Source organism: Azospirillum sp. TSO22-1, from assembly GCF_003116015.1.
Lineage (GTDB): Bacteria > Pseudomonadota > Alphaproteobacteria > Azospirillales > Azospirillaceae > Azospirillum.
On record NZ_LGQZ01000014.1, the window covers coordinates 166854 to 216260 of the forward strand.

At 69.8% G+C, this 49407-nt stretch carries 41 protein-coding genes (1 of these 41 cut by a window edge); 21 read left to right on the forward strand and 20 right to left on the reverse strand.

Annotation, left to right across the window (positions count from 1 at the left end; translation table 11 throughout):
* Positions 1-512, reverse strand: the 5' portion of a protein-coding gene (locus TSO221_RS05095) for an alpha/beta fold hydrolase (RefSeq protein WP_247877917.1). 190 nt of this gene lie to the left of the window's left edge; 512 of the gene's 702 nt are visible here — the first part of the coding sequence; the start codon lies at positions 510-512; its stop codon lies beyond the left edge, outside the window.
* Between the two features lie 10 nt (positions 513-522).
* A complete protein-coding gene (locus TSO221_RS05100; RefSeq protein WP_109117388.1) occupies positions 523-1065 on the reverse strand; it encodes a hydrolase in 543 nt (180 codons plus the stop codon).
* Between the two features lie 202 nt (positions 1066-1267).
* Between TSO221_RS05100 and TSO221_RS05105 the strand changes: the two genes are divergently transcribed.
* The 3 genes from TSO221_RS05105 (at position 1268) to lptD (ending at position 5436) form a co-directional block, all read left to right on the forward strand.
* Positions 1268-2800, forward strand: coding sequence for a DEAD/DEAH box helicase (locus TSO221_RS05105; protein WP_109117389.1), 1533 nt, complete (start codon positions 1268-1270; stop codon positions 2798-2800).
* A 3-nt stretch (positions 2801-2803) separates the two neighbouring features.
* Positions 2804-3046 carry an Lrp/AsnC ligand binding domain-containing protein gene (locus TSO221_RS05110; protein WP_109117390.1) on the forward strand — a complete coding sequence of 81 codons (243 nt, stop codon included), beginning with the start codon at positions 2804-2806 and terminating at the stop codon, positions 3044-3046.
* 227 nt (positions 3047-3273) lie between these two features.
* Positions 3274-5436, forward strand: coding sequence for an LPS assembly protein LptD (gene lptD, locus TSO221_RS05115; protein WP_247877918.1), 2163 nt, complete (start codon positions 3274-3276; stop codon positions 5434-5436).
* A gap of 13 nt (positions 5437-5449) precedes the next feature.
* Here lptD and TSO221_RS05120 read toward each other — a convergent pair whose 3' ends face one another.
* Positions 5450-5980 (reverse strand): HAD family hydrolase, encoded by a 531-nt coding sequence (locus TSO221_RS05120; RefSeq protein WP_109117392.1) that lies wholly within the window; start codon positions 5978-5980, stop codon positions 5450-5452.
* A gap of 160 nt (positions 5981-6140) precedes the next feature.
* Between TSO221_RS05120 and TSO221_RS05125 the strand changes: the two genes are divergently transcribed.
* Entirely contained in the window at positions 6141-6866 is a 726-nt protein-coding gene (locus TSO221_RS05125; RefSeq protein WP_109117393.1) for a hypothetical protein, read from the forward strand.
* Between the two features lie 3 nt (positions 6867-6869).
* Here the strand turns inward: TSO221_RS05125 and TSO221_RS05130 are convergent, their stop codons facing one another.
* Genes TSO221_RS05130 through TSO221_RS05140 form a run of 3 tightly spaced genes read right to left on the reverse strand, consistent with a single transcriptional unit; the run spans position 6870 to position 8847 of the window.
* Complete coding sequence (locus TSO221_RS05130; RefSeq protein ID WP_109117394.1) at positions 6870-7199, reverse strand: YdbL family protein; 330 nt, start codon at positions 7197-7199, stop codon at positions 6870-6872.
* A complete protein-coding gene (locus TSO221_RS05135) occupies positions 7196-7426 on the reverse strand; it encodes a YnbE family lipoprotein (protein ID WP_109117395.1) in 231 nt (76 codons plus the stop codon). The genes TSO221_RS05130 and TSO221_RS05135 overlap by 4 nt, the downstream gene beginning before the upstream one ends.
* Positions 7423-8847 (reverse strand): YdbH domain-containing protein, encoded by a 1425-nt coding sequence (locus TSO221_RS05140; RefSeq protein WP_109117396.1) that lies wholly within the window; start codon positions 8845-8847, stop codon positions 7423-7425. Before TSO221_RS05140 ends, TSO221_RS05135 begins: the two co-directional genes overlap by 4 nt.
* Before the next feature lie 180 nt (positions 8848-9027).
* On the opposite strand from TSO221_RS05140, the gene TSO221_RS05145 reads away from it, so the two are divergent.
* Positions 9028-9552 carry a peptidylprolyl isomerase gene (locus tag TSO221_RS05145; RefSeq protein ID WP_247877926.1) on the forward strand — a complete coding sequence of 175 codons (525 nt, stop codon included), beginning with the start codon at positions 9028-9030 and terminating at the stop codon, positions 9550-9552.
* Positions 9553-9590: 38 nt separating this feature from the next.
* Here TSO221_RS05145 and TSO221_RS05150 read toward each other — a convergent pair whose 3' ends face one another.
* Positions 9591-12170 (reverse strand): serine/threonine-protein kinase, encoded by a 2580-nt coding sequence (locus TSO221_RS05150; RefSeq protein ID WP_247877919.1) that lies wholly within the window; start codon positions 12168-12170, stop codon positions 9591-9593.
* 246 nt (positions 12171-12416) lie between these two features.
* On the opposite strand from TSO221_RS05150, the gene TSO221_RS05155 reads away from it, so the two are divergent.
* Positions 12417-13319, forward strand: a complete 903-nt coding sequence (locus tag TSO221_RS05155) for an aldose 1-epimerase (RefSeq protein WP_109117399.1) — start codon at positions 12417-12419, stop codon at positions 13317-13319.
* Here the strand turns inward: TSO221_RS05155 and TSO221_RS05160 are convergent.
* Complete coding sequence (locus TSO221_RS05160) at positions 13316-14107, reverse strand: lysozyme inhibitor LprI family protein (protein ID WP_109117400.1); 792 nt, start codon at positions 14105-14107, stop codon at positions 13316-13318. The genes TSO221_RS05155 and TSO221_RS05160 overlap by 4 nt on opposite strands.
* A gap of 20 nt (positions 14108-14127) precedes the next feature.
* Entirely contained in the window at positions 14128-14976 is an 849-nt protein-coding gene (locus TSO221_RS05165; RefSeq protein WP_247877920.1) for a hypothetical protein, read from the reverse strand.
* 447 nt (positions 14977-15423) lie between these two features.
* Between TSO221_RS05165 and TSO221_RS05170 the strand changes: the two genes are divergently transcribed.
* The 5 genes from TSO221_RS05170 (at position 15424) to TSO221_RS05185 (ending at position 20974) form a co-directional block, all read left to right on the forward strand.
* The gene (locus tag TSO221_RS05170) at positions 15424-16566 is read left to right on the forward strand and encodes a di-heme-cytochrome C peroxidase (RefSeq protein WP_109117401.1); all 1143 of its coding nucleotides are present in this window, start codon (positions 15424-15426) and stop codon (positions 16564-16566) included.
* Between the two features lie 18 nt (positions 16567-16584).
* Positions 16585-17331, forward strand: coding sequence for a hypothetical protein (locus TSO221_RS05175; protein ID WP_158283991.1), 747 nt, complete (start codon positions 16585-16587; stop codon positions 17329-17331).
* A complete protein-coding gene (locus tag TSO221_RS35280) occupies positions 17304-17477 on the forward strand; it encodes a hypothetical protein (RefSeq protein WP_158283992.1) in 174 nt (57 codons plus the stop codon). Before TSO221_RS05175 ends, TSO221_RS35280 begins: the two co-directional genes overlap by 28 nt.
* 106 nt (positions 17478-17583) lie before the next feature.
* The gene (locus TSO221_RS05180; RefSeq protein ID WP_247877921.1) at positions 17584-20100 is read left to right on the forward strand and encodes a circularly permuted type 2 ATP-grasp protein; all 2517 of its coding nucleotides are present in this window, start codon (positions 17584-17586) and stop codon (positions 20098-20100) included.
* A gap of 10 nt (positions 20101-20110) precedes the next feature.
* Positions 20111-20974 (forward strand): transglutaminase family protein, encoded by an 864-nt coding sequence (locus TSO221_RS05185; RefSeq protein WP_109117403.1) that lies wholly within the window; start codon positions 20111-20113, stop codon positions 20972-20974.
* A gap of 27 nt (positions 20975-21001) precedes the next feature.
* Here TSO221_RS05185 and TSO221_RS05190 read toward each other — a convergent pair whose 3' ends face one another.
* Positions 21002-21583, reverse strand: a complete 582-nt coding sequence (locus TSO221_RS05190) for a HupE/UreJ family protein (RefSeq protein WP_109117404.1) — start codon at positions 21581-21583, stop codon at positions 21002-21004.
* A gap of 143 nt (positions 21584-21726) precedes the next feature.
* Here TSO221_RS05190 and nikR point away from each other — a divergent pair, with 143 nt between their 5' ends.
* Entirely contained in the window at positions 21727-22236 is a 510-nt protein-coding gene (gene nikR / locus TSO221_RS05195) for a nickel-responsive transcriptional regulator NikR (RefSeq protein WP_109117405.1), read from the forward strand.
* Here the strand turns inward: nikR and TSO221_RS05200 are convergent, their stop codons facing one another.
* The 6 genes from TSO221_RS05200 to TSO221_RS05225 form a co-directional block, all read right to left on the reverse strand.
* Positions 22237-22620, reverse strand: a complete 384-nt coding sequence (locus TSO221_RS05200; protein WP_109117406.1) for a response regulator — start codon at positions 22618-22620, stop codon at positions 22237-22239.
* Positions 22613-24184 (reverse strand): ATP-binding protein, encoded by a 1572-nt coding sequence (locus TSO221_RS05205; RefSeq protein WP_109117407.1) that lies wholly within the window; start codon positions 24182-24184, stop codon positions 22613-22615. Before TSO221_RS05205 ends, TSO221_RS05200 begins: the two co-directional genes overlap by 8 nt.
* 168 nt (positions 24185-24352) lie before the next feature.
* Positions 24353-25960, reverse strand: a complete 1608-nt coding sequence (locus TSO221_RS05210) for a peptide chain release factor 3 (protein ID WP_109117408.1) — start codon at positions 25958-25960, stop codon at positions 24353-24355.
* A gap of 373 nt (positions 25961-26333) precedes the next feature.
* Entirely contained in the window at positions 26334-27347 is a 1014-nt protein-coding gene (locus TSO221_RS05215) for an aspartate-semialdehyde dehydrogenase (protein WP_109117409.1), read from the reverse strand.
* Between the two features lie 240 nt (positions 27348-27587).
* Positions 27588-29273: a HAMP domain-containing methyl-accepting chemotaxis protein gene (locus TSO221_RS05220; RefSeq protein WP_109117410.1), complete on the reverse strand. Its 1686-nt coding sequence runs from the start codon at positions 29271-29273 to the stop codon at positions 27588-27590.
* A 205-nt stretch (positions 29274-29478) separates the two neighbouring features.
* Positions 29479-31977 carry a glycogen/starch/alpha-glucan phosphorylase gene (locus tag TSO221_RS05225; RefSeq protein WP_109117411.1) on the reverse strand — a complete coding sequence of 833 codons (2499 nt, stop codon included), beginning with the start codon at positions 31975-31977 and terminating at the stop codon, positions 29479-29481.
* Positions 31978-32231: 254 nt separating this feature from the next.
* Between TSO221_RS05225 and TSO221_RS05230 the strand changes: the two genes are divergently transcribed.
* From TSO221_RS05230 to TSO221_RS05245, 4 genes are all read left to right on the forward strand, one after another.
* Positions 32232-33377, forward strand: a complete 1146-nt coding sequence (locus TSO221_RS05230; protein WP_109117412.1) for a GNAT family N-acetyltransferase/peptidase C39 family protein — start codon at positions 32232-32234, stop codon at positions 33375-33377.
* Entirely contained in the window at positions 33377-34846 is a 1470-nt protein-coding gene (locus TSO221_RS05235; RefSeq protein ID WP_109117413.1) for a RimK family protein, read from the forward strand. Before TSO221_RS05230 ends, TSO221_RS05235 begins: the two co-directional genes overlap by 1 nt.
* A 395-nt stretch (positions 34847-35241) precedes the next feature.
* The gene (locus TSO221_RS05240) at positions 35242-35715 is read left to right on the forward strand and encodes a sigma-70 family RNA polymerase sigma factor (RefSeq protein ID WP_109117414.1); all 474 of its coding nucleotides are present in this window, start codon (positions 35242-35244) and stop codon (positions 35713-35715) included.
* 680 nt (positions 35716-36395) lie between these two features.
* A complete protein-coding gene (locus TSO221_RS05245) occupies positions 36396-36620 on the forward strand; it encodes a NepR family anti-sigma factor (RefSeq protein ID WP_247877922.1) in 225 nt (74 codons plus the stop codon).
* Positions 36621-36689: 69 nt separating this feature from the next.
* Here the strand turns inward: TSO221_RS05245 and putA are convergent, their stop codons facing one another.
* The 3 genes from putA to TSO221_RS05255 form a co-directional block, all read right to left on the reverse strand.
* A complete protein-coding gene (gene putA / locus TSO221_RS05250; RefSeq protein WP_109117416.1) occupies positions 36690-39833 on the reverse strand; it encodes a bifunctional proline dehydrogenase/L-glutamate gamma-semialdehyde dehydrogenase PutA in 3144 nt (1047 codons plus the stop codon).
* 71 nt (positions 39834-39904) lie between these two features.
* The gene (locus TSO221_RS34850) at positions 39905-40306 is read right to left on the reverse strand and encodes a DUF6228 family protein (protein WP_146208710.1); all 402 of its coding nucleotides are present in this window, start codon (positions 40304-40306) and stop codon (positions 39905-39907) included.
* 25 nt (positions 40307-40331) lie between these two features.
* Positions 40332-42587 (reverse strand): PAS domain S-box protein, encoded by a 2256-nt coding sequence (locus TSO221_RS05255; RefSeq protein WP_109117417.1) that lies wholly within the window; start codon positions 42585-42587, stop codon positions 40332-40334.
* A gap of 199 nt (positions 42588-42786) precedes the next feature.
* Here TSO221_RS05255 and TSO221_RS05260 point away from each other — a divergent pair, with 199 nt between their 5' ends.
* Positions 42787-44256 carry an alkaline phosphatase D family protein gene (locus TSO221_RS05260; protein ID WP_109117418.1) on the forward strand — a complete coding sequence of 490 codons (1470 nt, stop codon included), beginning with the start codon at positions 42787-42789 and terminating at the stop codon, positions 44254-44256.
* Between the two features lie 18 nt (positions 44257-44274).
* Here the strand turns inward: TSO221_RS05260 and TSO221_RS05265 are convergent, their stop codons facing one another.
* Complete coding sequence (locus TSO221_RS05265; protein WP_247877923.1) at positions 44275-45525, reverse strand: methyltransferase domain-containing protein; 1251 nt, start codon at positions 45523-45525, stop codon at positions 44275-44277.
* A 565-nt stretch (positions 45526-46090) separates the two neighbouring features.
* On the opposite strand from TSO221_RS05265, the gene TSO221_RS05270 reads away from it, so the two are divergent.
* The 4 genes from TSO221_RS05270 to TSO221_RS05285 all read left to right on the forward strand — a co-directional run bounded on the left by TSO221_RS05270 (position 46091) and on the right by TSO221_RS05285 (position 49240).
* Positions 46091-46687, forward strand: a complete 597-nt coding sequence (locus TSO221_RS05270; protein ID WP_247877924.1) for a transglycosylase SLT domain-containing protein — start codon at positions 46091-46093, stop codon at positions 46685-46687.
* A 64-nt stretch (positions 46688-46751) separates the two neighbouring features.
* Positions 46752-47591 (forward strand): 23S rRNA (adenine(2030)-N(6))-methyltransferase RlmJ, encoded by an 840-nt coding sequence (gene rlmJ, locus TSO221_RS05275; RefSeq protein ID WP_109117421.1) that lies wholly within the window; start codon positions 46752-46754, stop codon positions 47589-47591.
* A 64-nt stretch (positions 47592-47655) separates the two neighbouring features.
* Positions 47656-48774: an alanine dehydrogenase gene (ald, locus tag TSO221_RS05280; RefSeq protein ID WP_109117422.1), complete on the forward strand. Its 1119-nt coding sequence runs from the start codon at positions 47656-47658 to the stop codon at positions 48772-48774.
* Between the two features lie 133 nt (positions 48775-48907).
* Complete coding sequence (locus tag TSO221_RS05285; RefSeq protein ID WP_109117423.1) at positions 48908-49240, forward strand: GYD domain-containing protein; 333 nt, start codon at positions 48908-48910, stop codon at positions 49238-49240.
* The last annotated feature ends 167 nt before the right edge of the window (positions 49241-49407 follow it).

Here is a 49407-nt window from a genome sequence, read left to right on the forward strand (position 1 = left end):
GCGGACAGGCCGGGACGGCTGTCGGGGCGGTTCATGATGGCGGTCTGCTGGCGTACGTACGCGTCGATGCCGATGCGCTCCGCCTGCGCGTACACCGAATCCACCAGCGTACGCTCCTCGGCGTGCCGGGGATGCAGCAGACGCGGCAGGTTGCCGACGATCACCTGACGATACTTGCCCTGCCGGGCCAGTTCGACCGCCTGCCGGCGGTTGGCGATCTGCTCGGGCATGTCGGCGCGCGCGCTGGTGTCGAGCAGGGCGAGCTTCATCACCCGCTCCGGCGCCTGCCGCAGGATCTCGAACGCCAGATAGCCGCCCATCGACAGTCCGGCCAGCGCGAAGCGCCCGGGCGCCGCAGCGAGCACCGCCTGCGCGAGGTCGACCATCGAGTCGTGCGCCGTCAGCTCGCCGACACGCACCTCCGCCACCTCGGCGAGGTGGTCGGTCTGGTGCGTCCACAGCGCGGCGTCCAGCGGCATGCCGGGGAGCAGGATCAGCGTCGGCTTGCTCACGAAACCCTCCCTATTTGATGAGCGTGCTGAGCGTCTTGAACGCCGGCGTGCCGGCGCGCTGCAGCCATTCGAAGACGACCATCTCGGTGCTGACGATCTCCACGCCGTTGGCGCGCATGCGGGCGATGGCCAGCTCGACGTTGGCCGGCGCGCGCGACGACACGGCGTCGGCCACCAGATATACCGTGCGCCCCATGGCGCGCAGGCCGAGCACCGTCTGCAACACGCAGACGTGCGCCTCCATGCCGCACACCACGATCTGGTCGCGGCCGAAGGTGTCGAGGCGCTGCGCGAATCCCGGCTCGCCGGTGCAGGCGAAATGGATCTTCTCGAACACCGCGTCCGCCGGCAGCCGCTCGCGCAGCGTCGGGACGGTGACGCCAAGGCCGCGCGGGTACTGTTCGCTGGCCAGGACGGGGATGCCGAGGGCGCCGGCCGAGTCCAGCAGAATTCCGGCGTTGCGGACCACGCGGCCCGCCTCGTGCACGGCCGGGGCCAGCCGTTCCTGCACGTCGACGACGACCAGCGTCGAGCGTTCGGGGGACAGCAGCATGGGGTATTCTCCTGATTCCGTTGACCCGCACGCTACTCCAGGGGGCCGCGCCGCGCCAACCCGTCCATGCGGCGGGGCACAAATCGCACCGTCACGGCCACAGACATGTTGACAGCATGGTTTGACTTCATATTCTGCGGTCCCATCTAATCGTCTGGCCTTGCAGCCATGGCTTTTCGCTCTCCAGACAGAAACCGGGTGAATGCTTTTCTCTGATCTTGGGCTCGGATCCGAAGTCCTCCGGGCCATCGAGGACAAAGGGTACACCACGCCGACGCCGATTCAGGAACAGGCAATTCCCTGGGTCCTGCAAGGGCGCGACGTGCTCGGCTGCGCGCAGACGGGCACCGGCAAGACCGCCGGCTTCACCCTGCCGATGATCGACATCCTCGCCTCGGGGCGGGCGCGGGCGCGCATGCCGCGCTCCCTGATCCTCGAGCCGACGCGTGAGCTGGCGGCGCAGGTCGCCGACAGCTTCGACATGTACGGCAAGTACCACAAGCTGAACATGGCGCTGCTGATCGGCGGCGAGCAGTTCGGCGAGCAGGTGAAGAAGCTCGACCGCGGAGTCGACGTGCTGATCGCCACGCCGGGTCGCCTGATCGACCTGATCGAGCGCGGCAACATCATGCTCAACGACATCAAGATCCTGGTGATCGACGAGGCCGACCGCATGCTCGACATGGGGTTCATCCCCGACATCGAGCGGATCGTCGGCTTCCTGCCGAAGATGCGGCAGACGCTGTTCTTCTCGGCCACCATGCCGCCGGAGATCCGCCGCCTCGCCGACGCGTTCCTGATGAACCCGCGCGAGGTGACGGTGGCCCCACCCGCCTCCCCGGCGAAAACGGTTACCCAAGCGCTGTGCGTCGTGCACGAGGACGACAAGCGCAAGGCGCTGCGCCACCTGCTGCGCACCGAGGACGTCAAGAACGCCTTCATCTTCTGCAACCGCAAGCGCGACATCGCCGTGCTGCAGAAGTCGCTGGTCAGCCACGGCTTCAACGCCGGGGCGCTGCACGGCGACATGGTGCAGTCCAAGCGCACCGAGACGCTGGAGGCCTTCAAGAAGGGCGAGATCACGCTGCTGGTCTGCTCCGACGTTGCCGCCCGCGGCCTGGACGTCCAGGGACTCAGCCACGTTTTCAACTTCGACGTCCCGATCAACGCCGAGGACTACGTCCACCGCATCGGCCGCACCGGCCGCGCCGGCCGCTCGGGCCGCGCCTTCACCATCGCCACGCCGGACGACGGCAAGCAGGTGGGCGCCATCGGCAAGCTGATCGGCCACGACGTGCCGATGATCGCCATCGACGGCCTGGAGAACCCGCCGTTCGACGAGGAGGGCGGCCGTGACCGCCGCCGCCGTCGCGGTGGCCGCGGCGGCAAGGACGAGGGGCGCGAGCCGCGCCGCGAGGGCCGCGGCGGTCGCGGGCGCGATCGGGATCGCGGCGAGCGTTCCGAACGCCCCGAACGGGTGGAGCGCGAAGCGGTCGAACCGGTGGCCGCCGAACCGGCCTACCAGCCGCGCGCCGAGGCACCGCGCCGCGACCGCGATTTCGATCGGGATCGCGACCGGGACCGCAGCCGAGGCGGCCGTGACCGCGACCGCCGCCGTCGCGAGGATGACGACGATGTGCCCGTTGTCGGATTCGGCGACCACATGCCGGCCTTCATGCAGCGCCTCGCCCGTCCACGGCCGGCGCCCGCCCCGGAGCCCGGCCAGGAGGGCTGAGCCATGCAGACGATCTTCGTGATGGTCAAGTGCGACCTCGGCAAGGCCTACCAAGTTGCCGACGAGGCGGTGCAGGATGTCGAGCAGGTGTCGGAGGTCCACTCGATCTCCGGCCAGTACGACCTACTGATGAAGTGCTACCTGGCGCAGGATCAGGACATCGGCCGATTCGTGACCGAAAAGATCCAGACGCTGCCCGGTGTGCGCGACACGTTCACGCTGATCACCTTCAAAGCCTTCAACTGAGGCGCTGCAGGCGGCGGATTCCGCCGCCTGCCGTGGCGCGCCGGCATCGGTGTGGCGGGAAATCCGCGAGACCGTTGACTTGGCTGCACCGTTACCTCAAACGTTCGGGTATGTCCCGTACGCACAGCCGGTCCGCCCGGTCCCGCCGCAAGTCCCGTTCGACGAAACGCCAACCGCGCCGCGTCGCTCTTCTCTCCGGTCTGCTCGGGGTGATGGTGGCGTGCGGCGTGGCGACGGCCACGCCCGGCCAGGCGCAGGCTCCCTCGCCGAAGGACGGGAACCAGCCGGTCCTGCTCTCCGCCGATTCCGTCACCTTCGACGAGCAGCAGGGCCTCGTCACCGCGCGCGGCAACGTCGAGCTGTCGCAGAGCCTGCGCACGGTGCGCGCCGACACCATCACCTACAACCGCACCACCAAGGTGGTGACGGCGACCGGCAACATCCGCATCGTCGAGCCGTCGGGCGACATCCTGTTCGCCGACTACGCCGAGCTGACCGACGACATGCGCGACGCGTTCGTCGAGAACCTGCGCGTGCTGATGACCGACAACAGCCGCATGGCCGGCAACGAGGCGGAGCGGCGCGGCGAGCGCATCCTGCGCGTCAACCGCGGCGTCTACAGCCCCTGCGAACTGTGCAAGGAGGATCCGACCCGACCGCCGCTCTGGCAGGTCCGCGCGGTGCGCGTCGTCCACGACAAGGAAGAACACGAGATCCGTTACAAGGACGCCGTGCTGGAGATGTTCGGCGTTCCGGTCGCCTACACGCCTTACCTGTCGCAGCCCGACGCGACGGTTGACCGCAAGAGCGGCTTTCTGACGCCGCTGCTCGGCTCCAGCAGCGACCTCGGCCTGTTCATCCGGCCGCGCTACTACATCGACATGGGCCCCGACCAGGACGCCACCGTCGAGGTCGGCGGCTTCTCCAAGCAGGGCCTGCTGCTGGGCGGCGAGTACCGCAAGCGCTTCGAGCGCGGCCGTCTCACCCTCAACGGCAGCGTCACCCAGGGCGAGCTGCCGAATGGCCTCGCCGACAAGAACGCCCCCAAGGAAAACAAGCTGCGCGGCCATTTCTTCGCCCGCGGCCTGTTCGAGATCGACGAGGTCTGGCGCGCCGGCTTCGACGTCAAGCGCGCCAGCGACGAGACCTACCTGCGCAAGTATTTCGACAACCGCGGCGACGACTTCCTGACCAGCCGCGCCTTCGTCGAGGGTTTCCGTGGCCGCAACTACGCCGCGGTGAGTGCCTACAGTTGGCAGGACCTGCGCTACGGCAACACGGTCGAGGAGCCGATCGTCGGTCCGCTCGCCGTCTACAGCGCCATGGGCGAGCCGGGCAGCCTGTTCGGCGGGCGCTGGTCGCTCGATTCCGGGATCCTGTCGCTGTACCGCCGTCAGGGCGCCTCGACACGGCGCTTCCACGTCGAGCCGGGATGGCGGCGCGACATCACCTCCAGCCTCGGCTTCGTGACGACCTTCGAGGGCCGTGTCCTGGCCGTCGGCCACAACTCCAGCCACTACGACCGCCCCGAGACGACGGCGGTGGAGCGCGGTTCGGCGTCACGCTTCCTCCTGTTCCCACAGGGGCAGGTGACGGTGCGCTACCCGTTCGCGCGCTACGGCGAAAGCTCGCAGCAGCTCATCGAGCCGCTGGTCGCCGTCACGACCGCGCCGCGCGCGCCCAATGATCCGGATGTCCCCAACGAGGACAGCCAGGACGTCGAGTTCGATCAAGCCAACCTGTTTATGTTCAACCGCTTCCCCGGCATCGACCGGCTTGAGGGCGGCACCCGCATCACCTACGGCCTGCGCACCGCGATCTACGGCTACCGGCAGGGATCGGCCAGCCTGTTCGTCGGCCAAAGCTACCGCTTCAACCAGGAGAACGCCTACCCGGCGGCGTCGGGCCTGCGGGATCGCCGCTCGGACTATGTCGGTCGCCTCGACCTCTCACCCGCCTCCTGGCTCGACGCCAACTACAGCTTCCGGATCGATCCGGACACCCTGCGCTTCCGCCGACACTCCCTGTCCGGCATGGTCGGCGTGCCGGAGTTCACGCTGTCCACCGCCTACAGCTACCTGGACAACACGCCGACGAGCACGGCCACCCGAACCGACCTGGAGCAGATCACCATCGGCGTCAGCTCGCAGTTCGCCCCGCGCTGGTCGGTCGGCGCCAGCCACGTGCAGTCGCTGCGCCCGGCGCCGGGACCGCGCGCCGCGGGTGCCGTGCTGACCTATCAGGACGAGTGCTTCACCTTTCAGACCATCGCCCGGCGCGACTACACCAACACGGTGGGTGACGTGAAGGACGGCAACACGCTGTACTTCCGCTTGGTCTTCAAGAACCTCGGCGAATTCCGCACCCCCGGCCTGGGCGGCCTGTTTTAAGGCCGCCGAGGGCTCAGAGCAGGACTTCCGCCTCGCTCAGCGTGGCGACGACGCGGTCAGCGTCGGCGCAGGGCGTGGGCTGGCCGTGCGTCAGCAGCACGCGCCGCCCCACCCCGGCGGCGCGTGCCGCCGCCATGTCGGAGGGCTGGTCGCCCAGAAACAGCGAATGGCCGAGGTCGAGACCAAGGCGCCGCTGCGCCTCCAGGATCATGCCGGGGTTCGGTTTGCGCCAGAAGCTCTCACGGTTGTACGGCGGCATCGTGCCGGCCTTGTGATAGGGGCAGTGGAACACGCCGGCCAGCGTGACGCCGTGCCGCTCGAACGACGCCGTCATCCACCGGCTGAGGTCCAGGAACTGGCTCTCCGGGTAGTAGCCGCGGGCGATGCCCGACTGATTGGTGATCACGGCGACGCGGAAACCGTGGTCGACCGCCCGTCGGGTCAGGGCGAAGATGCCGTCGATAAAGGTGAACTGCTCCACCTCGCAGACATAGCCGTGATCCACGTTGACCACACCATCCCGGTCCAGCAGCAAGGCCTTCATCGTCGCTCCGCAACAAACGCTTTCCGCGCATACCTAGCACAGCCGTGGCCCTGCGCGTGAAGGGTTGAAACGCGCGGGCGTTGCCGGTAGCCATTAGGGCCCGCCGCGATCCGGCGGCGCCCCGCCCACAGACAGCCCCATCCATAGACCGCGTCCCCCCATGTCCCTCGGCCGATACGATTACGATCAACGTTACCGGCGCCGGTTCCTCACCGGAGTGGTCAAGCTGGGCCTGCTGGCGGCGCTGCTGCTGGGTACCGGGCTGTTCGCCTACCAGATGGGCGTCGAGCAGATGAAGGGCCGCGACGTCAGCCTGCGCGAGGAGGTCTCCACCCTGTCGCGCCAGAAGGCGGAGTTGGAACTGCTCGCCGGCCAGATGCAGAACGCCGCCCGCACCGCCGAGGCGCGCGCCGGCGAGATGGAGGCCCGCCTGAAGCGCGAGGTGCCGACCGGCGAGTTGGCCCGCCTGGCCAAGCTGGTGTCCGAGCGGCTGTCCGCCGGCCTCGACCCGGCGCGCCTCGCCTTCGTCATCGAGCACGCGCAGACCCAGCGCAACTGTCAGGCGCCGGACAGCAAGCGCTTCGTGCTGGCGACCCCGCTGCTCAAGGCCGGCAACCGCTCCACCACCTTCGGCAACGGCACCATCACGGTGACCGGCGAGGGCCTGTCGGCCCGCAACGCCCAGGGCCAGCCGGAGAGCTGGTACGATCCGGCGCAACCGGTGCGCATCCGCATCGTCACCCAGGCCGGCAAGGAAACGGTGGTGGCCGGCCCGCTGCCGCTGCACCAGTCGGTGGTGGTCGACCAGACCGAGCACCGCTTCACCTTTACGCCCGGCCCGCGGTCGTTCGTGGAGGTCACGGCCGACCGCTGCCCCTTCCCCTGAGTCCTACTTCTTCACCCACTTCCCGCCGCTGAGCACGTACTGCCCGGCCGGGGTGCGGTCGATGAGCTGCTGGCCGGCAACCGCCTGCACCTTGTCCACCGAAGTGCCGTTGGACGCGGCGATGTCGCGGTAGCGCTGCAGACGCTGGGCGTTCACCTGATCGGCGACGGCCTGTGCAGCGACCGGCGCGCCGGGCACCACGCCGACGAGGCCATCCGGGCGCTCGCCCAGCTGTCCTGCCTGCTTGGCGCCGGCCAGCGGATCCTGCGCGAAAGTGGGCACCGACAGCCCCAGGCCCAGCGCCAGGGCGAGGAGCGGAAACCAGCGGTTCATTGGGCTTTCCCCTTGGGCTTGGCCGGAGTCACGCCGAACAGCGCCGGATCGTCCTGGATGGCCTTCTCCAGGTCGCGCTCGACCTTCACCCGCACTTCCTGCTCGATCTTGACGTTCAGGTTGATCTCGATGGGCTTATCCGGCGCTTCGATCTTGACGGTCGGCGCGCAGGCGGCGATGCACGCTGCCAGGGCTGCCACCGTGAGGCGCGGGGTGGGGTCGGTCATGACGGTCCCTTCTTCTCGTAGTCGAGCATGCGCTCGCGCACCGCGTCGGGGATGCGGTAGGCGTCCAGGCCTTGGCGCAGGATCCGGTCGAGCGCGCCGCTGAGATTAAGGTTCAGCGCCACCGGGTGGCCACCGTAGAATTCCGGGTTGGCGCCACGGATGCGCAGGCCGACGCGCATCTCGCCGCCCGCCTCGCCGTCCACGGTCGCGCTGAGGCTCTCGTAGCGGAAGTCGGTAAGCGCACCGAGCAGCAGCGCCGTCGGGCTGCCTGGATCCCCCTGCAGCCCGGCCGGCGGCGTCGCCGGGTCGTAGCGCAGGGCGCCCGGTGCGGCGGCCTCCAGAACGCCGCCATCCAGGCGGACCTTGCCGCTGGCGAATCGAATCGGCAGAGTGCCGCGCAGCCGCCCGTCCGCCGAGAGTCCCTCCAGGCTGGCAAGCGCCAGCACGGTGCCAAGGTCCAGCCCCTCCGCCTCCAGCTCGATGGTGCCCCTCGGCGACTCCAGCGCGATCTCGAATGGTTTGGCCCGCACGGTGCCGCCCGCCCAGCGCCATTCCGCGCGGTCGATGTCAAGCACGCCGCGCCGCGTCAGCCCCAGCGTCACCACCCCGTCGGTGAGCGGCAGCCCGACATCGAGCGTCTTCACCGCCAGCGTCTGCCCGCTCGGCAGCACCGGCGGCCACAGGCTCGTCAAGCGCAACACGCCACTCAGCCCGCCGACGCCGACCGGCCCGGCCGACCCCGCCAGGTCCTCCATCAGCACTTCGCCCGAGGAGGTTAGTCCCTTGCCGTCCCACGCCAGCTTGGCGCGGCCGCTCACCTTCCCCGCCATGGTGACGACCGCCCCCACGGCACGCGGTACCAGAGCGGCGAGGTTGGGCTGGCCCTCGCGCAGCCGGACAGGTCGCAGACGCAGGTCGGCGCTGCCGGTACCGCGCGCCGGATCATGGCGGCCCTTCGCCTCCACGGTCACGCCGAGCGCCGTCACCGTTCCAGTGAAAGTCAGTATGTCGCCCTCGGGGCGCACGACCGCCTCGACCGCGACGGTCAGCGGCCCGCCGGGTGAGTCCAGCACCACGCGGCTGCCGGCCAGCACCAGTTCGTCCGCCGGCAGCGCCGGGATGCCCCCACCGCCACCGCGGCCCTGCAGATCCGTCGGCCGCACCGTGATGCCGGAGACGGTGATGCGCTCGGCCCGGCCGCGCAGCAGGGCGCTCCAAGGATGGCGCACGGCAACCTGCGTGTCCATACCGGCAGCGCGCAGGTTTAGCCGGCTCTCGGTCACACCCAGGGCGGTCACCTCGGCGGTGGCGTCGCCCAGCCCGCCCCGGCGCATCACGTAAGTCAAGGCGGTGCCGAGCAGGCCGGGCAGCGTCGCAGCGACGCTCGCCAGCACCGCCAGCGCCACGACACCCGCCACCATCCATGCCTGCTTCCGTCGCCGCACCCGCCGTGTCCTCTCGCCGTTCGTGGTGGTGAACACCCCGGCACCCCACTATCTTCCCTGGGCGGCTTTGCAACCGCCCGCGTTTCCCCTATCGTCCCTCCGCCGCATCGGCACATCGGAGAGTTTCTCATGTTTCGGTTGGTGCGCATCGCAACGATGGCGCTGCTCAGCGCCTTTTTCATCGCAGGGGAGGCTTTCGCCTTGGATCCGGAAAACACCCTTTACCTCGACCTGAAGGACGGTCGCGTCGTGATCGAGATGCGCCCCGATCTGGCTCCCGGCCACGTCGCCCGCATCAAGGAACTGGCCCGCGCCGGCTTCTACGACGGCGTCGTCTTCCATCGCGTCATCGACGGCTTCATGGCGCAGACCGGCGACCCGACGGGCACCGGCTCGGGCGGTTCGGGCAAGCCGAAGCTGAAGGCCGAGTTCAACAACGAGCCGCACGTGCGCGGCACCGTGTCGATGGCCCGCACGCCCGACCCGAACAGCGCCGACAGCCAGTTCTTCATCTGCTTCGGCCCGGCCTCGTTCCTGGACAAGCAATACACGGTCTGGGGCAAGGTCGTCGAAGGCATGGACTTCGTCGACATGATCAAGAAGGGCGACCAGGCGCGCAACGGCAGCGTCAAGGATCCCGACAAGATCATCAAGATGCAGGTCGCGGCCGACGCCAAGTAAGCGTCCCGCAACACACCCCGCCGGCCCGGCCGGCGGGGTCAGGCCATGGCCGTGGTGAAGGCCTTCAGCAGGTCCTTCATGCTCTGCGGCCGGTCCTGCAAGCGCATGGCGAGGCCGCCCATCAGCACCTTCTCGAACGCCGGCGTCAGCTGCACGCCGACGGCGGAGGGCTTTGGCACGTTGTCGTTCATGAAACGCCCGGTGGCGTCCGGCGGCGGCTTGCCGGTCAGCGCGCAGTACATGGTGGCGCACAGCGCATAGACGTCGGTCCACGGCCCCTGCTTGCCGTCCTGCGAGTACTGCTCGGGTGGGGCGTAACCCGGCTTGAGGATCACCGTCAGGTTGGCCGCCTGCCCGGCCGCGTGGCGCGCCGCGCCGAAGTCCAGCAGCTTGCGCTCCCCCGATGCGGTCAGGAAGATGTTGTCGGGGCTGATGTCGCGGTGGATCAGGCCCTGGTCGTGCACGGTCTGCAGGGCCTTCATGATCGGCGCCATCACCGCCAGCACACGCCGCGCGTCAAGCTTGCCGCCGCTCTCCGCGATGTACTTCTTGAGCGTGCCGCCCTCCAGCAGTTCCATGACGATGTAGGCGGTGCCGTTCTCCTCGAAGAAATCCTGAACGCCGACGATCTCCTTCACGTCGCGCAGCCGCGCCAGCATCCGCGCCTCGTCGAGAAACTTGGCAAGGCCGGCGGTGAAACCCTTGGCGTGCTCATCGGAGAACGGAGTCACGTCGGAGCTGCCGGGCACCCGGGAGATCAGGTTGGCCGGGTAGTACTCCTTCACCGCGACCTTGACGTGCAGCCGCTCGTCCCAGCCCAGGTAGGTGGCGCCGAACCCGCCCTGCCCCAGCACCCGGCCGACGCGGTAGCGCCCCTGCAAGGCGGTGCCCGGTATCAGGTGGATGCCGGGACGGCCGTCGCTACGCTTGGGGTAGCCGCAGGCGGCGCAAGGCTCCGCGGGCACCTTCTGTTCGAAGCAGCTGGCGCAGCGGGTATCCTCCAGCGCCGGAGCGGCGGGACGGACGGGCGCCGGAGCGGGAGGCGCCGTGGGGGGGGCGGGCCGCATCGGCTGCGCCACCGTGGGTGCCGTCTCGACCGTCGCCACGGTGGCCGGGAACGGCGCGGCGGCGGGGCCCCGGACAGCGGCGACCGGCACCGTCAGGCCGCTCGGCGGCGGCGCCTGCCGCAACCGTTCAAGCAGTTCGAACAGCCGCCGCACCTCGGCCTGCGCCACGTCGGAGCCCTGCTGGCCGGACAACTCCAACTGGAACTGCGGCTGCTTGGCGATCTCCAGGATGTGCTGGCGCAGCAGCGGGTAGGCCCCGTCACCGCGCACGAGGCCGGAGGTCGCCAACTCCGCCAGCCGGATGACGCGGCGGCGCAACACCGGCTCGACCTGGCGCAGGCGGTGCACCAGCCGGCCGCGCTTGGTGAAATCGTCGACGACGTTGCCCAACCGCTCGGCCAGCCGCCCCCGCACCTCGTCGAGCAGCGGCGAGCGCCCGATCGCTTCGACCGTGCCGATGATGTGCTGGCGGACGAGATCGAGGTCCGGCGACTGGACGATGACGTTTTCGATCAGCAGTTCGTTGTTGAGCGCCGCCTCCATCGCCTCGACGATGTCGGGGCGCAGCTTCTCGCCGGCCGGCGAGGATGCCGCAGCGAGCAGGTAGCGCAGCCGGGCGAACAGGTCGGCCTGAGTCTCGGCGATGGCCAGCACCGACTGCCGGAACGCCGTGGCGCCGCCTTGCTCAAGCCGGCGGGAATAGCGCACCGCCAGCGCTTCGGCCATCGGCGCGTCGCCGACCACGCCCTCACGGGTCAGCAGCTGGCCCATGACCGCCTTCAGCACCTGGGCGTCGTCCGCCGGCACGCGCCCAAGCGGCTGCGGAGCGCGCAGGATGCGGCGGATGCGGTCCAGCACCGCGGCCCGCGCCTGCGGCAGCTTGCCCTGCCGGAACATGGCGTTGAGCAGCCCCATGCGGTTCGGACCCAGCGCCGAGCCCACCGTGGTGCGCCCCAGCAGCAGTTCGCACAGCGTCGTCGCCATGCTCCCCGGCGACAGCGGAGTGCCGTGCAACTCCTGCACCGCCGCCGCGGAGGACAGGATGTCGGCGAAGCAGCCGTCAACAGCCGCCGCCAGCCGCTCATCGCGGTCCCATTGCAGCAGCTGGTTCAGCCGGTCGAACTTGCCCGACCACGACCGCAGCGCCGTCAAGTCGAGACTGAGCGCCACACGGAGGTCGTATTCGAAGTTGCCGGTGGGCGTCTTGCCGGGCTCCATGGCCATGATCTGCTCGACCATGGGGCGGGACTTCGGCAGCTCCGCGAAGGCGATCTGCGCGCCGCGGGCCTTGGTCTGCGTGTCGCCGATGGCGTTCTGGATCGCCAGGCGGCGCGTGCGCGCGTCCTGCCCGGGCGCTCGGGCCTGCGCCGCCGTCACCTTGATCAGCGCGTTCTCGACCAGTTGCCCCTGCTCCAGCAGCGCCTTCAGATGCTTGAGGGAGTGGATGACCTCCGTCGGCGTCAGGATCTGGGAGTCGAGGTGCTGGCGCAGCACGATCCCCATCACGGTGCGCCCAAGCGGCCCGTGATAATCGGCCAGCGTCTGGCACACCTCGGCTTCGTCGAGGGAGCCGAGGGTCGCGGGGGGCGGCCGTTGTGCTGCCTTGGGCTCCATGATCCGGAACGATTGGTGTGCGGAGGCCCCCATTGTCGGGGGAACGGGTAAATCCACCGTATACTAGAGGCGCGATCGCAAGAAAAATACCTACATTCTTCGCAATGCGGCGCTCCCCTTCCCTTCGCAGGTGCGGTACGATTGTGAGCCCCATCCCGGATCGCACGAGGAGCCGACGTGCCCATGACCGACACCCTCGGCCCGGTCGTGCTCCGGCACGGCCTGATGGAATGCGTTGCGGCGCCGCACATCGGTGGGGCGATCGCCCGGCTGACGCTGTGGGGCGACGACGGCCCGCTGCACCTGCTGCGTCCGACGCCGGGCAGCGCGCTGGATGGCGGTTCGGCGGCCGATCTCGCCTGCTTCCCGCTGGTTCCCTTCTCCAACCGCATCGCCGGTGGACGTTTCCGCTTTGAGGGGATGGACGTGGCGCTGCCGCTCAACCACCCGCACTGCACGCATCCGCTGCACGGCCATGGCTGGGAGCATCCCTGGACCGTCGAGGCGCAGGACGACACCACGTTGCGCCTGGGATACCGCCACACCGCCGATACCTGGCCCTGGGCATACCGCGCCGCGCAGACCATCACGGTGCGTCCCGACGGCCTGGAGGTGCGGCTGGAGATCGAGAACGAAAGCGGCCGCCCGATGCCCGCCGGCCTCGGCCTGCACCCCTACCTGCCGAAGCCGCCGGGCACCCGGCTGACGGCCGCCGTCGGCTCGGTGTGGCTGGGCGACGCCACGTTGCTGCCGCGCGAACGCGCACCGGTGCCGGACCGCTGGGGCTTCCCGGACGGGCGGATCATGGACGAGGTGGTGGTGGACAACGGCTTCCCCGGCTGGGACGGCCGCGCCGCCGTGGACTGGCCGCACCTCGGACGCCGCTTGGTGATCGAGGCGGACCCGCTGTTCGGCCACCTCGTGGTTTACGCGCCGCGGGGCGAGGGCTACCTGTGCGTGGAGCCGGTCAGTCACATGATCGACGCCGTCAACCATTCCGAGGAGGCCGACGCCGGTCTGCGCACCCTGCCGCCGGACGCCAGCCTGTCGGGCACGGTGCGGTTGCGGCTGGAGGCGCTGGCTTAGCGGCAGCGCACGAACGTCGCGCCGAAGGCGAAGGGCTGCTCCAGGCGCAATGCGACGCGGTCCAGGCGCGCGCTCTCGCCCGGCTCCAGGCGCAACGTGCCGCGTGGCGCGGCCCCTTCCCCGGAGAAGCTCACCCCATCGGACGGATCGTTGCCCGCGAAGGCGACGCGGCCGTCCACCGGAAGCGTCTCGATGCGCGGGTCGCGCAGCGCGAACTGGCCGTCCTTGCCGATCTCAAGATAGGCGGTGCGGCAGTCGTCTATGGGGCGCCGGGTTGCCGGATCGGCCTTCGCCCAGCGACCGTTCAGCGCCGCCAGCTGCACCGCCCGGCGCGGCGGCGCGGCGCCGGCGCGCTGCGGCGGCAGCTTGATCGGCTCGGCCTCGGTGATGGTCAACGGCAGCGCCCGCACGCCGTCGCGCTCGCCCTTCAGATCGGCCTGGAGCTGCACGACGCGCTGCTCCGCCACCCGGGTCAGGCACTCCACGCGATCCTGGGCCCTGGGCGGCGCCTTGAGGTCGGCCGCCGTGACCGGGCAGGCCTCGTCACGGCGACGCATCCAGTCGCGCTGGGCGACGACCAGCTTCTCGCGGCGCTCGCCGTTCAGCGCCGCGTCCAGTTCCTTCACCGCACCGTCGAGCCGTTCTTCCGCCGCGACCAGCGCCTCGTCCTTGCAGATCAACTGGTCGACGGGGCGCTTCGCCTGCGCGCAGTCGGGGCCGACCGCCTGCGCCGCACCGGCGGCCAGGATCCCAAAGGACAGGGCGAAGGACAGGGCAAGGAGGCGCATGGAAGCACTCGGGCTGAAACTCAGGACGGGAAGGCTTCCAGCACGCTCTTCACCTGCCGCTGGAAATCCGGATCCGACCGGTAGCGCATGAGGACCGTCTTGTCACGCTGGACGTAGAACATCATCTCGTCGCGCGACGGCAGCGAGCGCGGGTTCGGCTTCTCCAGGAGCTGCCCGCTCCAGTCGATGCGCGCCATGAAATAGCAGGCGCGCGAGAAGAACATGAACAATTTGTTGTCCGGCTGCAGTTTTTCCCGGCGCAGCAGCGCGTAATAATAGTACTGCCGCCCATGAAAGTAGACCGCGTAGATATTCTGCAACGCCGCGAAGCGCTCGTCGGGACTGCTGACCTTCTTGATCTGGCGTTCCAGCTTGAAGCCGGCGTGGAAGTACTCTTTGGCCTCGTGCTCGAACGAGAAGGCGACGCCGCCCTTCATGGCGCTCATCTGCTCGCCGTACTTCTTGAGGATGCGGCTCGCCAGGATCTCCAGGAAGCGGCGTTCCGCGCCCAGTTCCTGCGGCAATTGCGGAATCATGTCGAAGACGTGCCGCAGGTGGTACGGGTGGCGCACGATGATGACCGGCACCGCCCTGCCGCCGCGCCCCTGCGGCCCGCGCCGCTCCGCCAGCGTCACCGCTGGAGAGACGGAGGCCAGAACCGAGGCGATGGTGTCCTGCAGCTTCCAGCGCAGCCGCGTCGTCTGCGACCCGTTGCCCAGGTTCAGCCCGGACAGGAAGCGCGACATCCGGCTCCGCCAGGTTTCCTTCGGGCGCCTGTGGATGGGCAGGTTCTGCACCACCAGCGGGTTGCCCAGCACGTCGTCGGCCGGGGGCAACGGGTTGAAGTTGAAGTACTTGCCGGTGACCACACCGCGCCCAGCCCCCGACTCGGCTGATGCCGAGCGAGCCTTGGAACCAGACGTCGCGGCGGTCAATGACACCATGGACCGGCGATTCCCCGTGTGCCCATCATTCGTTAAATGGAGGTGGCGCGTGGGCCTTGGCAAGCCTCGCTGCCATCGCGCTTATCGTTAACTTTAAGAATGGTTCATTGATAGAAAAAACAGTACCGCCGGTGCAGCGATTCCCGAAGCGTTGCCGTCGCGCCACGCGGCTGAGTCGTCCCTGTCTTGCCAACCCTCCCCGTCCCAGGTTGTTCCGGGCATAGAAACTGAGTGATAACGAATATCGCGGTATGCGTTTACTTATCGCTCCACGCAACAACTCATAATCCATTACGGCCGCCCCAGGTCGTGTCGTACCGTGCCGCCCCCCGTATGCACGATAACAGACAAGCCGCTTTGGGAGAGATCGACGTGACCAACCGCCTGTTCGCCACGCTGGCCGCCGGCACGCTGCTGCTGGCCGGCTGCGCCGAGCCGCCGCCCGAACCGCCCCGCCCAGTTCCCGTCAACCCGCCGCAGCAGGTCGGCAGCCTCTGGTACCTGGACCAGAACTGGAACCCGGACGTCCGCGAGTGGTACTACAACACCACGCAGGGCTCGCAGATCATGCCCTACGACTGGTTCATGGCGCTGGTCGACCCGGCCACCGGCAAGCCGCTCGCCGACAGCCTGGTGCCGCGCTTCGGCTACCTCGCGGACGCGCCGAACAGGTTCAATCCCGACAAGCTGGCGGTGGGCTTCGTCAAGGACACCGATCCCGACACCGGCGCCACCTGGATCGGCATGACCTGCGCGGCGTGCCACACCGGTGACCTGAAGGTCGGCGCCAACATTTTGCGCATCGACGGCGCGCCGACCACCGGCGACCTGCTCGCCCTCATCACCGCGTTGCGCGACGCGGTGGAGGCCACCCGCAAGGACGACGCGGCGTTCGGCGCCTTCGCCGCCAAGGTGCTGAAGAGCCAAACCAAGGCCCAGAAGGACAAGCTGCGCGCCGACTTCGGCAAATTCTCGAAGGAGTTCGCGACCTTCGTGAAGGAAAGCACGCCGACCGTCGCCACCTGGGGCCCGGGCCGCACCGACGCCTTCCAGATGATCTTCAACCGGATCTCGGTCATAGACATGGGGATCCCGACGAACAACGTATCGCCGAACGCACCTGTCAGCTACCCGTTCCTGTGGGACGCGCCCCTGCAGCCGGTCGTGCAGTACGACGGCGCGGTGCCCAACAAGAATCGCGTCGACGCCCTGGTCCGCAACGCCGGCGAGGTGTTGGGCGTGTTCGGCAAGGCGATGCTGAAGAAGCCGACTCCCCTGCACTACTATTATGATTCGACGGTGCGCGGTAAGCAACTGGTGGAGATGGAGGAGCAACTCCGCACGCTCCGGTCCCCGGTGTGGCCCGACCAGATCACCGGACGCATCGACCCGGTCAAGAAGGACGCCGGCGCGGCGCTCTACAAGGAGAACTGCGAGGGTTGCCACGCCGTCGTGCCGCGCGGCGAGACCGTCACCTCCGAGATCCCGGTGACCATGCAGCCGTTGTTCACCTAGAAGGCGCCGCTGCAGACCGTGTTGCCGGTGCTGTGCACCCAGGGGCCGCAGGCCGCGGTGGACAAGGGCATGCTCAGCTACACCAGCCTGCGCACCGACCCGGTGATGGCGGTGATGGCGGTGTGCCGGCGCGTCAACACCACGCCGATCGCCGGCGTCACCATGCCGCCGCTGATCGGCAAGCCGCTGGGCAACCCGGATTCGGGCGTCGCGGTGCTCGGCAACGTGGTGATCGGCAGCCTGATCGGCGACATCGTCAAGGACCCGTCGCTGCTCGCCGCCCTGTTGGAGGACGACCAGCACGAGCTGCGGACTCCGTCGTCGGCCGCCGCGTCGGCCCCGGCCGCCAGCCCGGCCGCCCGCGCCACCGCCGCCCCGGTGAGCGCCGCCAAGCCGGTCGGTTCGGTGGTGCCGCTGAAGGACACCCGTCCCTTTACCCAACCCAAGGCCGGCGAGCCGGAGAGCGAGCAGGCCAAGGTCATCGCCCAGAAGCTGGCCCGCACCTTCACGCCGGCCCGTGCCCCGACAGCCGCGGTGCACGCCGCCAAGCCGAAGGCCTCCGCCCCGGCGGTCGCCGCCGCACCGGCCAACCCCGACGCGGCGATCGAGAGCCTGTTCGCCTACAAGGCCCGTCCGCTCGACGGCGTCTGGGCTACGGCACCTACCTGCACAACGGTTCGGTGCCGACGCTCTACGACCTGCTGCTGCCGGCCAAGGACCGCGCGACGAAGTTCGGCATGGGCTCGCAGACGCTGGACACCGTGAAGGTCGGCGTCGACGTCAAGGCGACCGACGCGCCCTGGCCGTTCGACGCCACCATCCGCGGCAACCTGAACAGCGGCCACGAATACGGCGCCAAGCTCGGCGACGAGCAGCGCTGGCAGCTGATCGAGTACCTGAAGCCCCTGTAGGCGGACCGCCCCCTCCCGCCCGCTGCGGCGCGGAGGGGGCACCCCCTTGCCAGGGCGGCGGCGGGCGTCCACACTCCCGCTGCGACACAGCCCAGCGGACCGCTTCTTGGCCGACACCTCGATTTCCTCCGTCGCGCAGGGCTCGCTGTTCGGCGAGGCCGACGCCCTCGGCTACACCACACCCGTCGTGTACGACGAGATGGTGGACGGCCGCGGCCGTTTGCGCCCGCACTGGCAGACCTTCATGGGCTCGCTGGGCGGCCTCGACCCCGGCCGCATGGCCGAACGGTGGGAGGAGGCGCGCCGGCTGCTGCACCAGAACGGCGTCACCTTCAACATCTACGGCGACCCGCAGGGCATGGAGCGGCCCTGGCCGCTCGACATGCTGCCGCTGGTCATCCCGCCCGAGGAATGGCAGACCATCGCCGCCGGGCTGGCGCAGCGTGCCCGGCTGCTGAACGCCGTGCTGGCGGACGTCTACGGGCCGCAGACGCTGGTGCGCGACGGCGCGCTGCCGCCGGCCCTGGTCTTCGCCGATCCCGGCTTCCGCCGCGCCGTGCACGGCGTGCCGGTGCCGGGCGGAACCCACCTGCACTTCTATGCCGCCGACCTCGCCCGCGCCGCCGACGGGCGCTGGTGGGTGATGTCCGATCGCACCCAGGCGCCGAGCGGCAGCGGCTACGCGCTGGAGAACCGCGCGGTGCTGACCCGCGTGCTGCCCGACAGCTTCCGCGTCTGCCGGGTCGAGCGGCTGGCGCCGTTCTTCGCCGACTTCCGCGAGACGCTGGCCTCGCTCGCCCCGCGCGGCGGGACGGGGCGCATCGTGCTGCTCACCCCAGGGCCCTACAACGAGACCTATTTCGAACACGTCTACCTCGCCCGCCACCTCGGCATCACGCTGGTGGAGGGTGCCGACCTGACGGTGCGCGACCGCCGCGTCTGGCTGAAGACGCTGTCGGGGTTGGAGCCGGTGGACGTCATCCTGCGCCGCCTCGACGACGACTTCGCCGACCCGCTGGCGCTGCGCGTCGACAGTTCGCTCGGTGTCGCCGGCCTCGCCGAGGCGGTGCGCGCCGGGACCGTGGCGGTCGCCAACGCGCTGGGCAGCGGCCTGCTCGAATCCCTGTCGTTCCGCCCCTTCCTCGACGGCCTGAACGAGCGGCTGTTCGGCGAGGAGCTGATCCTGCCGCACGTCGCCACCTGGTGGTGCGGCCAGGAGGCCGAGTGCGCCCACGTGCTGGAGCATCTGGACGAGCTGGTCATCGCCCCCGCCTTCCGCTCCTTGCCCTTCGATCCGGTGCACGGCCATACGCTGTCGGTGGCGCAGCGCGACGACCTGGCCGCCCGGATCCGGCGCAGTCCGTGGGCCTTCGTGGCCCACCAGCCGCCCGGGCTATCGACGGCCCCGGTGTGGGAGGGCGACCACCTCCAGCCGCGGCCGCTGGTGCTGCGCGTCTTCCTGTGCGCCACGCCGGACGGCGGCTACACCGCCATGCCCGGCGGCCTGACCCGCGTCTGCGCCGAGCCGGGACGGTTGATCGTCTCCATGCAGCACGGCGGCGGCAGCAAGGACACCTGGGTCCTCTCGTCGAGCCGCCGCGTCGAGCCGATGGCGCACCGCGCGGTGCCGGACGCCCGGCCACTGCGGGCGGCCACCGGCGACCTGCCCAGCCGCGTCGCCGACGGCCTGTTCTGGCTCGGCCGCTACGCCGAGCGGGCGGAGGGCTGCGTGCGCCTGCTGCGCGGCGCCTATGGCCGGGTGACCGACGGCAACCAGCCGGGCGCGCCCGAGGAGCTGAGGGTGCTGCTGCACATGATGGCTCCGCTCGGCGTCATCCCCTGGGAGCTGACGCGCATGGCCACCAGCCGCGGGCTGGACAGCGCGCTGCGCGCCGCCGTCTTCGACGAAAGCCACCCCAACAGCCTGCGCGCCAACGTGCTGCGCCTGCACCGCGCCGGCTACAGCGTGCGCGACCGCCTGTCGCTCGACCTCTGGCGCGTCATCTCGCAGCTCGACCGGCAGAGCCAGACGCCGGCCCGGCGCATTGACGCGGCGGCGCTGCTGCTGCGCCTGGACGACCTGATGACTTCGCTGGCCGCGCTGGCCGGGCTGGAGCAGGAAAGCATGATGCGCGGCCACGGCTGGCGCTTCCTCGACATGGGCCGCCGCATGGAGCGCGCCGTGCACATGGTGTCGCTGGTGCGCTGCACCCGCCTCGCCTCGCCCGAGCCGCCGGACGCCGACACCGAGGCGGCGTCGCTCGAGGTGCTGCTGGAACTGGGTGAGAGCTTCATGGCCTACCGGGAGCGGACGCTGGCCGGCGTGGACCGCGGACCGGTGCTCGACCTGCTTCTGCCCAGCGAGGAGAACCCGCGGGCGCTGGCCTTCCAGCTGGCCGCGCTGGAGCGGCATGTGGCCGCCCTGCCGCGCGGTTCCGGCGAGGCGAGCGCCGCCGCCATCCGCCTGGTCGCCGCGGCACGGACCGCGCTGCGCGGGTCGGAGGCGCTGCACCATCCCGAGGCGCTGCGCACCGCGCTGGACGCGCTGGGGCAGACGCTGCCCGACCTCTCCAACCTGCTGGCACACGCCTATTTCAGCCATGCCTTCGCCCGACCCGCGTGAGCCCGCCCCGATGCGCTACCGCTGCCGCCACGTGACCCGGTACGATTACGGCGACGACGTGCCGGTGTCGCACCACCTCGTCCACCTGCGCCCCCGGCCGCACCCGCGCCAGCGCGTGCAGAGCTTCGCGTTGCGCGTCACGCCATCAACGGCGCTGACCGCCGACCACGATGACCATTTCGGCAACCCCGTCAGCTACGTCGCCGTGCAGGAGCCGCACCGCCGCCTGACCATCGTCGCGGAAAGCGAGGTGGAGGTGTCCGCCTCCCCGATCCTCGACCTGGAAGAGACGCCGGCGTGGGAGGATCTGGTCGGTGCGCCGGGCGACGCGGCGACGGTGGCGCAGTTCGCCTTCAACAGCACGCTGGTGACGGCGACGCCGAACCTTGCCGACTTCGCGCGGTCGTCCTTCGGCGAGGGCCGGCCGGTGGCGGTGGCGGCGCTCGACCTGATGCGGCGCATCCACCGCGACTTCACCTTCGATCCGACCGCCACCACGGTGACGACGCCGTTGGCCGAGGTGCTGCAGAAGCGCCGGGGCGTGTGCCAGGACTTCGCCCACCTGCTGGTCGGCGGGCTGCGCTCCATGGGGTTGGCGGCGCGCTACGTCAGCGGCTACCTGCGCACGCTGCCGCCACCGGGCCAGCCGCGGCTGGTCGGCGCCGACGTCAGCCACGCCTGGGTGTCGGTGTGGTGCGGTGGGGAAACCTGGCTGGACCTGTGCCCGACCAACGGGCAGATCGCGGACCGCGACTACATCACGGTCGCCTGGGGCCGCGACTACGACGATGTCAGCCCGGTGCGGGGGATCATTGTCGGCGGCGCCGGACACGGGCTGACGGTCAGCGTCGACGTCGAGCCCATCGAGGATTAGGGGGCGCCGGAGCGCCCCCTCCCCGGATCAGACCGCCATCAGGGCGACGCCGCTGGCCGCCACGGCGGCGCCGGCGACGCGGACGGCCATGCCGTGGATCGCGCGGAAGCCGGCGATGCCCAGCAGGTGCAGCAGGCCGGTGGCGGCGACGAAGCCGACGGCGTACAGGGCCGGGGCGGCGGCCTCCGGCGCCTCGGCGCCGTGAGCGTGGCCGTGGAACACCGCGAAGGTGCCGACGATGGCGGCGCCCAGCCACACCGACGGACGCACCGCCAGCGCGACCAGCGAGCCCAGAACCACCAGCGAGGCGGCGATGCCCAGTTCCACCGACGGCAGCGCGACGCCGTTCAGGCCCAGCAGGCCGCCGGCCAGCATCATGCCCATGAAGCTCAGCGGCACCGCCCACAGGGCGCGGCCGCCGCGCTGCGCGGCCCACAGGCCGACGGTGACCATCGCCAGCAGGTGGTCGAGGCCGCCGAACGGGTGGGTGAAGCCGTGGACGAACCCGGCGTCGTGCGCGCCGCCGGTGTGGGCCTGCGCCGCGCCGGCCAGACCGATGATGCCGGCGGCTAGGACCGCCCCCAGGGTACGCTGTGTCGTGGTGTGCATCGTTGCGCCTCTCGCTGCGCCCGTTGGCGGGCTTGTATGAAGTCCCGCAAATTTTTCATACGTGAGCTGGGCGGTCAACAGCGGATGCGCCGGGCGGGTTGCCGTGCTAACCACGTGGCCGAAGAGATCCGGGAAGGAAGCCCATGGAACGCGTCACCGTGTCGCTGGACGACGACCTGCTGGCCCAGTTCGACGACTACATCCGCCGCACCGGCTACGCCAACCGGTCCGAGGCGGTGCGCGACCTGATCCGCGGCAAGCTGGAGGCCGACCGGCTGGAGCGCGACCGGGCGCCGGACTGCGTCGCCTGCGTCAGCTACGTATACGACCATCACGAGCGCGAACTGTCGCGCCGCATCACCCAGGCGCACCACGCCCACCACGACCTGACGCACTCGACGCTGCACATCCACCTCGACCACGACTCGTGCCTGGAGGTGGCGGTGCTGAAGGGCCGGACCGACGCGGTGCGCGACTTCGCCAACGCCCTGATGGCCGAGCGCGGCGTCCGGCACGGGCACCTGCACCTGGTGCCGGCGGACGTCAGCGTGGTGCCGCATCCGCACACCCATGATCACCATCACGACCGTGGGCACGACCATGGGCACGACCATGGGCGCGAGCCGCACGTCCACCACCACCCGAAGACCTGATCAGGCCGCGCCGTTCAGCATCCGCTCCAGCGTGTCGAGGATGGCCTGCGGACTGACCGGCTTGCGCAGGATCTCCAGCGGGCGCCACGCGCCGTTGGTGAGCGCGTCGTCGGCGGACTCCGCCGTCAGATAGCCGGTCATGACGATCACCGGCAGCGTCGGGCTCATGCCGCGCAGTTCGCGGATCAGGCCGCGGCCGTCCAGGCGCGGCATGCGCAGGTCGGTGATGACGATGTCCGCCGGGTCGTCGCGCAGGCGCTCCACCGCCTCCTGCCCGTCGCCGGCCAAGGTGACGCGGTAGCCCTTGCGGGACAGGAAATCCTCGATCGCTATGGCGGCGAGCGCCTCGTCCTCGGCGACCAGGACATGGCGGCGGTCAGACATGGGCCATCTCCACGTCGCGGAGCGAAGGGCGGGTCACCGGCAGGGTGATGGTGAAGCGCACGCCGCGGCGGCCATCGCCGTGGTCGATGTTGGCCGCCTCGATCCGGCCGCGCATCGCCTCGACGATGCCGTAGCCGATCGACAGGCCGAGGCCGGAGCCCTTGCCGACCTCCTTGGTGGTGAAGAACGGGTCGAAGACGCGCGACAGCACCGCCTCGTCAATCCCGCCGCCGTCGTCGGTGACGGCGATGCAGGCGGTCTGCCGCTCGCCGTTCACCAGGAAGCCGACCTGGATGCGCCCCACCCGCTCTCCGGCCTCCTGTCGGTCGAGGATGGCGTCGCGCGCGTTGGACAGCAGGTTGAGCACCACCTGCTCCAGCTGGAACGGCCGGCCGCGCACCATGCAGGTCTTCTCGTCCAGTTCCGCATTCACCGTGATGCCGTCCAGCGCGTACTGGTTCTGCACCAGTTCGACCGCCGAGCGCACGCTCTCCACCGGGGCGAAGACCTGGGTGCCGCCGCCGTCGCGCCGGCTGAAGGTGCGCATGTGGTCGATGATCTTGCCCATGCGGTCGGTCTGCTCGCCGATCAGGGTCAGCACCTTGTCGATGCGGCCCGGATCGAGGTCGCCGTCGCGCAGGCGGGACAACGCGTTCTCCGCCCAGATGCGGATGATGTTGAGCGGCTGGCTCATCTCGTGCGCCATGCCGGCGGCCAGCGTGCCGAGCGTCGCCAGCTTGGAGGCCTGCACCAGTTCCTCCTGCAGCGCCTTGCGCTCGGTGATGTCGCGCGCGCTGCCGAGCAGCTGCACGATATGGCCGTGGGCGTCGCGCATGGGGACCAGCACGGTGTGCCAGGTGCGGCGGCCGTTCGGCAGGTCGAGCGTCTCCTCGTAGTCGATGGGCCGGCCGGCGGCGACGCATTCCGTGTAGCGCGCCTTGACGTGCGCCGCGATGTCGGGCGGCAGCGCCTCGTCCACCGGGCGGCCGCAGATCTGCGCCGGATCGAGGCCGGTGGCGCGGGCGTGCGCCGGGTTGATGGTGTCGATGACGAACGCCCCGTCCGAGCGCACGATGACGACGAACAGGCTTTCGGCGAGGTTGTTGAAGAAGCTGGCGTAGCGCGCCTCGGCCTGCCGGCGCTCCTCGATCTCGCGGTGCAGCGCCTGGTTGGCGATGCGCAGCTGCGTCGGGCTGGGCAGCGCCAGCGCCCGCGGCATCAGCAGCCACAGCGCCACCGCGGTCAGCACCGACACCGCCGCCGTCGCCGCCTTGACGATGCCCTGGAGGCCATAGTCGGGGTTCCACAGCGTCCACACGCCGAAGAAGTGCGTGGTGCCGCAGGCCAGGATGAAGGCGGCGAACAGCCAGAACACCCAGCTGAACGCCACGTCGCGCCGCTTCCACACGAAGTACACCAGCGCCAGCGGGATCGAGTAGTAGGCCAGCCCGGTCAGCACGTCGGAGGAGACGTGCAGCGCCAGAAGCTCCGGCTGCCAGAGCAGGCAGATGCCGTGCGGCAGGAAATGGCTGGTGTCGAAGATGTTGACCGGTCCGCCGGGCATGCTTCTGCACTCCCCAATGCCGTCGAAGCGGACGGGGCGCGGATGGTCGAGGTCGGCGACGCGCTCCCGCTGAACGGCTTCGCCCCACCGTCGAGCACCGAGGTGGAGGTGTCAAGCCGACTTTCGGGCGGCGGCGTAGTTCGAAAGATCATCCGCCGCCCGTAAAGGTCAGGCCGCCGTCTGCACCTTGCGGTTCTGCTCGCGCGTCTTGAGGAAGCGCAGGGTCGGGAAGTCCTCCTGCGTGCGGTTGAGGTGCCAGGCGTTGCGCGCCAGGAACACCAGCGCGCCGTCGTGGTCCTCGCCCAGCGCCGAGCGGTTCAGGTCGATGAACTTCTGCAAGGCGGCCTTGTCGTCCGTCTCGATCCAGCGGGCGGCGTCGACGCCGGCCCCCTCGAACTTGGCGGTGATGCCGTACTCCGCCTCGATGCGGGCGGCCAGCACCTCGAACTGCAGCTGGCCGACGACACCGACGATCCAGTCGGCGCCGGACAGCGGCTTGAAGACCTGGGAGGCGCCCTCCTCGGCGAAGTGCTCCAGCGCCTTGCGCAGGTGCTTCACCCGCATCGGGTCGTCCAGGCGGGCGCGCTGAAGGAGTTCCGGCGCGAAGCTCGGCACGCCGGTGAAGCGGATCTCCTCGCCCTCGGTCAGCGTGTCGCCGATGCGCAGGGAGCCGTGGTTCGGGATGCCGATGATGTCGCCGGGCCACGCCTCCTCGGCCAGCTCGCGGTCGCGGGCCAGGAACAGCACGGCGTTGTTGACCGCCAGCAGCTTGCCGGAGCGCATGTGCTTCAGCTTGGCGCCGCGCCTGAACTTGCCGGAGCACAGGCGGACGAAGGCGATGCGGTCGCGGTGGTTCGGGTCCATGTTGGCCTGGACCTTGAACACGAAGCCGGTGACCTTGTCCTCCGACGGCTCGACGGTGCGCGGCTCGGCCGGCTGCGGGCGCGGCGGCGGGGCGTTCTCGGCCAGCCCGGTCAGCAGCTCCTGGACGCCGAAGTTGTTGATCGCCGAGCCGAAATAGATCGGCGTCAGGTGGCCGGCGCGGTACTCGTCGAGGTCGAAGGCCGGCATCAGGCCGCGCGCCATCTCCACGTCCTCGCGCAGCTTGGCGACGGCGTGGGCGGGCAGCAGCTCGTCCAGCTTCGGGTCGTCGAGGCCGTTGCACTCGACGCCCTCGCTGACCTCGTCGCCCTTGGTGCGGTCCATGAGGACGAGGCGGTCGCGGATCAGGTCGTAGCAGCCCAGGAAGTCGCGGCCCATGCCGATCGGCCAGCTCGCCGGCGTGACGTGGATCTGCAGCGCCTCCTCGATCTCGGAGATGAGGTCGAAGGGATCGCGCGCCTCGCGGTCCATCTTGTTGCAGAAGGTGGTGATCGGCACGTCGCGCAGGCGGCAGACCTCGAACAGCTTGAGGGTCTGCGCCTCGATGCCCTTGGCGCCGTCGATGACCATCACCGCGCTGTCCACCGCGGTCAGCGTGCGGTAGGTGTCCTCCGAGAAGTCCTCGTGGCCCGGCGTGTCCAGCAGGTTGAAGGTGCGGCCGTCGTAGTCGAAGGTCATCACCGACGCGGTCACCGAGATGCCGCGCTCGCGCTCCACCTTCATCCAGTCGGACTTGGCGCGCCGCTGCTCGCCGCGCGCCTTCACGGCGCCCGCCATCTGGATGGCGCCGCCGAACAGCAGCAGCTTCTCGGTCAGCGTGGTCTTGCCGGCGTCCGGGTGCGCGATGATCGCGAAGGTCCGTCGCCGGGAAACGGCGTCCTCAAGTCCGGACATGCCTGATCCCAAGTGATGTGTGATGCGCGCCTTAGATAGCAGCGCGACGGGCGCGGTTCCAGTGCGCCGGTAGCGGGTGCCGGCGAATGGAACAGAGTGGAACACCGTGGAACAATGTGCGGAGGCTGTTCAGTTCACACTTCGCTCCGGCGGCATTCCCGCCCTTCAAGGACTTTCATCCTATGGAAAACGAACGCTGGACGCAAGCGCGCGTTTCCAGCGCAGGAAGCCTGAAAATCCCTCTCCCGCCCCGGGAGAGGGGGGCCGCGCAGCGGCCGGGTGAGGGTAAATCCAAGGATCCTTGACCCTACCCTCACCCTCCCGCCCTACGGGCGGGCCCCTCCCTCTCCCGGGACGGGAGAGGGGAACTAAGTCACAGCGCCAGCTCGGCGATCTGCACCGCGTTCAGCGCCGCGCCCTTGAGCAGCTGGTCGCCGCAGACGAACAGGTCGAGGCCGTGGTCGCCGAACACCAGATTGGTGCGGATGCGGCCGACCTCGACGTCGAACTGGCCGGAGGCGTTCAGCGGCATCGGGTAGACGCCGTTGGCCGGATCGTCGGTCAGCTTGACGCCCGGCGCGTCGGACAGCACGCGGCGCGCCGCGTCCGGCGTGACCGGCTGGATGGTCTCGACGGTGATCGCCTCGGAGTGCGCGCGGTAGGTCGGGATGCGCACCGCCGTGCAGGACAGCGGCAGGTCCGGCAGGTCCAGGATCTTCCGCGTCTCCCAGGTGACCTTCATCTCTTCCTTGGTGTAGCCGTTGTCCTGGAAGGCGTCGATCTGCGGGATCAGGTTGAACGGGATCGGGTGGCGGAAGACGCTGTTCGCCGCCGGCTGGCCGTTCAGCACGTTGCGGGTCTGCTCCTCCAGCTCGGCCATGCCCTCGGCGCCGGCGCCGCTGGTCGCCTGGTAGGTGGAGACGATGACGCGCTTCAGGCCGAACGCCTTGTGCAGGGGGCCGAGCGCCACCACGGCGATGGCCGTCGTGCAGTTCGGGTTGGCGATCAGGCGCTTGGCCGGGTCGTAGGCCGAGGCGTTGATCTCCGGCACGATCAGCGGGATCTCCGGGTCGTAGCGGAAGGCCGAGGAGTTGTCGATCACCAGCGGGCCGGCCGCGGCGATGGCCGGGGCGTGCGCCTTGGCGAAGTCGCCGGACACGGCGAGCAGCACCACGTCGCAGTCCTTCACCAGGTCCAGCGAGTACTCCTGGAGGGTGATCGCGCCGTACGGGGTCTCCACCACCTTGCCGGCGCTGCGGCCGGAGGCCAGCAGGCGCAGCTCGGCCACAGGGAAGCTGCGGCGGTGGAGGACGTCGATCATCTCGCGGCCGACGGCGCCGGTGGCGCCGACGATGGCGACCTTCTTGGAAGAACTGGCGGCAGACATCTTCAAGCTACTCCGTCCTGTGTGCGGGGCCCCGGCGGGCGGCGGACCGGAGCCCTGATACGACAAGGGCCCCGTCCGTGTCCGGCGGGGCCCTCGTGGTGGGTGTCGTTGCGCTGTTACCGCACGCCACGTCCGCAAGGCCCGCCGGAGCGAGTCTTTTTGGTCGTGGTAGTGGTCTTGGCGAACGAGCGGATCATGGCGCCATCCATACGCGAAGGCGTGCGGCTTGTAAAGCGGCACTCAGCCAACGCGCACCGTGCGGATGAAATCCTCCACGGCGCTGCGCATCGACTCCGCCAACCGCGACAGGCCGTCGGCGGCGCTCACCGTCTCCCCGGCCATGCGGCCGGTCTGCCCGGCGGCCTGACTGACGCCGGCGATGTTGTGCGAAACCTCCTGCGTGCCGTGCGAGGCCTGCTGGACGTTGCGGCTGATCTCCTGGGTCGCCGCCCCCTGTTCCTGCACCGCCGAGGCGATGGTTGAGGCGATCTCGCTCATGCGGCCGATGGTGCCGGTGATGCCGCGGATCGCCTCCACCGCCACGCCGGTGACCTGCTGCATCTGGGCGACCTGCGCCTGGATGTCCTCGGTCGCCTTGGCGGTCTGGTTGGCGAGGTTCTTCACCTCCGAGGCGACGACCGCGAAGCCCTTGCCCGCTTCGCCAGCACGGGCGGCTTCGATGGTGGCGTTCAGCGCCAGCAGGTTGGTCTGCGAGGCGATGTCGTTGATCAGGCTCACCACCTCGCCGATCTTGTTGGCGGCCTCGGAGAGGGAGGCGACGGTGGCGTTGGTGCGGCTGGCCTCGTCGACGGCGACGCCGGCGATGCGCGCGGATTCGCTGACCTGGCGGCTGATCTCGCCGACCGAGCTGGTCAGTTCCTCTGCCGCGGCGGAGACGGTCTGCACGTTGGCGGTCGCCTGCTCGGCGGCGGCGGCGACCGCCACCGACTGCCGGTTGGTCTGGTCAGCCGCGGCCGACAGCGTGGAGGCGGTGGTGTGCAGCCCCTCCGCCGCCTGATGCACGCGCTCGACGAGGCCCTTGACGCTCTCTTCGAAGCTGCCGGCCATCTGGTTCAGCGTGCGCTTGCGCTCGACCTCGCCCTGGCGGCGCTGTTCCTCCTGCTCGGCGACCAGACGGCGGTTTTCCAGGCCATTGGCCTTGAAGGTCTCCAGCGCGCCGGCGAGCCGGCCCAACTCGTCGGTCTGGTCGCGGCACGGCACGGCGACCTCGAGGTCGCCGCCGGCCACCCGCGTCATGGCCTCGGTCATGCTGCGCAGCGGACGCGACACGGCAAAGACGATCAGGAACACCGCGAGCGTCAACCCGACCGCGATGCCGGCGACGCTGACCAACGTCAGCTGAACGATCGCCTGATCGTTGGCCGCGGTCTGGGTGGCGACGATCTCGTCCTGGCCCTTCATGGTCCGCTCGACGATACCCTGGAACGCGGTGCGCGCGTCGGCGTAGAGCGGCAGGCTGGCGGCGATGGCCTTCATGGCGCCGGCGATGTCGCCGCGCTCCATCAGGGCATTCGTCTCACGCTCGATGACTTCGAAGCGGTTGGCGGTCTGGGTGATGAGCGTGAGGTTCTGGCGCTCCTGCGCCGGCAGCACGGCGTCGAGCTTGGCGATCCGCTCGCGCAGCGTGGCCAGTTCCTGCACGGTCAGGTCCCGCGCGCGCTTGAGCTGTTCGGCCTCCCCGCGCAGCGGCAGCGACAGCATCAGGCGAGCGTAGTTGGTGAAGCTGGTGTTGGCCCGCGAGGCCAGCACCATGATGTCGCTGGCGGCGTCCACATCCTGCAGGGTGTGGGCTACCCGCCGCACCGTCGCCTGCCCCATCACGGCGAGAACCCCCGACAGCACCGACAGCAGAACGACCACCGACAGCAGCTTCGGCGCGATGCCGACCTTGCCCAACCAACGCATGAACGACTCTCCCGCAAACGCTGGATGCTCGGCATTTCAGTAAAATGCTTTCGCCAGCAAACTATCCCTTCGCACCAATAAGCATACCCGAATGCCGGAATTCAACATTAGTTGTTGGTGATACCTGCCCCCAGCCAAAACGCGGACGCCCCCGCGGTGCGGGCCGCGGGGGCGTCGGAGACGGAACGTGGAGGCGGACGAGGGCTCAGCGGAACCCTGTCCCGTTGCTGTCCGGGATCACCGGGTGCACGTCCCAGATCTCCTCGGCGTACTCGCTGATCGTGCGGTCGGAGGAGAACCAGCCCATGCTGGCGGTGTTGATGATCGCCTTGCGGGTCCACTCCTCCGGATCCCGGTACAGCTCCATGGCGCGCTCCTGCGCCAGGCAATAGTCCTCGAAGTCGGCGGTCACCAGGAAGTGGTCGCCGCCGTCGGTCAGCGCCTGCAGGATCGGGTGGAAGCGGTTGGGGTCGTCCGGCGAGAAGACGCCGGTGGAGATCATGTCCAGCGCCCGCTTCAGCGCCGGGTTGGCGGCGATCACCTGGCGCGGGTTGTAGGCGCCGCCCTCGCGCAGGGAATTCGCCTCCTCCGCCGACAGGCCGAAGATGAAGATGTTGTCGTCGCCGACGTGCTCCTTGATCTCGACGTTGGCGCCGTCGAGCGTGCCGATGGTCAAGGCACCGTTCAGCGCCAGCTTCATGTTGCCGGTGCCCGACGCCTCCATGCCGGCGGTCGAGATCTGCTCGGACAGGTCGGCGGCCGGGATGATGATCTCCGCGGCCGTGACGTTGTAGTTCGGCAGGTAGACGACCTTGAGCTTGTCGTGCAGCACCGGGTCGTGGTTCACCACCTTGGCGACGTCGTTGATCAGCTTGATGATCAGCTTCGCCATCTGGTAGGCGGGGGCCGCCTTGCCGGCGAACACCTTGGTGACCGGCACCCAGTTGACCGTCGGGTTGTCGCGCATGTCGTTGTACAGCGCGATGGTCTGCAGGATGTTCAGCAACTGGCGCTTGTACTCGTGCATGCGCTTGACCTGCACGTCGAACAGGCTGTCGACGTTGATCTCGGTGCCGGTCTGGCGCGCGATGTAGGCGGCGAGGCGCTTCTTGTTCTTGCGCTTGGCGCGGCGGAACTCCTCGCGGAAGGCGGGATCGTCGGCCTTCGGCAGGATCGCCTTGATCTGGTCGAGGTCGTGCACCCAGCCGTCGCCGATGCGGCTGGAGATCAGCTCGGCCAGCGGGCGGTTCGCCTGATGCAGCCAGCGGCGCGGCGTGATGCCGTTGGTCTTGTTGTTGATGCGATCCGGGAACTCGGCGTGGAAGTCGGCGAACACCGTCTGCTTCATCAGGTCGGTGTGCAGCGCCGACACGCCGTTCACCTTGTGCGAGCCGAGGAACGCCAGATTGCCCATGCGCACGCGGCGCTCGCCGCGCTCGTCGATCAGCGACAGCCGCGACAGCCGCGCGTTGTCGCCGGATGCCCGCGCCTTCGAGCGATTGAGGAAGCGCGCGTTGATCTCGTAGATGATCTGCATATGGCGCGGCAGCACGCGCTCCAGCAGCCGCACCGGCCACGCCTCCAGCGCCTCGGGCAGCAGCGTGTGGTTGGTGTAGGAGAAGCAGCCGCGGGTGATCTCCCACGCCTTCTCCCACTGCACGGCGTGCTGGTCGACCAGCAGGCGCATCATCTCGGCGATGCCGATGGACGGGTGCGTGTCGTTGAGCTGGATCGCCGCCTTCGCCGGCAGGTTCTCGAAATCGGCGTGATGCTGCAGATAGCGGCGGATGATGTCCTGCAGCGAGGCCGAGGTGAAGAAGTACTCCTGCTTCAGGCGCAGCTCGCGCCCGGTCTCGGTCGCGTCGTTGGGATAGAGGACGCGGCTGAGGTTCTCGGTCATCACCTTCTGCTCGACCGCCTTCATGTAGGCGCCGTCGTTGAAGTGGCCGAAGTTGAAGTCGCGCGTGGCGCGCGCCGACCACAGGCGCAGCGTGTTGATGGTCTTGCCGCCGAAGCCGACCACCGGCGTGTCGTAGGCCATGGCCAGCACGCGCTCGGCGTCGACCCAGCGGTAGGCCTTCTCGCCGACGCTGTCGCGGAACTCCTCGACGCGGCCGTAGAACTGCACGGGGTACAGCACCTCGGGGCGGGCGAACTCCCACGGGTTGCCGAACTGCAGCCACTGCTCCGGGTACTCGACCTGCCAGCCGTGCTCGAAGCGCTGCTCGAACAGGCCGAACTCGTAGCGGATGCCGTAGCCGTAGCCGGGCAGCCCCTGGCTCGCCATGCTGTCGAGGAAGCAGGCGGCGAGACGGCCGAGGCCGCCGTTGCCCAGCGCCGCGTCCGGCTCGGCGTCCACCACCTCATCCAGCGTCAGCCCGATCTGGTCGAGCGCCTGCCGGCAGGCATCCATGATGCCGAGGTTGGACAGGCTGTTGGTCAGCAGCCGGCCGATCAGGAATTCCAGCGACATGTAGTACACGCGCTTGGAATCCTGCTGGTAGTAGGTGCGGGTGGTGTCCATCCAGCGGTCGACCAGCCGGTCGCGGACCGACAGGGCCACGGTGTGGAACCAGTCGCGCCGGGTGGCGGCGCGCGCGTCCTTGCCAACCGAATAGACCAGCCACTCCAGGAACGAGCGTTTCAGCCCGTCCACGTCCAGGCTGCGCCGTTCGATCTCGCTGGCTTTGTGCCGAGCATCCATAGCGTGTCGATGTCCTTCGTTCGGGCGAACCGGTGTCCGACGATCCGGCGGTGTGCGCCGATTATGCGGTAAATTGGGTGCCTTTGGGAGCAGCGCCAGTTTCGGAATTCTTGGTTAAGCAAGCTGTAAGGCTAGCCGAAGTTCTTTCGGCTGCCCAGTGTTTCACGCCAAACGCGAAAGGGGGACTCCACCTTTTTCTTCGCACGGAAGGGAGTAGAATGCACTCCAAGACCGTACCTCCCATTTCATACGCCATGCCCGACGATCTGGATTTCCCCGCCGCGCCGCCGATCACGCTGCGCCAGGCCCTGCCCTCCGACATTCCGGCGCTGCTCGCCATCGAGGAGCGCTGCTTCGAGACCGACCGCCTGACCCGCCGCAGTTTCCACCACATGATCACCAAGGGCAACGCCATGGTGCTGGTGGAACTTCACGGAGACGTGATCGCCGGCTACGGCATGGTCGCCTTCCACGCCGGGACGTCGCTGGCGCGGCTGTATTCCTTCGCGGTCGATCCGCCGTTCCGCCGCTCCGGCGCCGGAACCCGCCTGCTGACCGCCGCCGAGCAGGCGGCGCGGGCGCATGACTGCATCTATCTGAGGCTCGAAGTGCGGCGCGACAACCGTGCCGCCATCGACCTGTACAAGCGGAATGGATACCGCGAGTTCGGTGTTTATGCCGATTACTACGAAGACCACATGGAAGCGTTGCGGCTGGAAAAGCGCCTAGGTGCCGCCGGGCCCAGCGCGCCGCTCGGAGCCCGGCTGGTGCCCTACTATCAGCAGACCCTCGACTTCACCTGCGGCCCCTCGGCCCTGATGATGGGCATGAAGGCGCTCAAGCCGGAGCTGGAGCTGAACCGTCCGCTGGAGATCCGGCTGTGGCGCGAGGCGACCACGGTGTTCATGACCTCCGGGCACGGCGGCTGCGGGCCGTACGGGCTGGCGCTGGCGGCGTGGCGGCGCGGGCTGGACGTGGAGATCTGCGTCAAGGACGACAGCGTCCCCTTCCTCGACGGCGTGCGCGATGACGACAAGAAGGAGGTCATGCGCCTCGTCCACCAGGAGATGATCGACGAGTTGGCCGGGACCGGCGTGCGCGTCAGCCACCGCACCCTGACCTCCGCCGACATGGCCGAGGCGGTGCGCGACGGCGCGGTGCCGATCGTGCTGATCAGCAGCTACCGCATCTACCGGGAGAAGTTCCCGCACTGGGTCGTGGTGTCGGGGGCCGACGAGCGGTTCCTCTACGTGCACGACCCGCTGGTGTACGACGAGCAGCACGCCCACATCGACCGCATCTTCATGCCGATCCCCCGTCAGGACTTCGAACGCATGGCCCGCTACGGCAAGGCGCAGCTGAAGGCGACGCTCCTCCTGCGCGAGCGCACGTCTTACTGATGGCCGCGCACCTCGTCATCGTCGATCGCCGCGCCGACTTCCCCTGGCGGAAGGACAACCTCCAGGTCGTCACCGCGCGCGAGTACATCGCCAAGCCGGACGCGGCGCGCGGCCGCGACCAGCGCGTCATCAACCTCAGCCGCACCTACGAGTACCTGGGCACCGGCTACTATGTGTCGCTGCTCGGCGAGGCGCGCGGCGAGCGGGTGATCCCGACGGTGAAGACCATCCTCGACCTGCGCCAGCGCTCGCTGACCCGCGCCGCCCTGGCCGAGGTGGAGGAGGCGCTGGCGCGCAAGATGAAGCGGCTGAGCGACCGGCCGGAGGCCTCGTTCAACCTGCTGGTCTTCTTCGGCCGCACGATGGACCGCCGCTTCGCCGACATCGGCCGCGAGATCTTCGACCTGTTCCGCTGCCCGATCCTCAAGGTGCAGGTGCGCCTGAAGCAGGGCTGGACCCTGCACGCGGTCGAGCCGCTGTCCATCGACGCGCTGACCGAGGAGCAGAAGGCGGCGTTCGAGACGGCGCTCGACGCCTACACCCGCGCGTCCTGGCGCGAGCCGGCGGCGCGGGCGCAGGCGCGCTGGACGCTGGCCATCCTGCACAACCCCAGGGAGGAGCTGCCGCCTTCCAGCCCCCGCGCGCTCCAGAAGTTCATCAAGGCCGGCGAGGCGCTGGGCATCGAGGCGGAGCTGATCGAGAAGAAGGACTACGCCCGGCTCGCCGAATACGATGCGCTGTTCATCCGCGAGGGCACGGCCATCGACAACCACACCTACCGCTTCGCCAAGAAGGCCGAGGCGGAGGGGATGCCGGTGATCGACGATCCCAACTCGATCCTGAAATGCACCAACAAGGTGTACCTGGCCGAGTTGCTGAAGGCCCATAAGGTCCCGACGCCGAAGACGGTGATCCTCGACAAGCGCGGGCTCGCCACGCTCGATCAGGAGATCCCCTACCCCATCGTGCTGAAGATCCCGGACGGCTCCTTCTCGCGCGGGGTATTCAAGGTCACCAACCGCTCCGAGCTAGAGGCGACGGCGGAGAGCCTGTTCGAGGACTCCGACGTCATCCTGGCGCAGGAGTTCATGTACACCGAGTTCGACTGGCGCGTCGGCGTGCTGAACCGCCAGCCCTTCTACGTCTGCCAGTACCTGATGGCGAAGAAGCACTGGCAGATCGTCAAGCACGGCCGCAGCGGCCGGGCCGAGACCGGCTCTTCGCGCACGTTCGCGGTGGACGAGGCCCCGCGCGAGGTGGTGGAGGTCGCGGTGAAGGCGGCGGGCCTGATCGGCGACGGCCTGTACGGCGTCGACGTCAAGCAGAACGAGCACGGCGTCTTCGTCATCGAGATCAACGACAACCCCAGCCTCGACCTCGGCGTCGAGGACGCCTGCCTGAAGGACGAACTCTACCGCGCGATCATGCGGGAGTTCCTGCGGCGGCTGGAGAGCCGGGCCGGGCGCTAGGCGCGCCCGCCACCGCTACCCCCAACGGGTGAAGCGGGGCCTCGGCCATACGCTCATTTCGCGTCGCTTTCCGGATCCCCCGGCGGGGAACAAGCGCTCACCCCCCGCGTTAAGTCCGGGACATCACGTCGAACGGGAGCACTCCGGAAGAGGCAATCCGGAGCCCGCCCCCATCGAGGAACGGGGAGACCGACAATGACGACAGCCCGGAATGCGCGCGTCGCCGGCTCGGCCGAGCGGGGGGCCTGAAGGCACCGACAAACCCCATTGCGAACCACCACCGAACGGACCGGCCGCGAGGCCGGGGTGCCGGCGGGGTTCGTCGTCTCTGGCGGAGCGGTGCGCACAGGACGGCCGCAGCCGCGCCAAGGAATAGACTTGGAGGAAGTGAGACCATGTCATATTCGTTCGAAGCCGAGCTCATCCGCTGCATGCCGAACCTGCAGCGCTACGCGTGCAAGTTGACGCGTGATGCCACGGCTGCCGAAGACTTGACCCAGGACTGCCTCGCCCGCGCGCTGTCGCGCTCGCACCGGTTCGAACCGGGCACCAACATGCAGGCGTGGCTGACCACGATGCTGAAGAACCTGCATTTCAACAACCTGCAACGCGAGAAGCACGTCACCAAGGTGGAACTGTGGGACGGCGCCATGTCGGTGGAAGCGTCCCAGATCGCCCGCCTCGTCTTCCGCGACGTCGACCGCGCCTTCGGCTCGCTCACCCCCAGCCAGCGCAAGGTGGTCAAGCTGGTGGCCATCGAGGGGCGCCCCTACCAGGAAGCCGCCGAGAAGCTGAACGTCTCCATCGGCACCATCCGCTCCCGCCTGTGCCGCGCCCGCGAGCGGCTGAACAACCTGATGGCGGCGTAGCAATGGAAACAACCCCTCCCCCAGCCCCGCTGGGGGAGGTCGGGTGGGGGCTGGTTGTTTTTCGAATGAGCCGTGCCCCCCAATCCTCCATGTTGCGGCTCCATGTCCCCAAAGTTCAGTAGCTTAACCGTCATCCCCGCGAAGGCGGGGATCCATGCTTCGTACCGCGTTTCTTCGCTGGTCGACATGGATCTCCGCCTTCGCGGGGATGACGGTTTGGGACGGTGGTTGGGCACCGACATCGGCCGCCAACACGGACGAAGAGTACGGCGGTGGCGTGGCCGATGCCGTTCGCCGCCGGCGACCAGCGCCCCCTTGTCCCGCAGCTTGCCGTTTCCGCGGTACTGCGGACGCCCGGCCGAGGGCCGCGGCGGCTGCCGGCCTTCCCGCTGGCATGGTGGTGCGTTTGCAACAACTTGCCGCCAAGCCGCGTTCCGCATGTCGACAACTGGAACAAGCAACACCGATCGCTGTTACATCGGGCATACATACAACGCAGGCGAAACAGGCGGGGGCTGGCCATGACCGAAGAACAATCCACGAGAGAAGCTCGAAGCGAACTGTTGCCGTTTTCGCGGCACACCCCATAAGAAGGGCTAGCGACGCCTTCCGAGCCTCACCACTTGGACAGTGGCCGGACGTGTCACGGACCGTTTGCGACGCTCCGGGATTGAACGGACATGAAGCGTGTGACAATGAGCCACATAAACGCCTATCTCGATGGCGCCCTCGACGACAACGAGCGGCGGGAGTTCGAGGCCGCGGTCGAGACGGACGCGGATGCGAAAGCCATGCTGAACCTGCACAGGCAGCATGTGGACGAACTGCACCGCCTGTACGACACCGTTCTGGAAGAGCCGGTGCCGTCGCGCATGCTCGACCTGCTGCGCCAGCAGAAGACGTGACCGCGCGGCACGCGCCTGGACGGTAAGGGAGGCGATCGGCCCGGCCGGTCGCCTTTTCCATATCGGCCGCTACTCCTCCCCGAGCGACACCAGCGTGGTGTTGCCGCCGGCCGCCGTGGTGTTGACGGTCAGCGTGCGCTCGGTGGCGAAACGCAGCAGGTAGTGCGGGCCGCCGGCCTTCGGGCCGGTCCCGGACAAGCCCTCGCCACCGAAGGGCTGCACGCCCACCACGGCGCCGATCATGTTGCGGTTGACGTAGGTGTTTCCCACCCCGAGCCGGCCGTGGATGCGGCGGATGGTGTCGTCGATGCGGCTGTGGATGCCCAACGTCAGGCCGTAGCCGGTCGCTTCCACCGCGTCGAGCACCGCATCCAACCGGTCGGCGCCGTAGCGGATCACGTGCAGCACCGGGCCGAACACCTCGCGCTCCAGCCGGGCGAGGCCGTCGATCTCGAAGGCGCGCGGGGCGAAGAAGGTGCCGTGCGCGCAGTCCTCGCCCAGTGGCACCTCGAACAGAAGCGTCGCCTCCGCCTTCATCCGGTCGGCGTGTGCCTGGAGCGTGGCGCGCGCCTCCGCGTCGATGGCCGGGCCGACATCGGTGCGCAGCAGTCCCGGATCACCAACGCGCAGCTCGTGCGCCGCCCCCTCCAGCATGCGGATCACCCGGTCGGCGATGCCGTCCTGCACGAACAGCACGCGCAGGGCCGAGCAGCGCTGTCCGGTGGAGCGGAAGGCACTGGTCAGCACGTCGTCCACCAGTTGCTCCGGCAGAGCCGAGGAATCGGCGATCAACACGTTCTGCCCGCCGGTCTCGGCGATCAGCGGCACGATCGGGCCGTTGCGCTGGGCGAGCGCCAAGTTGATGGCGCGCGCCGTCTCGGTCGATCCGGTGAAGGCCACCCCGCGCACCCGCGGGTCGTTCACCAGAGCCGCGCCGACGCGGCCGTCGCCGGGCAGCAGGTGCAGCACGTCGGCCGGCACGCCGGCCTCGTGGAACAGCCGGACGGCGCGGGCGGCCATCAGCGGCGTCTGCTCGGCCGGCTTGGCCGCCACCGCGTTGCCGGCGGCCAGCGCCGCCGTCACCTGCCCGACGAAGATGGCGAGCGGGAAGTTCCACGGGCTGATGCAGGCAAACACACCGCGCCCGTGCAGGGAAAGCTGGTTGTGCTCCCCCGTCGGGCCGGGCAGCACTCTGGGCAGCGTGAAGTTGACCCGCGCGCGGGCGGCGTAGTAGCGGCAGAAGTCCACCGCCTCCCGCACCTCGGCCAGCGCGTCGGGGATGGTCTTGCCGGCCTCGCGCACGCACAGCGCCATCAACTCGGCGCGGTTCCACTCCAGCAGGTCGCCGGCGCGCTCCAGCACGGTGGCCCGCCGCTCGGCCGGCGTGTTGGCCCAGTCGCGTGCCGCCTTCGACGCCACCGCCAGCGCGTGGCCGACGTCGCGGTCGCTGGCCTCCACCACCGTGCCGACCACCCGGCCGCTGGCGGGGTCGAGGACGGCGCGCCCGGAACCCTCCACGGCCATGCCGCCGGCCAGCGGCACCGCGCTCCACGGCGTCGCGTAGGCCTGCTCCATCCGGCGCAGCAGCGGATCCGTCTGCATCGGATCGGAGAGGTCGAGGCCGCGGGAGTTGCGCCGCTCCGGCCCGAACAGGTCGACGGGCAGCGGGATGCGCGGGTGCGGCTTGTAGGGCAGGCGCGCGGCGCGGGCGACCGGGTCGGCGACGATGTCGGCCACCGGCACCTTGTCGTCCTGGATGCGGTTGACGAAGGAGGAGTTCGCCCCGTTCTCCAGCAGGCGGCGGACCAGATAGGCCAGCAGGTCCTCGTGGCTGCCCACCGGCGCGTAGACGCGCACGGGCATCTCCGGGCTTGCGATCTGATGGTACAGCGGCTCGCCCATGCCGTGCAGGCGCTGGAACTCGTAGCCCTCGTTGTTCCCCGCCATGGCCTGGACGGCGGCCACGGTGTGCGCGTTGTGGGTGGCGAACATCGGGTAGAGCGGCCCGCGCAGCTCCAGCAGCCGGCGGGCGCAGGCGAGGTAGGACAGGTCGGTGTTCACCTTGCGCGTGAACACCGGGTAGCCGTCGAGGCCGCGCTCCTGCGCCCGCTTGATCTCGGTGTCCCAGTAGGCGCCCTTGACCAGCCGCACCATCAGCCGCCGGCCGGAGCGCCGGGTCAGCTCGGCCAGCCAGTCGACCACCGCGCAGCCGCGCTTCTGGTAGGCCTGCACCGCCAGCCCCAGCCCGTCCCAGCCGGCCAGCGCCCCGTCCAGCGCCATCGCCTCGACGAGGTCGAGTTGGAGGGCGAGCCGGTCGGCCTCCTCCGCATCGACGGTCAGGCCGATGCCGGCGTCGCGGGCCATCAGGCACAGACTTTTCAGCCGGGGTTGCAGCTCGCGCAGCACGCGCTCGCGCTGCGCCTCCTCGTAGCGCGGGTGGAGCGCCGAGAGCTTGACCGAGATGCCGGGGCTGTCGACGACGCTCCGGCTCCCGCGCGCGGCGCCGATGGCGCGGATGGCCGCGGCGTAGGTCCCCAGGTAGCGGTCGGCGTCGGCCATGGTGCGGGCGCCCTCGCCCAGCATGTCGTAGGAGTGGCGGTAGCCGGCCTTCTCCTGTTCGCGCCCGCGCTCCAGCGCCTCGCCGATGGTGCGGCCCATGACGAACTGGCGGCCGAGGATGCGCATGGCCCGCACCATGGCCTGCCGGATCACCGGCTCGCCGGCCCGCGCGATCAGGCGGTTGACGAGGGCGGCCGGCCGCCCCTCGGTCTCCTCGTCCAGGCGGATGACGCGGCCGGTCAGCATCAGCGCCCAGGTCGAGGCGTTGACGAACAGGTTGTCGGCGTGCCCGACGTGCTGCGCCCAGTCGGCCTCGCCGATCTTGTCGCGGATCAGGGCGTCGGCGGTCTCCGGGTCGGGGATGCGCAGCAGTGCCTCGGCCAGGCACATCAGCGCCACGCCCTCGCGGGTGGACAGCCCGAACTCCTGGAGGAAGGCGTCGAGCATGCCGAAGCTGGTGCGCGCCGCCCGCACGCCCTCGACCAGCCGCGACGCCTCCGCCTCGATGCGGGCGCGCAGGGCGGAGGGCAGCGCGGCGCGCTCGACCAGCGCCTCCACCGCCTGCGCCTCGTCCATGCGGTAGGCGTGCTCCAGCGCGATGCGCGGCGGGGTGTCGGGGGCGAAGGGATCGACGGCGGCGATGGCGGTGCTCATGCGTCCAACTCCCCGTTCAGGTGAGGCTTCTCTTTATCTAATGGCGCTTGGGGCAGTGCGCTCATACCGATTCAAGTGTCAGTTGGCGAGGCATTGAAGAACGCTAGAGCGCGCTTTGCAATGTGCTCTAATTGACCAAAGTCTGCAGATAGCCCGGTCTTGACGAGCCATTCCTCCGGCGCGCCCTGCATTCCGCGCAATTCGACTTCGAGCGTTACGGCCCCCAAGGAGGTACAGACTGCGGAAATCCGGAAGTCTTCCTCGATTGTTGACCAGGAACGGCGCCCCGACCACGGTGCGTCGAATTTTCCAAGCTCCTGGAAGAACCGCGCCAAACCATCGGCGTCGGTGTATGCGAAAACCTCCGCAGAAGCTGAAACAAAGTGCCCCGTTAGCGTGACGCGGAACCTTTCGCCGCACAGATCGCTAAAGCTAACTGCCCGGTCGGATGCTGTGGAGCGTATAGTGAACAAAGAAGACTCCGTTTACGTATAATGGTCACGCCGGCGTCCGCACCGCGTACTGGTTCCGCCCGTCGGCCTTGGCGCGGTACATCGCCTGGTCGGCCGCCTTCATCAGCGCGGCGGGGTCGCGGCCGTCCTCCGGGAAGACGGCGATGCCTAGGGAGGCGCCGACGTGGATCGCGTTGCCGGCCAGTTCCACCGGCTCGTTGATCACGGCGATCACCTTGCTGGCCACCATCTCCGCGTCGGACAGCGAGCCGATCTCGCTCAGCACCAGCACGAACTCGTCGCCGCCCAGGCGGGCGATGGTGTCGGCGCGGCGCACCGCGGCTTCCAGGCGCCGGGCGATCACCACCAGCAACTCGTCGCCGACATCGTGGCCGTAGGTGTCGTTGACCGGCTTGAAGCCGTCGAGGTCGAGCATCAGCACCGCCACCGCGCGCCCGTGCCGTGCCGCCAGCGCCACCGCGCGGTCCAGCCGGTCCATCAGCAGCCGGCGGTTCGGCAGGTCGGTCAGGGCGTCGTAGTGCGCGAGGCGGTGGATGCGCTCCTCCGCCCGCTTGCGCTCGGTGATGTCGCGGGAGATGGCGATGACCGCCGTGTTGCCCTTGTGCTGGAACAGCCGGGCGCTGGTCTCCACCGGGATGCGGCGACCGTCGGCGGCAACGTGCACGCGCTCGAACACGCCGCAGCCGTCGCGGCAAATGTCGGCGATGAGACGCGGGATCTCCACTGCCCCCTCGGGATCGCAGATGTCGGCCGGCGTGCGCGTCAGCAGCTCCTCACGCGTGTAGCCCAGGCGCTCGCACGCCACGTCGTTGACGTCGATGAAGGCGGACGGCGTGCCGTCCGGCGCCAGGTAATAGACGAACACCGCGTCGAGGCTGGAGTTGAACAGCAGCCGGTAGCGCTCCTCGCTCTCGCGCAGGACCTGCTGCTGGCGCAGCCGTTCGGAGATCTCGTGGAAGGCGGCCACCGCGCCGCACACCCTGCCGTCGCGGATCAGCGGCGCCGCGGCCAGCGCGACCGGCAGCCAGCCGCCGTCCTTGCGGACGAAATAGTCCTCGTGCGTCGTGAAGCGCCGGCCGGCGAGGATCGCCTGGTGCACCGGGCACGACTCGGCCGGGAACGGCGTGCCGTCGCGGTGCGTGTGGTGGAAGGTCTCGTGCGCGTTGCGGCCGAGCAGCTCGTCGCGCCGCCAGCCCAGCATCTCCTCGGCCGCCGGGTTGACGTATTCGATGACGTCCCGGTCGTTGACCACGCAGACGCCCTCGGTCAGCACCGAGGTGATCTCCTGGAAGCGGCGGCGGCTCTCGCGCAAGGCGTGCTCGGCCTCGCGGCGCAGGGTGATGTCCCTCAGGGTACCGGACACGCCGGCCTCCGGCCCATCCGCCGTCTCGCCCCGGCGGGCGTTCAGCTCGGCCCAGCGCCAGCGGCCGTCGCGGGTGCGGATCCGCAGTTCCTGCCGGCTGTGCTGCAGCCAGCCGGCGGTCAGCGCCTCGAACAGCGCCTCGGCCTTCTCGCGGTCGTCGGGGTGCACGGCGTCCAGCAGGGGCGTGCCGAGCGACTCCTCCACGGCGTAGCCGGTCAGGTCGGCCCAGGCGGGGTTCAGCAGGGTCCAGGCACCGGCGCGGTCGGTCTTGAACACCACGTCGCGCACGCCGCCGAACACGGTGCGGAAGCGGCGCTCGCTCTCGGCCAGCGCGCTCTCCACCGCCAGCCGCTCGCGCTCGTGCAGCATCAGCGTGCCGAGGAACAGGACGCCGAGCAGCGAGGTGCCCAGCAGCGGCAGCGCCGCGTTGCCCAGCACCTGCCCGATCAGCCCCCAGTCCGGCAGCAGCACCACGCCGCCGAGATTCATCGGCCCGACGACGGCGCCGAGCAGCAGCAGGTCCGGCGTGCCCGGCCGCGCCCCGCGGTGGCGCAGCGCGCGCTCGAAGGCGATGCCGGTCAGCGTGGTGGCGACGATGCCGGCGACGCCGGCCAGCGCGCCGACTCCGCCCTGCCACAGCCGGAAGGCGCCGGCCAGCGTGCCCGCCACCAGCGCCGCCACCGGGCCGCCGAACAGCGCCGACAGGCCGAGCAGCACGCTGCGCGCGTCGATGAGGATGCCCGGCGCCAGGACGGTCGGCGTCAGCATGGACCCCACCGCACCGGCAGCGAACAGCAGGCCGAGGACGAGCGTGCGCTCCGGCCGGCCGGCCGGCAGGTGCCGGATCACGTGGGTGTAGGCGATGGACACCACGGCGAGCAGCCCGACGCTGCGCCCCAGGCCCATCAGCAGGTCCATGACCACCCCGGGTACCCCGCCCTCGTTCGCCCGCCCGCGGCGTCACCGGCGGGACTCTTCACAGTATATACCGTTCTCTTGCGAAGGGCGCGGGAAACCGCGCGTTGCATTCCGCAGGGGGATGCGACTTTTGGGCCCTGCCCGGCGCGTCGGTGGCAAGCCCCTTCCCAGTCCGACCGCTTCGCTCTATTGGGAGTGTATGGCGCAAACCAAGGATAGGCCGCGTTTCCTCCTCGGCCCCGTGCTCGTCTTCCGGGGCGAGCAGGGCGACCGCTGGCGCGTGTCGGCGCTGTTCGTCATCGACGGCGAGCACGAGCCGGACGACCTGCGTGTCGACGGCGTAGGCCTGCCGGTGCCGCCGCGGCACGTCGCGGCGTGGCGCGGCCGGCACCTCTGGCGCTTCGACTTCGCCGTGCCGCGCGACACCACCGACGGCGAGGCTTCCTACGGCTTCCAGGACGCCGAGGAGCACTGGCGCATGGCGGTGCCGGCGCGCGGCGGCACGCCGCGGCTGGCCTACACCGCCTGCAACGGCATCGAGGACGAGCACTGCCAGCCCACCGCCACCGCCGCGCGCAACGCGCTGTGGAGCGACCTCGCGGCGCAGCACGCGCGCACGCCGTTCCACCTGCTGCTGCAGGGCGGCGACCAGCTGTACGCCGACACGGTATGGCGCGACTGCCCGTCGCTGAAGGCGTGGAGCAAGCGCCGCGGCCGCTGGGCCCGCCCCTTCACGGCCGCCATGGCCGAGGAGGCGATGAGCTATTACGTCGACCGCTACATCGCCCTGTGGTCGCAGCCGGAGATCGCGCCGGTGCTGGCCTGCGTGCCGTCGGTGATGATGTGGGACGACCACGACATCTTCGACGGCTGGGGCTCGCTGCAAGGCGAGGCGCAGCACGCCGCGGTGCCGCGCGGCGTGGCGCTGGTGGCGCGGCGCGCCTTCACGCTGTTCCAGCTCGCCGCGCCGCCCGAGTCGCTGCCGGAATGCGTATGGGGTGCGGAGCACGGCGGCTTCACCCAGGGCTTCCGTGCCGGCGACCTCGGCGTGTTCGCCCCCGACCTGCGCAGCGACCGAACGCCGGACCGCGTGCTGTCGGAGCGCACCTGGGCGGCGCTGCCCGAGTGGCTGGAGCGCTTCCAGGGCTGCCGGCACCTGCTGTTCCTGTCCAGCGTGCCGCTGCTCTACGCCGACACCGGGGTGCTGGAGCGCTGGGTCAACCGCCTGCCCGGCACGGCCAGGCTGCGCGACGACCTGCGCGACCAGTGGCGCAGCCCGGCGCACGTCGAGGAGTGGCGGCGGCTGCTGGAACTGCTGTCCGCCTTCTCGCTGCGCAGCGGCTGCCGGGTCACCGCGCTGTCCGGCGAGGTGCATTTCGGCGCGCGTGCCCTGCTGCACGGCGGCGGGGTGGAGATGTGGCAGCTGGTGTCGTCCGGCGTGGTGCACCCGCCGCCGGGGCGGCTGGCGACGGCGCTGCTGGAGCGGCTGGCGGCGCGGCGCGACGCGCCCTTCCCCGGCTGGTCGCTGGAGATGCCGCCCTTCCCCGAGACCGGCCGCCGGCTGATCCGCGCCCGCAACTGGCTGTCGTTGCACCTCGACCGCAAGAACCAGCTGCACGCCCAGTGGCACGCCGAAGGCGCCACCGGACGGTTCCTGCAAGTGATCTGAGGGCAGGTGATCTGAGGGCTACGCCTTCCCCAGCACGAACACCAGGCCCGGCACCGGCGCCTGCTTCTCGCGGCGCGGCGAGCACTCCTCCAGCAGCAGCACGTCGAGCCCGGCCGCCGCCGCGGACTCTTTCAGATAGGCCACGGAGTGCGCGTAGCGCCGCGTCGGGCCGAGGACGAAGCCGCCGCTCTCCAGGCGCTCGACCGTCGCCGCGAAACGGCCGCCGGGCGCCAGCGCGGTTGCCGCCGCCGCGAAGACCGCGGCGAGGTCGCCGATGTAGACCAGCACATCGGCCGCCACCAGCAGATCCCAGCGCGCCGGCCCGGCCATGGCATCGACGATGTCGCCCACCGACAGCGCGTCGTACGGGCCGCGCCCGCGCGCCTTCTCCACCATGCGCGGCGACAGGTCGACGCCGGCGAGGTGCGCGCACAGCGGCCGAAGCTCGACTCCCATCAGGCCGGTCCCGCAGCCGAGGTCGAGCGCGCGCATCCCCTGCACCGGCCCGCACACGCGGTCGATGGCCTCGCGCAGGATCCGCGGCGCGGCGTAGCCGAGCTTGCCGACGAGGTCGCTGTCGAAGCGGTCGGCGTAGCGGTCGAACAGGGCGCGCACGTACGCGGCGGAGAGGTCGGCGCCCTCCCCGCCCTCCAGCGCGGCGACCAGGGCGGCGGTGCGGTCGTCCGGTTCGATCTCCTGCGCGCGGCGCAGGGCGGCCAGCGCCTTGGCCGGCTCGCGCAGCTCGGCCCAGGCGTGGCCAAGCAGGCGGTGCAGACCGGCGTCCCCATCCGGGCGGCGCAGCGCGGGGGTGAGCAGCTCCACAGCCGCCAGCGCGTCGCCGCCGGTCATCAGCAGCTCCGCCAGCTCGGCCAGCACGTCACGGTCGTCGGGGCGCAGCACCAGGGCCTCGCGCAGTTCCTCGGCGGCCTCGGCGGTGCGGCCGGCGCGCGCCAGGGCGCGGCCGTGGCCGCGGCGTACCGAGGCAGCGTCCGGACGCTCGGCCACGAGGTCCTGAAACACGGAGAGGGCGGCCTCGTCGCCGGCCGCCGCCAGCGCCTCCGCGCGGCCGAGGCGCCAGGACCAGCGGCCGGGATCGAGGCGCAGCGCGCGTTCGTAGACGCGGGCCGCGACGGCCGGTTCGGCGTCCAGCACCTCGGCGAGCGCGCCGTGCGCCTCGGCGCTCGTGGGATCGGCGGCGACGGCCATCCGGAAGGCGCTGCGGGCGCCGGCCGACTCGTCGGCGTATAACCGCTGGTAGCCGACCTCCAACAATCGGTCGAGGGCGGATGGACCAGCGGATATCGGATGGAGAGACACTCTGTCGCAACCCATTCGGCAAGGAAGGGGCGCAGCTTAATGCCGCGCGGCGCCGCAACACGCAAGAGCCTCTTAGAAATAACCACTTAGTGTGATTTTCGCGACACGTTTCGGCACCGCACCCAAACCTCGTATCACACCCTCCCATCCGCCGATCCGACGTCATACACCAAGGAAAAACAATGCCTTGGGCGAATCTGCGCAAGGATTTAGGCCACTATGCAGCTTGGCCTAGGCGGCACCCGGCCGGACGGCCGCTGTGGTATTACCAGAACGTAATTGGGTTGACGATGGATCAAAATTTTGAAAAAAGTGCCTCGGCGTCCGATTGGGAGGCGCTGACTTTTGTTTAGGAGGCGGTCGCCGTAAGCGACTCGGTGACCGGGAATCAAATCCGCGCAACGTGATGCGCGGTCCCCGCGGGCGGGCGGGACAGAAACAAGGGAGCGCAGTCATGCGAGGTCGGAATCAGCGCGTACGAACTATGCTCGGGGGCATGCTTGCCCTGGGCCTGGGAATGGCGCTCACGCCCCTCGCGGCGCAGTCGGCGGCCGCGGCTTCCGAGGGATGCGTCGCCCACGCCGCCGAGGCGGAGCAGAAGCTGAACATTCCCGCGGGCATGCTCCTGGCCATCGCGCTGGTTGAAAGCGGCACCGACGGCACCCCGAACCCCTACGCGATCAGCGCCAACGGCCGCGCCATCATGGCCCGCAGCCCCCAGGACGCCGCGCGCCACCTGCGCGACCGCGGCGGGCGCGTGCGGGAGAACACATACGTCGGCTGCATGCAGCTGTCCGTCCAGGTCCACAAGGGCCAGTTCGCGCCGCTGGAGAAGATCGCCGAGCCGCGCGAGAACGTCTGGTACGCCGGCCGCCTGCTGGTCCGCCTGCACGGCGAGGAAGGCAGCTGGAAGGCCGCGATCGCCCGCTACAACGGCACCTCGCCGCGTCGCGCCCAGGCCTACGTCTGCAAGGTCTGGCAGAACCTCGCGGAACTCGATCAGGAAAGCGCCAAGCTGATCGCGTCGCCCAAGTGCGACGACTCGGAGCGCGCCAGCATCGCCCCGGCGACGCGCCGCACCTTCCGCAACGCCCAGGTCGCCGCCCTGGACTGAGCCAAAACGGCTCCGGTCCCTCTCCTCTGGCAGGCGCGGGCGGAATGGGCTACATCCCCGTTCCATGAACTACCGACACATCTTTCACGCCGGTAACTTCGCCGACGTGATGAAACACGCGGTGCTGACGCTGATCGTCGAGCACCTGCGGGCCAAGCCGGCCGCCTTCTGCGTCCTCGACACCCACGCTGGCGTCGGACGCTACGACCTGACCTCCGACCCGGCGCAGCGGACACTCGAGTACGCAGACGGAATCGGCCGCCTGTTCGGCCACGCCCCGCCGCACCCGGCGCTCGCCCCCTACCTGGACGCCGTGGCCGGCCTCAACCCCGGCGTGGATCTTCGCTGGTATCCCGGGTCGCCGTTGCTGGCGCGCGCCCTGCTGCGGCCGCAGGACCGGCTGGTGCTGAGCGAACTGCACCGGGAGGACGCCGCCACGCTGAAGGCGGAGTTCGCCCGCGACGGCCAGGTCGCCGTGCACGCCATGGACGCCTACCACGCGCTGAAGGCGCACCTGCCGCCGAAGGAGAAGCGCGGACTGGTGCTGATCGACCCGCCCTTCGAGGAGCCGGACGAGTTCGTCCGCCTCGTGGCCGGCCTCCGGCAGGCCCATCGGCGCTGGCCGACGGGGATCTACGCGATCTGGTACCCGATCAAGGAACGCCCGGCGGTGTGGCGCTTCCAGGAGGCGCTGGCCGAGGCGGGGATCCCCAAGATCCTGCTGGCCGAGCTGACCATCCACCCGGAGGACACGCACCTGCGCCTCAACGGCTCCGGCCTCGCCATCGTCAACCCGCCGTGGACGCTGGACGAGACGCTGGGCGCGGTGCTGCCGGCGCTGCACGCCGCCCTGCCCGGCACCGGCGGCGGCACCCGGGTGGAGTGGCTGGTTCCCGAAGCGTGAGCGCTGCACGTCCGCCCTCGCCGCCCTACATGAAGAGTCTCGGCGGATCGCAGGGAGACGGACGATGCTGATCGGGGTGCCCAAGGAGATCAAGAATCACGAGTACCGCGTCGGGCTGACACCGGCCTCGGTGCGCGAGCTGGTCCACCACGGCCACGCCGTGCTGGTGCAGGCCGGTGCCGGCCACGAGATCGGCCTGGAGGACGAGCAGTACGCCGCGGCCGGCGCGGAGATCGTCCCGGACGCCGCAACCGTGTTCGGCCGCGCCGAGATGGTCGTCAAGGTCAAGGAGCCGCAGCCGGCCGAGTGCCGCATGCTGCGCGCCGGGCAGGTGCTGTTCACCTACCTGCACCTGGCGCCGGATCCGGAGCAGACCCGGGCGCTGCTCGCCTCGGGCACGGTCGCCATCGCCTACGAAACGGTGACCGACGAGCGCGGCGGCCTGCCGCTGCTGGCGCCTATGAGCGAGGTGGCCGGCCGCATGGCGGTGCAGGCCGGCGCGCACTGCCTGGAGAAGGCGCAGGGCGGGCGCGGACTGCTGCTCGGCGGCGTGCCCGGCGTGCCGGCGGCCAAGGTGGTGGTGCTGGGCGGCGGCGTGGTCGGCACCAACGCGGCGCGCATGGCCATGGGGCTGGAGGCCAAGGTGGTGGTCATCGACCGCTCGCTGGCCCGGCTGAAGGAACTGGACCTGCAGTTCGGCGCCAAGCTGCAGACCATCTACTCCACCGTCGACGCCATCGAGGAGCACGTGCTGGACGCCGACCTGGTGATCGGCGCGGTGCTGCTGCCGGGTGCGGCGGCGCCGAAGCTGGTGACGCGCGGCATGGTGGCGCGCATGCAGCGGGGCGCTGTGGTGGTGGACGTCGCCATCGACCAGGGCGGCTGCTTCGAGACCAGCCGGCCGACCACCCACGCCGACCCGACCTACGTGGTGGACGGGGTGGTGCACTACTGCGTGGCCAACATGCCGGGCGGCGTGGCCCGCACCTCGACCTTCGCGCTGAACAACGCCACCCTGCCCTTCGTGCTGGATCTCGCCGACCGCGGCTACCGCGCGGCGCTCGGCCGCGACCGGCACCTGCGCAACGGGCTGAACGTCCACGCCGGCAAGATCACCTGCAAGGCGGTGTCGGAGGCGCAAGGGCTGGATTATTTGTCCGCTGAAGAGGCGCTCGGCCTCTGAAGCGAAACGGTATCCCAAAAAAGGAGGACGGCTACGGTCCGACGCGCCCGGGCCGTAGCCGGATGCCTCGAACCGGCGCGCGAAGACTTGCCGTATCCTTTCCCCCGCGACAGCACGAGGGGAGGACATCACGATGCCCCACTATATGGTCCAATGGCAGTTTTCCACCGACAACTTCCGCAACCTCGTCCAGAACCCCGACTCCCGGATCGACACGGTCCGCAAGGGAATCGAATCGTTCGAGGGCAAGCTCCATCATTATTTCTTCGCCTTCGGCGAACATGATGGCGTGGTTCTCTGCGAGTTCCCCGACCATGAGCGGTGTGTGGGATTCCTTGCGATGGTCGCGGCCAAGGGCGGGGCCACCAACTTCAAGACGACGGTGCTGCTCACCCCCGAGGAAGGAAGGCGCGCCTTCGAGCGTGCGGGCCAGACCCAGACGACCTACCGTCCCGCCGTGAGCTGAGCGTTGCCTGCGGGCGGCGCTGCCCAGGGGGCACCGCCCGCTTTCGCGATCAGCGCTTGCTGCCGACGTGCCCGAGGTGATGGATCACCTCGCCGACGATGCCGCGGCGGAAGAGCAGGACGCAGACCACGAAGATGGCGCCGATCACCACGGTGACCGGGAACTGC

Bases quoted from the DNA above. Each gene is read 5' to 3' on its own strand.
- TSO221_RS05100 (WP_109117388.1), bottom strand. From the start codon at position 1,065: ATGCTGCTGTCCCCCGAACGCTCGACGCTGGTCGTCGTCGACGTGCAG.
- TSO221_RS05105 (WP_109117389.1), top strand. From the start codon at position 1,268: ATGCTTTTCTCTGATCTTGGGCTCGGATCCGAAGTCCTCCGGGCCATC.
- TSO221_RS05110 (WP_109117390.1), top strand. From the start codon at position 2,804: ATGCAGACGATCTTCGTGATGGTCAAGTGCGACCTCGGCAAGGCCTAC.
- TSO221_RS05120 (WP_109117392.1), bottom strand. From the start codon at position 5,980: ATGAAGGCCTTGCTGCTGGACCGGGATGGTGTGGTCAACGTGGATCAC.
- TSO221_RS05125 (WP_109117393.1), top strand. From the start codon at position 6,141: ATGTCCCTCGGCCGATACGATTACGATCAACGTTACCGGCGCCGGTTC.
- TSO221_RS05130 (WP_109117394.1), bottom strand. From the start codon at position 7,199: ATGAACCGCTGGTTTCCGCTCCTCGCCCTGGCGCTGGGCCTGGGGCTG.
- TSO221_RS05135 (WP_109117395.1), bottom strand. From the start codon at position 7,426: ATGACCGACCCCACCCCGCGCCTCACGGTGGCAGCCCTGGCAGCGTGC.
- TSO221_RS05140 (WP_109117396.1), bottom strand. From the start codon at position 8,847: ATGGTGGCGGGTGTCGTGGCGCTGGCGGTGCTGGCGAGCGTCGCTGCG.
- TSO221_RS05145 (WP_247877926.1), top strand. From the start codon at position 9,028: ATGGCGCTGCTCAGCGCCTTTTTCATCGCAGGGGAGGCTTTCGCCTTG.
- TSO221_RS05155 (WP_109117399.1), top strand. From the start codon at position 12,417: ATGACCGACACCCTCGGCCCGGTCGTGCTCCGGCACGGCCTGATGGAA.
- TSO221_RS05160 (WP_109117400.1), bottom strand. From the start codon at position 14,107: ATGCGCCTCCTTGCCCTGTCCTTCGCCCTGTCCTTTGGGATCCTGGCC.
- TSO221_RS35280 (WP_158283992.1), top strand. From the start codon at position 17,304: ATGGGCTCGCAGACGCTGGACACCGTGAAGGTCGGCGTCGACGTCAAG.
- TSO221_RS05185 (WP_109117403.1), top strand. From the start codon at position 20,111: ATGCGCTACCGCTGCCGCCACGTGACCCGGTACGATTACGGCGACGAC.
- TSO221_RS05190 (WP_109117404.1), bottom strand. From the start codon at position 21,583: ATGCACACCACGACACAGCGTACCCTGGGGGCGGTCCTAGCCGCCGGC.
- nikR (WP_109117405.1), top strand. From the start codon at position 21,727: ATGGAACGCGTCACCGTGTCGCTGGACGACGACCTGCTGGCCCAGTTC.
- TSO221_RS05200 (WP_109117406.1), bottom strand. From the start codon at position 22,620: ATGTCTGACCGCCGCCATGTCCTGGTCGCCGAGGACGAGGCGCTCGCC.
- TSO221_RS05205 (WP_109117407.1), bottom strand. From the start codon at position 24,184: ATGCCCGGCGGACCGGTCAACATCTTCGACACCAGCCATTTCCTGCCG.
- TSO221_RS05210 (WP_109117408.1), bottom strand. From the start codon at position 25,960: ATGTCCGGACTTGAGGACGCCGTTTCCCGGCGACGGACCTTCGCGATC.
- TSO221_RS05215 (WP_109117409.1), bottom strand. From the start codon at position 27,347: ATGTCTGCCGCCAGTTCTTCCAAGAAGGTCGCCATCGTCGGCGCCACC.
- TSO221_RS05220 (WP_109117410.1), bottom strand. From the start codon at position 29,273: ATGCGTTGGTTGGGCAAGGTCGGCATCGCGCCGAAGCTGCTGTCGGTG.
- TSO221_RS05225 (WP_109117411.1), bottom strand. From the start codon at position 31,977: ATGGATGCTCGGCACAAAGCCAGCGAGATCGAACGGCGCAGCCTGGAC.
- TSO221_RS05230 (WP_109117412.1), top strand. From the start codon at position 32,232: ATGCCCGACGATCTGGATTTCCCCGCCGCGCCGCCGATCACGCTGCGC.
- TSO221_RS05235 (WP_109117413.1), top strand. From the start codon at position 33,377: ATGGCCGCGCACCTCGTCATCGTCGATCGCCGCGCCGACTTCCCCTGG.
- TSO221_RS05240 (WP_109117414.1), top strand. From the start codon at position 35,242: ATGTCATATTCGTTCGAAGCCGAGCTCATCCGCTGCATGCCGAACCTG.
- TSO221_RS05245 (WP_247877922.1), top strand. From the start codon at position 36,396: ATGAAGCGTGTGACAATGAGCCACATAAACGCCTATCTCGATGGCGCC.
- putA (WP_109117416.1), bottom strand. From the start codon at position 39,833: ATGAGCACCGCCATCGCCGCCGTCGATCCCTTCGCCCCCGACACCCCG.
- TSO221_RS05255 (WP_109117417.1), bottom strand. From the start codon at position 42,587: ATGGACCTGCTGATGGGCCTGGGGCGCAGCGTCGGGCTGCTCGCCGTG.
- TSO221_RS05260 (WP_109117418.1), top strand. From the start codon at position 42,787: ATGGCGCAAACCAAGGATAGGCCGCGTTTCCTCCTCGGCCCCGTGCTC.
- TSO221_RS05270 (WP_247877924.1), top strand. From the start codon at position 46,091: ATGGCGCTCACGCCCCTCGCGGCGCAGTCGGCGGCCGCGGCTTCCGAG.
- rlmJ (WP_109117421.1), top strand. From the start codon at position 46,752: ATGAACTACCGACACATCTTTCACGCCGGTAACTTCGCCGACGTGATG.
- ald (WP_109117422.1), top strand. From the start codon at position 47,656: ATGCTGATCGGGGTGCCCAAGGAGATCAAGAATCACGAGTACCGCGTC.
- TSO221_RS05285 (WP_109117423.1), top strand. From the start codon at position 48,908: ATGCCCCACTATATGGTCCAATGGCAGTTTTCCACCGACAACTTCCGC.